This window comes from Pseudomonas sp. KB-10 (assembly GCF_018221585.1).
Taxonomy (GTDB): Bacteria; Pseudomonadota; Gammaproteobacteria; order Pseudomonadales; family Pseudomonadaceae; genus Aquipseudomonas; species Aquipseudomonas yangonensis.
This window is the reverse complement of sequence record NZ_QYYB01000013.1, coordinates 1-56,791: the sequence shown is the minus strand read 5'-3', so window position 1 is coordinate 56,791 and position 56,791 is coordinate 1. Positions and strand designations below refer to the sequence as shown.

Sequence of the window (56,791 nt, the reverse complement as noted above, 5' to 3'; positions counted from 1 at the left end):
GCGATGCGTGCCTGACGTTGGAATTCGACCTGCTGGGCGTTCTGCCGCAGGTAGCGGGCCTTGAGGTTGAGCTTGTCGTGCGGACGGTCGAACGGTGCGTAGTAGGTCACCCCCAGTTCGGCAAAATGGCTGAACGGTTGCTTGTCATCGGCGGCAGCCGACAGCGAGCCGAACAGGCCCAATGCCTGCGGCGAGGTAAGCTCGCCGCCGTCCGCGCGCCAGAGTAGTTGCTGGAACTTGAAGAAAGCGCCGGCGCTGCCGTGGTCACTGTTGCCGGTGAGCGGGTCGACCTGCTTGGAGGTGTTCAGGTAGGCGTTCAGCTCGTAGTGCGAGCGATAGGGGTCGAGCGACTCGTCGCGCTTGCTGCCCACACCGAGCAGCAGCGTGGTGCCACTGGCATCGGTGGTGCTGAAGTCCAGGCCGCGGCGCTTCTTCAGGTAATCCACCGGGTTGGACTCGAAGGCGCCGCCATGCAGGTAAAGCGACGGACTGGCCCGGTACTTCAGGTAGCCGCCCCAGGAGCCGTAGGGCGGCGGCAGGATTCCGGTGGAGGCGTCGATCACCGGGTCGTTACAGGTGACAATGGCCTCGCAGTTATAGATCAGGAAATAGCGGCGCGCGTTGGTGCGGCCCAGGTGCGTATTGATTCGACCATCCAGCCACTGCTGTTGCCAGGTGAGCAGGCTCAACTGGTTGGCGGCAATATCGTTGTGGATCGGCGCACCGGCAAAGTAGCTGCCGGCGGCGCCCTGCCAGTTCGGCCCGGTGGGTACGCCGGTGCCATGGTCGAGGATGAAGATGCTCTGTTCGAAGTGCAGTGAGCTGCCATCGCGCCCCGCGAGGGTGTCGAGGTTGAAGTCGGCGCCGAGGAACAGGTCGCCGCTGTTGCCGAAGCTGTGCTGGCGAGTGCCGGTGTCGAGGTTCTTCAGCGACAGGTTCCAGAACTGCGCATGGGTTTTCACGCCATGGCTTTCGAGGTAGTCGCCGAATTCGGCCAACGGGCCACTGCGGGGGCTATCCCCGGCGTGAGCGGACAGGCAGAGCAGGCTGGCGCAGAGCAGCGCCGGCAGGGTACGAAGTGTTTGCATGATCGGGTCACTCATCTTGTTTTTGTTGTTGTTGTTGTTGTTGTTGTTGTTGTTGTTGTTGTTTCGTATGAAGTGCCGGGCAGGCCGCTCCTGATCTGCCCGGGCAAGGCTCAGTGCTGGCTGGTCTGCAGTGCGGAACTGCTCATCAGGCCGCGGCGCTGTAGTACGGCCGGAGCGGTCTCGCGCAGGAACAGGGCTGTCACAGCGGCAAGCAATGCGCTGGCGCAGGAAATCCACATGACGATAGGCAGGCCGAAGCGGTCGGCGGCGAAGCCGGCAACGGTCGGTGCGACGAAACCACCGGTCAGTTCGCCCAGGCCCATCACCAGGCCAAGTGCTGTGGCGATATAGCCGCGTGGCACGGTTTCCGCTGGTACCGTGGCCATGAACAGGGTGAAGCAGCCCAGGCCGGTGTAGGTCAGCAACAGCAGTACACCGAGGCTGCTGGCATCTGGTGCGTAGAGCAGCACCATTGGGCAGGTGGCGGCGATCAGCGAGAACAGCACCAGGGTCGGTCGGCGGCCGATGCGGTCGGAAATGGCCGGTACGACGAAGCCCCATACCACCCAGGCCACGCCCAGGCAGCTCATCAGCGAGCCCATGGTGCTGGCGCTGAAACCGCGAGTCGTGACCAGAAAGGTTGGAGTGAAGGAAATCAGCACTACGAACCAGGTCACCAGCATGCAGCTGATCAGCGTGCAGAGCAGAATATTGCGTTGCTTGAGCAACCCGAGAATGCTGACCTTCTGTACTTCTTCGCGGGTTTCGCTGGCTGCTTGGCGCAACTGATCCGGCTTGACGTAGCGCCAGATCAGCCAGGCGATCAGCAGACCGGGGATCACCGAAGCGATAAAGGCCTGGCGCCAGCCGAAGGCTTCGGCCAGGGCGACCAGCACCGGTGGGCCGATCACGGCGCCGAGCAGACCAGCCGCCGAACCGTGCAGCAGGCCCATGTTCAGGCCCCGGCGATGGGGCGAGGAGGCTTCTACCATCAGCGACTGCGAGATGGGCAGGATCGGCCCTTCGGCCAGGCCCATGATGATGCGAAACAGCAGCAGGCTGAGGAAGCCGCCGACCAGGCCGGACATCGCCGAGCACAGCGAGAACAGAATGACCGCGACGATCAGGATCGGCTTGCGGATGCCGCGACGATCCGACCAGGCGCCGACCACCACGCCGGAAATGGCCCAGGCCAGTGCCAGCGCCGAAGAGAGCATGCCGAGATGGCTGTTGCTCAGCTGCAGTTCATCCTGCAGGAAGGGAAACAGAAACGACAGGGCCAGGCGGTCGAAGAAGACAAAGCCGAACGACAGGAACAGTACGCAGAGCAGGACGTTTTCGTAACTGGCGAAATTGTTTTTATGCGCCATAACGGTCTCCAGGCCAGGTGGCCGGTCAGGTGAAACGGGTACGCGAATGAAGTGGCAGCCCGGTGAGAGCTAGAGCATCCGTGACCGGGCCGCAGGTGATGCAGGTGCGTGCGGCACTGATCCGGGCGTGGCGAATGCGGGCAGGCGCAGAGCGAAGCTGCGCGGGTGGGGAGCAGGCATGGGAGAAACCCTGTACTTGTTATTGGTGGGGCGACTGTATGCCGCAGCTGCAGTACAGGTTTGATCGAGCCGGCCAGGATGTTTGCGCTTTCCAGACATCGCGCCTGATGTCGGCGGCCAGGGCGTCAGTTGGGCAATTGACGCAGCATAGCGTTCATATGTTAATGATATGTGCGAGCGCTCCAGACCTTGCGCCTGTCATCGGGGAGCGCCGTTTCCAACGAGAAGAACAACAATGCCCGCCACTCATGTACTCGAAACCCAACGAGCCAGCACGCTGGACATTCCTCCGGAGCAGCGCCTGGCTTTTTGGGAGGACTACAACGCGTCGATCCTGGTCGGTCTCAGGTGTTCGTCCTATGCCGAAACCGGCTTCACCGCAACGCAGGACAATCTGCATCTGGAACGGCTACGAGTGGCGCGTATCCGCGGCAACGAGCATGTGGTCGAACGCACCTCGCCGATGATCCAGGCGCTGCCCAGCGAATCGATCTTCGTCGCGCTGGTACAAGACAGCCAGTCGTTCTTCTACCAGGGGCGTGACTGCCAGTTGCTGCAGCCGGGCGAGCTGATCATCTATCGCAATGACCAACCCTATCTGTTCGGTTTTACCGGACCGATGCGTCTGTTCATCTTCGACATGCCTCAGCGCGATTTTGCCGAGCATTGCCTACGCGATCTGAAGGGACCGCTGAAGATCGGCAGCGAGAGCCCTGTACAGCGGTTGTTGACGCATTCCCTCGGGCAGCGCGCCAGCGCTTTTCTCGATACGCCAAGCCATGAGGGGGCCGAGCGCTTTCAGGAGGAGACCTATGACCTGTTGGCCAGCATCATCACCGACCATTCCGGTGTACACCGCGCCAGCGGCTTGAGCGCGGCTTACTTGCTGGCGGCCAAGCAGTACATCCAGCAGCACCTCGATGACCCGCTGCTGAGCTGTGAACAGGTGGCGGCGGCCACCGGCGTCTCCAGTCGTCATCTGGCCAGGCTGTTCGCTCAGGAAGGCCGTACGCCTAGCCGTTATCTTCTGGATAAGCGCCTGGAGCGCGCCCGCCAGCTGCTTGCCTCACCTCAGGGTATGCGCCTTGGTATCGCCGAAATTGCCTATCGCACCGGCTTTTCCAGCCAGGCGCATTTCGCCCGTGTCTTCAAAGGACGCTTTGGTCTTACGCCCAGCGAAGCGCGCAGGCGTTGAGGTGCTCCGCTAAGGAGGCGGCAGGCAAGGTCAAAGGCCTTGGCAGGCAGATACATGTTTACCTGCCTGCCAGCAGGTATGAGTGTCACCCGAGAATGTCCGTCAGGTCGTAGGCTCGACTTACGCCGTATTCTGGAGTGACACGCATGTTCAAACACTGGTTCTCCCGGCCCGAGCCCGAGTTGCCAATGGCGCTGGCCGTGTTGCCCGAACCGGAGCGGCCCGAAGCCCCCGATAGACCTGCTAGCTGGCTTTTCTCGCGCCTGCTGCGCTTGCTCACAAGCTTGCAGCGCGCTGTGGCCAATGGCCTGTCGAGTGGGCGTCAGGCCTGCGTCGAAATCGACCGGCGTAGCCAGCAGATGGCTCAAGCGCTGGGACAATCGGCGCAGCACATGCATGACAGTAGGGCGCTGGCCGTAACCATGCAGCAGGCTCTGAGCGAACACTTGCAGGATGCAGAAGGCGACATTCGCTCGCGTCTGGACGAGGTCGTTGCGCAGGTCACGGCGAAGTCGCAAGAGGTGATCGCGGTATTGCAGGATATCGGCGACATCGCCAAGCAGGTCAACCTGCTGGCACTCAATGCGGCCATCGAGTCGGCTCGCGCGGGGGAGGCCGGACGTGGATTTGCGGTAGTCGCCGATGAGGTTCGGCGTCTGGCCCAGCGCACCCTGCTCAGTGCTCAGGATGCCACCGCACGCATGGACCTGAGTGAACTGCAGCGGCGCATGCTGGCTGTCTCGACGCTCAGCCAGGAGCGTTTCGTGGCACTGGCTGAGCAGCTCAACCTGTCGCTGGAGCAGATGGACGGCCTGTTCAGCGCCGTATCGGGCAATGTCGAGGGGTTGCAGCAGACTAATCGGGTCATTCTCGAAAGCGTACCGCAGCTTCATCAGCGGCTCGATGGCCTTACCGATCTGGCCGGGCGTGCGGCCAGGCTCGCGGGTGAGGCGGCCTCTCTGGATGAAGGCGACGCCGGGCTGAAGCGACTGCTGCGTAGCCAGCATGTCGTGGTGGAGCCGGGACATGATGCCTTGGCGGCCATCCAGCAGCGTGGGCGTATTCGCGTGGCGATCGAGCCGGCCTTTATCGGTCTGTCATTTCGTACCACGCCAGGCGAGCCGCTGCGGGGGCTGGACGCCGACTACGCGCGGGCCTTTGGCCAGTGGCTGGGGGTCGAGGTCGAGTTCGTCGAGCAGAGCTGGGAGCAATGCCTGTCGGCACTGGACTTCGGCCTGCGTGTCGGCGAGCCGCCTGCAGACCTGATGTGGAGTGCGCTGCCCGCATTGCCGGCGTTCGAAGGCGTGGCCTTCTCCCGGCCCTACAGCGTGTCACCGCTGATCCTGGCCAGGCGTTGTGGTGAGACGCACATCCGTAGCCTTGCCGACTTGCAGGGACGGGTGCTCGGTTGCGGCAACGATCCACTGGTGCTGGACACCCTGGCGCAGCTCGGTGTGCGCTGGTCGGCCAACCAGCGTCAGGCAGGCGGGCGCATCGAGCTGGCCAATCTGGTGGTGTTTTCCGATCAGAGCCGCATTCACGATGCGCTGGCCGAGGGTGTGGTCGACGCATTCGTGGTCGAGCGGCCCATCTATCACTGGGCCGCGACCAGCCGGCAGAGTCCCTGGTACGGCAAGATCGAGGTGCTGCCAGAGCATGTAGGCGAGCAACTGTGGTGCTACAGCGTGGGCGTGGCAGCGTGCCCGGAGAATGCGACCCTGCTGGCCAAGGTTGATGCCTTCATCATGCAATTTCAGGGCAGCAAGCGGTGCCGGGAAATCGAACAGGCCTGGCAGGGAGAATCATTCTCCGGGGCCGTTCCCGCATTGCCGGATGATGTGACCGGTGCCGCGGCGTTGGCCGTGCGGTCGTTTTGAGATGAGCCTGCCCGTTGCACGACGGCAGTACCCGCAAGGAAAGATGGAGATCGTTTTGCCGAAAGTTCTGACCCCTTCCGCCGCGAATATCTGTGCCATGGCGGTCGGCCATTTTGCCGATCATGGTTATGACGCCTCTTCGCTGAATGAGATTGCTGCTCTGGCAGGCATGCGCAAGGCATCGCTTTATGCACATTTCGCCAGCAAGGATGCCTTGTTTCATCAGGTTTTCGAGCTGGCGCTGGCGCATGAGCTCGATCACGTCGCGACCTGTTTCGAGGCTGAGGCCGGTGGCAGCGCCATCGTCGGTCTGTGCTATGCGCAGCATCTGATCGGGCGTTACGAGCAGTCGGCGCACCTGCGTTTTCTGCTGCGCACCGCCTTCCTGCCGCCGGCGGAACTACGTGAAGCGGTGAGTGCCGGTTATGAGCATTACCTCGGGCGGATTCGGACCGCCTTCGTCGGCCTCCTGCGCATGCGTCATGCCTGGGCAGCGCATGACGAGTCGCGTGTCGAGACGTACGCCGAGGCATACCTTGGCATCATCGACAGCTTGCATGTGGAACTGTTCTACGCCAGCCCGGACACCTGCAAGCGCCGTACCGTGGCGCTCTTTCGCTTGCTGGGCGACTCGATGACCCTGGCCGCCAGGGGCTGACGACCCCGAGTGGCGTATCCCTTCCGAAGGCATCCTCAGGTTGCCGACGTAGCTTAGCTCGTCGGCATGCTGCTCAGTGGTTCTACGGGACAAGCACGTGGGGCCTGCGCTGCTGCATGCTGCGTTGTCTGAGGCCGTCAAATGAACAGGGCGGTGACCAGTTCGGTGCGATTGCTCACGCCCTGCTTGCGGAACAGGTTGAGCAGGTGGGTTTTTACCGTGGGCAGGCCGAGACCAAGTTCACGGGCCAGCTCCTTGTTGCTGGCGCCGTCGCGCAGCAGAAGAGCGATCTGGCGTTCACGTGGAGTGAGATGCTGCAGGCGATCATGTTCGACAGGCAGGCTTCGTGCCGCCATCTGCATCAGTCCGTGCAGTGGCAGCAGACCTTCGAGTTCATGTGCGCTGAACGAGCCGAGATCGGCATGGCGCAGCAACGAGATGCCGGCCGCCGGGCGCCCATTTACGTTGGCGATCACTTCGACCACATCGACTACCGCATAGCGCTGAAGGAAACCCTGATAGACCTCGTTCCTGGCCGTGGCCTGACGCCGCAGGCCTTGCCTCAGGGAGATCACCGGCAGACCGGATGCCGCACAGGCCTCAGGGCTGAGCGGATCGAGCTCGCGGTAGTGATTGAGGTAGGCGTCATGCATCGGTGGTTGCATGCCGCGCAACTGGAAGTCGCAGGCCTGCAGGTTGGCGTCGATGCGATAGAACACAGCCAGGGAGGCTGGCACGAAATGCTTGAAGGCGCCGAGACAGTGCTGGCCGAGGGTCTGGTAGGTGACGGGATTCATCTTGGCATCGAGAGCCGGGTGGGCGACGGCAGTATTGCCGCCGCCCCGTCTCATCAGGCTACGGCGTAGTAGTGCTTGACGAAGCTGTCGCTGACGATTTCCCACAGTACCGGGGTGCCCTTGGTGACGAACCAGGTGTCACCGGTCTTGAAACGGGTGGTCTGGCCAGTGCTTTCGTCGGTCAGAATGACTTCTCCGGTGACTACAGTGGCTTGCTCGTTGAAGGGGTAAGTCATGCGGAACTTACCTTTGGTGGTGCCGAAGTAGGCGGCACTGACCGGGTCGGTCGGGGCACCGGAGGTCATCTTGCCGAAGCACTTGACTTCGCCTTCGAGAATTTCCGAGCCGAGGTCAGCAACGGTGCCCCAGGCGTCCAGCTGGTCGAGGGTGATGCCGTTAGTGATGGCGGTAAGGGACATGGCAGTAACTCCTAGTTGGGGGGTCGGGTGGCGCCGTCGCAGGCGCCGCTTGTTCGGTTAACGGCGGCCGTTGAAGTAGCCGGAGAGCTGGTGCAGGGTCTTGCCACCGGTCAGCAGCAGCGGCGCGATGTGGTCCTTGCCGACGATGTTGATGCGACGCACCGAGCTGATCAGGTCGTAACGCGCCGAGCCTTCGCTGATGCCTTCGGCCAGCACCTTGCAAATGATGTGGCTGGGGGTGACGCCGAACCCGGAATAGCCCTGTACGTAGAAGGCGTTGGGGCGACCAGGGAGGCTGCCGATCTGCGGGAACAGGTTGGCGCTGGTCGCCATGGGGCCGCCCCAGGCCAGGTCGATCTTCACGTCCTTGAGGTAGGGGAAGATCTTCAGCATCAGGTTGCGGTTCCAGGCCTTGAGGTCTTTCGGGATATGCTCGATGAAAGGCGTGGCAGCACCGAACAGCAGGCGGTTTTCGTTGGTTACGCGGTAGTAGTCGATGACCGGGCGAATGTCGCTGTAGGCGCCCCGGATCGGGCTGATGCGCTGGATCATTTCGTCCGACAGCGGCTCGGTCATCATCTGGAAGGCGTAGGTGTTGATGGTGGTGCGGTGCAGTTCCGGCTCCAGCTTGTTGAGGAAGCTGTCACAGGCCCAGAGCAGTTTGCTGGCCTTGACCGAGCCCTTGCCGGTGCGCACGGTGATGCGTTCGCCGTACTTCACCTCCAGCGCCGGGCTGTATTCGAAGATCTTCACTCCGTAGCTGGCCAGTGCCTTGGCTTCGCCGAGCAGCAGGTTGAGCGAGTGCACATGACCGCCGCCCATGTGCAGCAGGGCGCTGCTGTAAGCGTCGGAGCCGATGATCTGCTTGACCTCGGAGCCCGCCATAAAGCGGATCTCATGGTTCGAGCCGAGGGATTTGAACTCCTTCTCCCAGGCGCGAAGAGTTTTCTCCTGACGGGAGTTGAAGCCCATGTAGCCGTAACCGTGGCAGAAGTCGGCGTCGATGTTGTACTTGGCGATACGGTTTTTGATGATGTCGGCGCCGGTATCGCTGATCTCGAAGATCTGCCGCAGTCCGTCTTCACCGACGTCCTTCTTGATCTTCTCCAGATCGTGGCCGATGCCGGCCATGATTTGCCCGCCGTTACGCCCGGTGCCGCCGAAGCCGAGATAGCGTGCTTCCAGCACGACGATATTGGTGATGCCTTTTTCCGCCAGTTCCAGTGCGGTGTTGATCCCCGAGAATCCACCTCCGATGACCACTACGTCCGCTTCAAGGTCTTCCGTCAGGCAGGGGAAGCTCAGGTCGTATTTTTTGGTGGCGGTGTAGTAGGTGGGGGTTTCGATATTGATCATGACAACTGCCTGGTATTGGATTGGTTTGAGCGTTGCGTTGCAGGGGATATTAGCGCTGGCGGGCGGTTGTTCGTCTTGTTCCTGCCTGCCGTTAGTTTTGATCGGGACTGACAAGCCCCAGTAACTGCTCCACACGCTCTAGCGCCGCCCTGGCGCACTCACCGTCGACCGCCTCTGAAGCACCGGAGATACCGATGGCGCCAATGATGTGGCCGGCGTGACGAAACGGCTCGCCGCCGCCGAACAGGGCCATACCCGGTTGTAGCGGCAGACCCTGGCGTACCGCAGGGGAACAGCGTTCCAGGCGCTCCTGCCAGGCATTCGTAGGGAGGCCGAAGCTGACCGCCGTACGGGCCTTGTTCAGAGCGATGTCACGACACAACAGTGGGGCACCGTCCATATGCGCCATATGCAGCATGTGACCGGCGGCATCGACTACGGCGATGCTGATGCTGACCTGAGTGCTGAGAGCCTTGTCCAGCGCTGCCTGCAGCGCCCGCATGGCCAGGGCGAGGCTGAGCGTGGGCGATTGACGAATCAGTTGCTGCATCGTGGCTGTTTCCTGTTCTGAAAGGTTGATCATGAACAGGTTAATGAGTTGCTGCAATATTCAGGCGCCGGACCGTTTGCGGTCATCATGTCAGGCTCGGGCAAGCCCTTGGCAGGCGTGCGCATGCAGCGCCGGATGCGGCTGGATTAAATAGGCGCTCATCGCTAGCCAGGAGCTTCGCCATGAGGTTTTTGTTCGCTCTATTGACCCTGTCGCTGTGCTGCCAGGCACAGGCTCAGGAGGTGCTGCGCGTACTGAACTGGAAGAACTACATCGATCCGCAGGTGCTGCAGACCTTCGAGCGCGAGACCAATATCCGGGTCGAGTACCAGACGTTCACGGCTGCCGAGGAGCTCGACGCGGCGCTGGCTTCCGGCAAGGCTTATGACCTGGTGGTGCCGTCGCATTTCCAGCTGTCGCGCCTGATCCGCAATGGTCAGCTGCTGCCTCTGGATATGGCGCGCCTGCCCAACCGTGACAATGTAGCGCCTGGGCTTCTCGCCATGTTGGCCGGGGTCGACTCGGCCAATCACTATGCCGTGCCTTATCTGTGGGGCGTGGTGGGCCTGGCGGTCGACCCGCTGCGCGCCGAGGCCAGCTACGGCGCGCCGCTACCCAATAGCTGGAGCCTGCTGTTCAACGAGAGCCAGGCCGCACGACTGCAGGGTTGCGGGTTGAGCATGCTGGATGCGTCGGAGGAGACCGCCTCGCTTTGGTTCAACTTCCGCGGGCGCAACTTGCCGCAATACGGGCCGCGCCAGATCGAGCGCAGCCTGCAGCCGCTACTGAAGATCGTGCCGCATCTCAGTGCACTGGACAACGAAGCCTATATCGAGGCGCTTGGCGACCGTCGCCTGTGCGTTTCCATGGCCTGGGCCGGTCACGCACTGACCGCCGCGCAGCGCAACCCTGACCTGCGCTTTCAGGTGCCGGAGGAGGGCGCAGTTGCGTTTATCGACAGCCTGGCGATTCCTGCCAACGCCGAACGAGCGGATCTTGCCTATCGCTTCATGGACTATCTGCTGCAACCCGAGCAGGCGATTCGCAACGCACGCACGACCTTCTTCTACTCACCGCTCAAGCCCGAACTGCCGGTACACCAGGAGCTGGCCCGCGAGCGGCCGCTGCAGGTGCTGGGGGCTGAGGAGCGGCGGCGTGTGTACATGCTGCAGAACCTGACCATCGAGCAGAAACAGGCACTGGATCGCTTCTGGAGCACTGTGAAGAAGGGCAGCCCATGACCTGTGCTGCTGCTTATAATTAAACTATTAATAAATCATCGGTCACGCCGAATATGCCCCAGCCTCGTCCCTCTCTGACCCTGACTCTGCTGCAAGCTCGTGAAGCTGCCATGCGCTTCTTCCGTCCGCAGCTCAACCTGCATGATCTCACCGAGCAGCAGTGGCGGGTGATTCGTATCCTGCGCCAGCACGGCACGCTGGAGAGTCACCAACTGGCCCGCCTGGCCTGTATTCTCAGGCCGAGCATGAGTGGCGTGCTGGCGCGCCTGGAGCGTGATGGGATGGTTGTACGGCGCAAGATGGCCGGAGACCAGCGCCGGATCAAGGTGAGCCTGACCGCGCAAGGGGAACAATATTTCACCTCCATGAGCGCCGAGATGGAGAACAACTACCGGCGTATTCAGGAGCAAATGGGCGAGGATAAGCTCAGCAGGTTGCTGGAACTGCTGAGCGAGTTGCGCGACGTCAAACCCTGATCACCGGATCACTCACTGCCCAGTCGTTCTCGGGAGAAGGCCTGCAGTACCCGTGTCGCGGCGTTGAAGTTCTTTTGCGCCGCCAGCGCCAGTGCCTCGACCTGGGCGCGTTCCTGGGCGATCACATAGTCCCAGAACGCCTGGTCGTCAGCGTTGGTCTGAGCCGGCAGGGCTTCGAGCTCCTGCAGATACTCATCTGTGGCACCGGCCAGCATCTTGATGAAGGCGCCGTTGAACAGCTTGGCGAACAGCAGCGAGGCGTGCGCCTTGAATCCGCCGCTGTGATTATTGGCCAGGCCATGGCGCTCGGCCTGCTTGGCGTAGCGCGGCTGCTGCAGGGCTTCCAGCTTTGCATAGGCGCTCCAGAAACGGCCCTGATCCGAGCCGCTGTGCCGCTCGGCCAGTTGCGGGACCACCTGGCGGGCAACGGCGCGGTTGGCCAGTTCCTTGTCCAAGGCAATCAGGTAGGCGCTGTCACCGGCCTGGGCAGTGCTTGCCAGGCCAAACAGGCAAAGTAGCGGGGCGAGAAGTTTGTGGGAACGGGGCATATCGTCCTCGTAGGCGGGCAGCCTGGTAATGACGGCCTGGGCGGCAAGTGCCAGCCAAGACGCTACTACCGAGGCATCGGGTGACTAAAAAAAATGGCCCGGTTAAGGGCCACAAGGGTTACAAGCATCCGTTCGCGCCGGGAATCAGGCGATGCCCAGGCACATGTATTTCTGTTCGATGTAGTCGTCGATGCCGTAGTGCGAGCCTTCGCGGCCCAGGCCCGACTGCTTGATGCCACCGAACGGCGCCACCTCGGTGGAGATCAACCCTTCGTTGACGCCCACCATGCCGTATTCCAGAGCCTCGCTGACGCGCCAGGCGCGGCCCAGGTCGCGGGTATAGACGTAGGAAGCCAGACCGAATTCGGTGTCGTTGGCCATGGCGATGGCTTGCGCTTCGGTCTCGAAGCGGAAGATCGGTGCCAGCGGGCCGAAGGTTTCGTCACGCGCGACCAGCATCTCGGGAGTGACGTCGCCGAGCACGGTCGGCTCGAAGAAACTGCCGCCCAGTGCATGCGGTTTGCCCCCGGCCAGTACTTTTGCGCCCTTGCTCACGGCATCTTCGATGTGCTCCTGAACCTTGAGTACCGCCTTGGCATTGATCAGCGGTCCCTGCTGAGCGCCTTCTTCCCCGGCAGGTGCGACTTTCAGCGCATTGACCGCAGCCACCAGGCGCTTGCTGAACTCCTCGTACACGCTGTTCTGCACCAGCAGGCGGTTGGTGCAGACGCAGGTCTGCCCGCTGTTGCGGAACTTCGAGCCCAGAGCGCCTTGCACGGCGGCGTCCAGATCGGCGTCCTCGAAGACGATGAACGGCGCGTTGCCGCCCAGCTCCAGCGACACCTTCTTGATGGTCTCGGCGCACTGCGCCATCAGCAGCTTGCCGATGCCGGTGGAGCCGGTGAAGGACAGCTTCTGCACGTCGGGGTTGCTGGTCAGCTCTCCGCCGATGGCGCGCGAGTTGTTGCCGGGGACAATATTGAGCACACCGGCCGGAATGCCGGCGCGCTCCCCGAGCACTGCCAGGGCCAGGGCCGACAGCGGCGTTTCCGAAGCGGGCTTGAGCACCACGGTGCAGCCGGCGGCCAGCGCCGGGCCGACCTTGCGGGTGATCATGGCATTGGGGAAGTTCCAGGGAGTGATGGCTGCAACCACGCCGATGGCCTGCTTGATCACCACCAGGCGGCGGCCTTGCTTGTCGTGCGGGATGACATCGCCGTAGACACGCTTGGCTTCCTCGGCAAACCACTCGATGAAGCTGGCACCATAGGCGATTTCGCCACGGCTTTCGGCCAGCGGTTTGCCTTGCTCCCAGCTGAGCAGGCGGGCCAGGTCTTCCTGGTTGGCCATGATCAGGTTGTACCAGTTGCGCAGGATGGCGCTGCGCTCCTTGGCGGTTTTTTCACGCCAGGCGGGCAGGGCGGCCTTGGCGGCGGCGATGGCGCGGGCGGTTTCCACCTGGCCGACGGAGGCCACTTCAGCGATCAGCTCGCCATTGGCCGGGTTGGTCACGGCGAAGCGCGCTTCGTTGTCGGCTTCGACCCATTGGCCATCTATATAGGCCTGTTCACGCAGCAGGTTCAGATCGGTGAGTTTCATGTCGTTCTCTTGGAATGCTGGATGGTTCAGTAAACGCCGCCGCCACTGGTGGACGGTGCCGGTGCGTCCTTGAACGCTGCCGCCAGGGTCTGCAGGCCGCGCATGAGGACGGTGGTATCGACGCCGACGGCGACGAACTTGGCGCCCAGCTCGATGTAGCGGCGCGCCAGCTTCTGGTCGGCGCTGAGGATGCCGGCGGCCTTGCCGGCCTTGCCGATGCGGACGATGGCGTCTTCGATGGCCGCCTGCACGTCTGGATGTCCGGGGTTGCCACGGTGGCCCATCGAGGCACTGAGATCCGCCGGGCCGATGAAGACGCCGTCGACGCCGTCGACTGCCACGATTTCATCCAGCTTGGCCAGGCCGTCCAGGTTTTCGATCTGCACCAGCAGGCACATCTGTTCGTCGGCCTTGTCCAGGTAACCGGGAATGCTGTTCCAGCGCGAAGCACGTGCCAGGGCACTGCCGACACCACGAATCCCGCTCGGCGGGTAGTGAATGGCGCGCACCAGCTCGCGGGCCTGGTTGGCGCTTTCCACCATCGGCACCAGCAGGGTCTGGGCGCCGATATCGAGGATCTGCTTGATCAGGGCAGTGTCGCCGATCACCGGCCGAATCACCGGCTGTGAGGCGTAGGGCGCCACTGCCTGCAATTGGCCGAGCAGGCCGCGCAGATCGTTGGGGGCATGTTCGCCGTCGATCAACAGCCAGTCGAAGCCGGCGTTGGCCGCCAGCTCGGCGCAGTACGGGTCTGCCAGACCGAGCCACAGGCCAATCTGCGCCTGGCCCGATTGCAGGCGTTGTTTGAAGGTATTGATGGGCATGTCCATAAAAAGCTCCTTGGCTTCAGGCGGCAGGCTCCAGGCTGCAGGCGAATGCTCCTGCCTGCAGCTTGAGGCCTGTAGCCTGCCGCCTTATACGAACCGGCAGGCGATGCTGCCGAGCATGTCGTAGTCGACGTGGAAGGTGTCGCCCGGACTGGCCGCCACCGGGCGGGTGAAGGAGCCGCCGAGGATGATCTGACCCGGTTGCAGGGTGACGTCGTACGGCGCGAGTTTGTTGGCCAGCCAGGCCACACCCTTGGCCGGGTGGTTGAGCACGGCGGCGGAGACGCCGGATTCCTCGATCACGCCGTTGCGGTAGAGCACGGCCGGTACCTTGCGCAGGTCGATTTCGGTCGGGCGCACGGCGCGACCGCCCATCACCACACCGCCGTTGGCGGCGTTGTCGGAAATGGTGTCGAACACCTTGCGGGTGACCTTGGTTTGCGGGTCGATCTGCTGGATGCGCGCGTCGATGATCTCCAGCGCCGGGATCACCCATTCGGTGGCATCCAGGACATCGAAGATGGTCACGTTCGGGCCTTTGAGCGGCTTGCCGAGGATGAACGCCAGTTCCACTTCCACACGCGGCACGATGAAGCGTTCGAAGGGAATGTCGCTGCCTTCTTCGAACAGCATGTCGTCGAGCAGGGCGCCGTAGTCCGGCTCGGTGATGTTCGACGAAACCTGCATGGCTCGTGAGGTCAGGCCGATCTTGTGGCCGACCAGCTTGCGGCCGTCCTTGATCTTCTGCGCGACCCAGGCACGCTGGATGGCGTAGGCGTCCTCAATGGTGATCTCCGGGTAATCCAGGGAGAACTGGCGGACCTGCTGGCGCGAGCGCTCGGCGGCGTCGAGGCGGGCGGCAGCCTGCTGGATAAGGGTCGAATCGAGCATGGCGGATCTCTCTTGAACAGTGGGGCGCGATGCGGCAGGCAGTCACGCCAGGCGGATGACGCGGGGCGATGCGTGCCCGCGTTATTTATTGAAAAGGGGGTGCAGGGTGCTGTGCTTGCCGTCGTAGACCTGGCCAGGGCTTTCGTCGATCTGCAACGTAAGACCGATCGGGCGCTGTTGCTGCAGCGGTTCCAGATACCTGCGTAACGTGTTCAGCAGGTTGTCGCCGACCTGCTCGTGTACCGCGGCACTGCGCCCGGCGCCCATGCGCAGGTTGGCGTAGAGGAAGCCGTAATCACCCTGGCCGTCGGCTACGGCGCTGTAGGCAGCCGGATAAGCCAGTACCCGGGTGCCGCCAGTGGGAAACACCGCTTTGCCGCTTTCGTCACGCTGCTCGAGCATGGTGTCAGCCAGCGCGCGGCACAGGCCGGGCATGTCGGCCTGATCTTGCAGATCGGGGGTATAGAGCAGCACCAGATGGGGCATGACTGGAATCCTGTGTTCGCTGATGGCCGCCACAGAAACTGTGGCGGCCATGGGTTTAGAGCCGGCTGGTGGAGGGCACGCCTGCCGGGTTCGAGGCACTCGGGGCCGGAATGGCCGAGCCGTCCTGTGGCGTTACCGGGAATACTGCATTGATCTGTCCGGTGCCGGAGGCGGCGAAGTAGGGGGTCAGCACTTCGACCTTGCCGTCGTAGTTCGACCAGCCCAGCGCGCCCAGTAGTTTGGCGGTATCGTGCATGAAGCCTTCGCCATGACCCTTGGCCGCGTATTCGGGAAGCATGGCGCAGAAGGCTTCCCACTCGCCGTCCTGCCACATCTTGATCACGCGCTCATCCAGGGTTTCCAGGAACGGGCTCCAGATCTTGGTGGCAAATTCCGGCGCCTGGCCGTTTTGCGCGAAACGGTGCGAGAGCGAACCGCTGGCGAGGAAGGCAACGGTACCGTCGTAGTGATCTTCAACGGCCTTGCGCATGGCCCAACCCAGACGCGCGCTGTCGTTGAGGTAGTGCGAGGTGCACAGCGAGGAAACCGAGATCACCTTGAAGTGCTGGTCCTGGTTCATGTAACGCATCGGTACCAGGGTGCCGTATTCAGGTGCCAGAGTCGTGGCGTCGTGGGCGAGGGTTTCTACGCCCATCCGGTTGCATTCCTCGGCGAGAATCTTGCCCAGCTCGGGGTTGCCCGGAAACTCGTACTCCATGTTGCTGATGAAGTGCGGCAGTTCGTTGCTGGTGTAGCGGCCCTTGAAATGCGGTCCGCAGTTGATGTGATAGCCGGCGTTCACCAGCCAGTGGGTATCGAACACCACGATGGTGTCCACGCCCAGCTCACGGCAGCGCTTGCTGATCTCGATATGACCGTCGATGGCCGCTTTGCGAAAACCCTGGCGCGGACCGGGGAACTCGGAAATGTACATCGAGGGGACGTGGGTGATTTTGGCAGCCAGAGCGAGTTTGCCCATGGTTATTCTCCTGCTGGAAAGGCCGGTCTGACGGCGCTTTCGTGCTTGATTGTGGTTGTTCGCACGTCCGGCAAAAATCGTGTTCCGCTTCTAGTATCCCCCTCCGGCTGGGCGGAGGGGGAGCTCCAGCTCATTGTCCGCCCGTGCAGGCCGTTGCGGCTAAGGCAACGGCGGGACGGCGCGAACGGCTTTTCAGACGCCCCAGCGCGGAATGTGGTGGCTGCCCATGGAGATGCACACGTTCTTGATCTCGGCGAACACCTCGAAGCTGTACTCCCCGCCTTCGCGGCCGGTACCCGAGCCCTTGACCCCGCCGAACGGCTGGCGCAGGTCGCGCACGTTCTGGCTGTTGATGAACACCATGCCGGCTTCGATGCCGCGAGCCAGACGGTGGGCCTTGCCGATGTCCTGGGTCCAGATGTACGAGGCCAGGCCGTACTCGGTGTCGTTGGCGAGTTTCAGCGCTTCGGCTTCATCCTTGAACTTGATCAGGCAGGCCACCGGGCCAAAGATTTCTTCCTGAGCGATGCGCATGCGGTTGTCGACATCGGCGAACACGGTCGGCTGGATGAACTGACCCTTGGCCAGATGCGCCGGCAGGTTCGCCGGGCGCTCCAGGCCGCCAGCGACCAGATTGGCGCCTTCCTCGATACCGATCTTGATGTAGCCGGTAACCTTGTCGTAGTGCGCCTGGGTGATCATCGAGCCGACCTGGGTCTTCGGATCGGTCGGGTCACCGACGATCAGGCGCTTGGCGCGTGCGGCGAATTCAGCGACGAACTGGTCGTAGACGGTTTCCTGAATGAAGATCCGGCTGCCTGCAGTGCAGCGTTCGCCATTGAGCGAGAAGATGGTGAACAGCGCAGCGTCGAGCGCGCGGTCCAGATCGGCGTCGTCGAAGATCAACACCGGACTCTTGCCGCCCAGCTCCATGGAGTACTTCTTCAGCCCGGCGGTCTGCATGATCTTGCGTCCGGTGGCGGTGCCGCCGGTGAAGGAGATCGCACGCACGTCCGGGTGACGTACCAGAGCGTCACCTGCGGTCGCGCCATAACCTTGAACCACATTCAGTACGCCCGGCGGAATGCCGGCCTCCAGTGCCAGGCGGCCCAGCTCGTTGGCGGTCAGCGGCGACAGCTCGCTCATCTTCAGTACTGCGGTGTTGCCCAGTGCCAGGCAGGGGGCGGTCTTCCAGGTGGCGGTCATGAACGGCACGTTCCACGGCGATACCAGGCCACACACGCCTACCGGTTGGTACAGGGTGTAGTTGAGCATCTGGTCGTCGACCGGGTAGCTGTGACCGTCCATGCGCGTGCACACTTCGGCGAAGAAGTCGAAGTTGTGCGAGGCGCGCGGAATCAGCACGTTCTTGGTCTGGTGGATTGGCAGGCCGGTGTCGAGGGTTTCCAGTTCGGCCAGCTTCGGCACGTTCTGGTCGATCAGTTCACCCAGCTTGCGCATCAGCTTGGCGCGTTCCTTGGCCGGCGTGTTGGCCCACTTGGGGAAGGCTTCCTTTGCCGCGGCCACGGCCAGGTTGATTTCCTCGGCGCCACCGCTGGCGACTTCGCCGATGGTTTCGGTGGTGGCCGGGTTGTAGTTGGTGAAAGTCTCTTTGCTCTCGACTTCCTTGCCGTTGATCCAGTGCTTGATCATCTTGTTTGCCTCGTGTTTTTTCACTTGCCGCGTGCGGCGAAGAATTCGAATTCGCTGACGATGCGGTTGACCAGGCGGCCAACACCTTCCACTTCCACCACCACTTCATCGCCCGGCACTACATCGGCCAGGCCTTCCGGCGTGCCGGTGGCGATCATGTCGCCCGGCTGCAGGGTCATGAAGCTGGAGAAGTATTCGATCAGGTAGGGAATGTCGAAGATCATGTCCGCGGTGGTGCCTTCCTGCTTCAACTCGCCGTTGATCCAGGTGCGCAGCTTGAGCTTCGACGGATCAGCCACGTCGGCGGCGTCGACCATCCACGGACCGACCGGCGTGGTGCAGTCGCGGTTCTTCACCCGCAGGTTGGGGCGGTAGTAGTTTTCCAGGTAGTCGCGGATGGCGTAGTCGTTGCAGACGGTGTAGCCGGCCAGGTACTGCAGGGCGTCTTCGCGCTTGACGTTCTTTGCCGGCTTGCCGATCACTGCCACCAGTTCGCACTCGTAGTGCATGTACTTGACGTTGTCCGGGCGCCAGGTCACCTGGTTGTGACCGGTGTAGGTGCCGGGCGACTTGATGAAGGCCAAGGGTTCGGTTGGCGCCTTGAAGGCCAGTTCGGCTGCGTGGTCGGCGTAGTTCAGGCCGAGGGCGAACATGCTGCCTTCGGCAGGCGGCAGCCACTCGACGTCGGCTTCAGCGAGCAGGCGACCATCGGCCAGGCGTACGGCGTTGTCCGCCTCGACGGTAACGGCGTGAATCTGGTTTTCGTAGCGAATACGGGCGTGTTTCATGCTGCTCTCCTTATTCCGCCACGATGTGGTTGGTCAGGCGGCCAAGACCGCTGATTTCGACGATCACTTCATCGCCCGGCTGCACGTCGACGCGGCCTTCCGGCGTGCCGGTGATCAGCACATCGCCTTCATGCAGGGTCATGAACTCGCTGAGCTCCGCGATCAGGCGCGGGATGCTGCGTACGAAATTGGCCGTGGTGTTTTCCTGACGAACCTCGCCATTGACCCACAGCTTCAAGGTCAGATCGTGCGGGTCGTTCAGCTCGACCACTTCGTCGCTCAGGGCGCAGAAACCGTCGCGACATTTGGCCTTGACCGCGGGGCGGTAGTAGCTCTCTTCCGGCAGGCTGAAATCGTTGACGATCACATAGCCGGCGACATGGGTCAGGGCATCCTGCTCAGCCACTCGGCTGGCGGTCTTGCCGATCACCACACCCAGCGCCGGACCGGGCTGCAGGCGTTCGCCGGCAGGTGCGACCACTGCCTGGCCGTCGCCGTTGCGGGTGTTGGGTGTCTTGATGAACAGCACCGGTTTGACCGGAGGTTTTTGGTAAGGCGGCTCGTTGAATTCGGCCAGACGGCTTTCCAGTAGGCCTTTGTAGTTCAGCGCAATGCCGAACAGGGTGCCAGTGGCTACTTCGCTAGCGGCGTGGGGCATGCTTCACTCCTGGATCGGGCGGGAGTCCCAGTTCATAGAGGCTGGTGGTGCCGGAGGGGCATGGTCACCAGCTGATAGTTAACATGCTAATGTTATAATTAATATGTTAACGATGGTCAAGTCATGGTCTCTACCGCGTCTCAAACCTGCGCTCATTAAACGGTTCTTCGTCCGACATTTATTGTCTGGGACTGCCAGCATGCTTGTTCGGGATTGCCAGAGCGCAGGCGTCCTCTACGCGGCGTTTGCGTCTGTCAGCGAGAAATTGTTTAAATTCCTATCTATTTCATCGTCACCGAAGAGTTAACCCGTCCATGGCCGATCCCCGTCCCTCATTGACTCTGACCCTGTTGCAGGCTCGCGAAGCGGCCATGGGATTTTTTCGTCCCTCGCTCAACCAGCAGGGTTTGACCGAACAGCAGTGGAGGATCATTCGGATCCTGCGCCAGTTCGGTGAAATGGAGATTCACCAGTTGGCCAGCCAGGCCTGCATTCTCAAGCCGAGCATGACCGGTGTGCTGGCGCGCATGGAGCGCGATGGTGTGGTGCGTCGCTGGAAATCACCGCACGATCAGCGTCGCGTCTTCGTTGGCCTGACCGAGCGGGGGCAGCAGTGTTTCGTGTCGATGAGCGACGACATGGAGCGCAACTACCAGCGTATCCTCGAGCAGTTCGGCGCCGAGAAGCTTCAGCAGTTGCTGGGCTTGCTCAACGAGCTCAAGCAGATCAAACCCTGATCGAAGATGGCGACCCAATCGCCCATTCCCAACATCGACATCGGCCAGGTCTACGACCAGCGCTATGCGGATGCCGAGGTGCATTACGATGCGCTGGGTAAGCTCGCCGACTTCTTTGGGCGCAATATGCCGGTGCACCGGCACGACCGTTTCTTCCAGGTGCATTACGTCAACAGCGGGGTCGTGCGCGTGTACCTGGATGACCAGCGCTATCATCAGCAGGGACCGATGTTCTTCCTGACGCCACCGACCTTTCCTCACGCGTTCGTGACCGACGCCGACAGCGACGGGCACGTGCTCACGGTGCGTCAGGAGCTGGTCTGGCCTCTGCTGGAAGGCCATCAGGGGTTGGCCCATGGGCCGCAAATCGCCCCCATGTGCGTGGCCATCGGCGAGCTGGATGAGCACTATGCCGGTGAGGTTAGGCGCCTGAACCTGTTGTTCGACGAACTGCGCAGCGAGTTCACCGATGACCGGCCTGGCCGCAGGCTGAGCCTGGTGGCGCTGACCCGGTTGATCTTCATCAGCCTGTTACGCCTGTCTGCCCGGTCGATCCAGGCGCAGCCGGCGCGTAGCGAGGACCTGCAGATCTTCCAGCGCTTCAATGCCCTGATCGAAGCGCACTACCAGGCGCACTGGTCGCTGGAGCGCTACGCCGCGCAGCTGGGGGTGACCGAGGCGCGGCTCAACGATGTCTGCCGGCGTATCGCCGATCTGCCGTCCAAGCGTCTCGTATTCGACCGGCTCATGCAGGAAGCCAAGCGCCTGCTGCTGTTCACCAGCAGTTCAGTCAACGAGATCTGCTATCAGCTGGGCTTCAAGGACCCTGCCTACTTCAGTCGCTTCTTCACGCGCAATGCAAGGCTTACACCGGGCGAATACCGCATGAGCCGAGGTGAGGGAAGTGGACGGCCATGAATGTTGGCTGCACGGGCATGAAGCCCTTTTGGAGCGGAGCGGTGCGGGATGAGCTGCAGCGCTGCATATCGATGAGGCAGGCCAATCCATGAACGCTCAGTTTTCAACGCTCAGCCTGTCGCTGCTGCGTACTCTCGATACTTTGCTGGAACTGCGGAACCTCAGCCATGCGGCGCTGCGCCTCGATAGCAGTCAGTCCGTGCTCAGTCGCCACTTGGCTCATCTGCGAGAGGCCTTTGGCGATCCGCTGCTGGTCCGGCAGGGACGGACCTACGTTTTGACGGCTCGTGCCGAAGCGCTGATCGCGCCGCTCAAGCAGGTCATCGTCGACCTCGAAGCCTTGAGCGATCCGGAGCGCTTCGCGCCCGAGGACTGCACACGGACCTTCAGGCTGGCGGCGTCGGACTATATCGCCGAACACATGCTGCCCATTCTGATCAAGCGCCTGCAGACGGTGGCGCCCAAGGTCTCGATCGAGTACCTGACCTGGCAGCCCACGCGCTTCGATCTGTTGGCTGGTGGCGAACTCGATCTGGTGACCACCATGCTCGATGATGCGCCGGCCGAACTGCATGGCCGAATGCTCGGGGAAGATCGCCCGGTCTGCGTGATGGGCAGAGATCATCCGCTGAGCGGTATGCCGCTGAGTGAGGCGCAATTTCTGAGCTGCGCGCATGTGTGCATTTCCGGTGGCGGCGACAAGGACAGTTTCGTCGACAAGTATCTGAAACAAACCGGCCGCCGCCGGGAGATTCGTCTGCAGGTGCCTTTCTATGCCGCGGCGATGCAGGTGATCAGCGACAGCCGCATGCTGGTCACCTTGCCCGAGCATATAGCCGTAAGGCTGGCCACGCAGTATCCGGTGACGTGGAGCCCGCTGCCCTTTATCGAGCACAGACACCGCTATTGGGTGCTCTGGCATCGTCGTACCCAGCATGCCCCGGCACACCGGTGGTTTCGCAATCTGGTCTACGAGCTTTGGCAGGAGTCACAGTTCGGTATCCATTGCTATGCGAGCGATGGTGAGCACGGGTGTGTCCAGAAGTATGCGCAGACGCCATAGCAGCTATGCGGGTGTGACCGTTCTTGCATGGGCAGTGCCTCGATAGACTCCAGCGTATCGACCGGGCGCAACGTTCGGCGTACGTGAACCAGGACCAGGAGAGCACGCATGACCCCAGAAGAGTTTCGCAAGTATGGCCACCAGCTGATCGACCGCATCGCTGACTACCGCAGCGGTGTGGCCGAACTGCCGGTGATGGCCCAGGTCAGGCCCGGAGAGCTAAGAGATGCTCTGCCGATTTCCGCCCCGCAGCAAGCCGAGCCCTTCGAGACGGTGCTGAGCGATCTCGACCGCCTGATCATGCCGGGTCTGTCCCATTGGCAGCATCCGGGCTTCTTCGGTTACTTCCCCTCCAACGGGAGTCTGGCCTCGGTGCTGGGTGATTACCTGAGCACCGGCCTTGGCGTGCTTGGCCTGTCATGGCAATCGAGCCCGGCCCTGACCGAACTGGAGGAAACCAGCGTCGATTGGGTGCGGCAAATGGTCGGTTTGTCCGATGCCTTCAGCGGCGTGATTCAAGACACGGCCTCGACAAGCACGCTGGTGGCGCTGATCTGTGCACGCGAAAAGGCTTCGAACTATGCGCTGGTCAAAGGTGGGTTGCAGGCGCAACAGCGGCCGCTGATGATCTACACCTCCGCCCATGCGCACAGTTCGGTGGACAAGGCTGCATTGCTGGCCGGTTTCGGCAAGGACAACATTCGCTACATCGAAACCGATGCCAGTTATGCCATGCGCCCCGAGGCACTGGCCGCGGCCATCGCCCGCGACATAGCCGACGGTCTTACGCCCTGTGCTGTGGTGGCGACCACAGGCACCACCACTACCACGGCGGTTGATCCTATCGACGCCATCGGCCAGATCACCAGCGAACATGGCATCTGGCTGCACGTCGACTCGGCCATGGCCGGCTCCGCGATGATCCTGCCCGAATGCCGCTGGATGTGGGAGGGCATCGAGCGGGCCGACTCCATCGTAGTCAACGCGCACAAGTGGCTGGGAGTGGCGTTCGATTGTTCGTTGTACTTCGTCCGCGATCCGCAGCACCTCATCCGGGTGATGAGCACCAACCCAAGCTACCTACGCTCCAGTGTCGACGATGAAGTCAAGAATCTGCGCGACTGGGGTATCCCTCTGGGGCGCAGGTTCCGTGCTCTCAAGCTCTGGTTCCTTCTGCGCAGTGAAGGCATCGAGGGGCTCCAGCAGCGTCTGCGTCGGGATCTGGACAATGCTCAGTGGCTGGCCGAGCAGATTCGCCCGCATGACGATTGGGCTGTCCTCGCGCCAGTCAACCTGCAGACGCTGTGCATCCGCCATCAACCGGCTGGCCTGAGTGGCGAAGCCCTGGACCTGCACACGCAACGCTGGGCCGATGCGCTCAATCGCTCCGGTCTCGCCTACGTCACTCCGGCCACGCTCGACGGGCGCTGGATGGTGCGCATCTCCATCGGTGCGTTGCCAACCGAACGCCAGCATGTGGCCGCGCTCTGGGAGCAGATCCAGCGCGCCGCGTCCGACAGTCTTCTGTCCTGACCTTCGGTCAATTCAGCGTCCCCTCCCGGGCGACGTATGCATATGAGTGATGGGCAGCTTCGCTTCTGAAGCTGCCCCTTATCCGTTCTTTACCTGCTTGCGGCGCCGCACTCGCGTGCGGCGGCTTTGATCGTCAATGAAAAAAACAATAGGTGACGCATGACTCGTGAAAAACCGAAGAACCTCTGGCGCTCGCGCTGGGGCTTCATCCTCGCTGCAACCGGCTCGGCCGTGGGCCTGGGCAATATCTGGAAATTCCCTTACATCACCGGCGAGTACGGCGGTGGCGCCTTCGTGCTGATGTACCTGGCATGCATCCTGGCCATCGGTATTCCGGTGATGATGACCGAGATCGCCCTCGGCCGCCGTGGCCGTGGCAGCCCCATCGACGCCATCGGTCGCGTAGTGCGCGAGAACGGCGGCAACCCTTTGTGGAAAGTAGTGGGCGGCATGGGCATGCTGTGCGGCTTTCTGATCCTGAGTTTCTACGTGGTGGTGGCCGGTTGGGCCTTCGCCTATACATGGAAAATGCTCGATGGCTCGCTGGCTGCCACCAGTGTCGAAGCGCTCGGCGGAGTGTTCGAAGCACACAACGCCGATCCCTGGCAGCTCGGCGGCTGGAGCGTGCTGGTCGCGCTGTTGACGCTGTGGATCGTGGCCAAGGGCGTACAGCAAGGCGTCGAGCGTTCAGTTCGCTGGATGATGCCAGGACTGGCGGTGATGCTTCTAGCGCTGGTCGGTTACGCCCTTTCCAGCGGCAGTTTCCGCGCTGGCTTTGATTTCCTGTTCCACTTCGACGCTTCGAAGATCACCGGCGAGGCGCTGCTGGCTGCATTGGGACACGCCTTCTTCACCCTCAGCCTGGCTTCGGGCGCCATCCTGACCTATGGCTCGTACATTCCCGACGGCCAGTCCATCGCCCGCACCGCTTTCCTGGTCGCCATTTGCGATACCTGTGTGGCGCTGCTGGCCGGTTTGGCGATTTTCCCGATCATCTTCGCCAACGGTATGAATCCGAGCGCAGGACCGGGTCTGATCTTCATAAGCTTGCCACTGGCTTTCCAGCAGATGCCGTTCGGTACGGCGTTCGGAGTGCTGTTTTTCGCCATGGTGTCGATTGCTGCTCTGACCTCGGCGATTGGCATGATTGAGGCGACCGTTGCCTATCTCAACGAGAAGCATGGCATCAGCCGTTTCAAGGGCGCCGTCGCATCCGGATCGGTACTGTTAGTCATCAGTCTGCTGGCCATGTTGTCATTCAACCTAATGTCGGACTGGACGCCTTTGGGCAAGAACTTTTTCGACTGGCTGGACTACCTCACCTCGCGCTGGATGATGCCGCTGGGAGGGATCTTCATGGCGATACTTGCTGGCTACGTGCTGCGCAGTGAGATCATGCGCGACGAACTCGGCCTAGCGCCCGGAGGCTATGCGTTGTGGCTGCTCATGGTGCGCTACGTCAGCCCCGTACTGATCTTAATGGTATTCCTGCATGCGCTGGGTTGGTTGCTGTTCGATCCGGTCATGCAATGGCATTGGGTTTTAAGCTTCATCATGGCGCTGGCTGGCTTGGGCGAGATGAAGCGGGCCCGAGTAAGGCAGGTGTTCCTCAGCCGCTGATTGAAACGCCGTGGATATCTTCACCGAGGCTTTAATCAGTCGAGCAACCGCGACTCGTGGACCATGAAATGCCTGGCGTTTTGCCATCGAGTCGCTTTCGCTCATGATTGGCCATCACTGAAGGCCCTGTTCTATTGGGCGCGGATCTGAAATTTTGTGCCACAGAGGTTAATTGCGAGCATTTGGATAACATGTTAATTACATGGGCAGTTAGAGAGCGGTGGAGACCCCATGTCGTCGAATACCACAACGGCGAGCGCCGTCGAAGGTTGGCGCGCTTGCATGCGTGACGTCTGCGGCGATTTCGATGTGCAGCCTTCCAGACAGCATTCACTGTTCATCGGTGACGTCGGCAAGCAGGAGCTCGATGGCCTGGAGATCGCCAGGATCCGCACGAATGCCGGCTTGCTGAGGCGTCATCCGCGTTCCTCGTACGTCAATGATGATCGTCACTGTTTCCTGGTCCTGCAGCGCTCCGGCCGGCAGATCGTCCGTCAGGGCGAGCGAAGCCTGGAGCTGGCGCCAGGGGACCTGGCTCTGATCGACTCTGCCTTGCCCTTCGAGATCGAGCCGAAGGGACTGATCGACAATATCTCCATTCATTTGGCCCGGGACGAGGTGCGTCGGCGTGTGGCAGGGCGTTCGCTGTTCGGTAAGTTGTCGGGCACGAGCAATGCCTGCCGCCTGCTGACCGCGCTGATCCAGCCAATTCAGGATGACGATCTTCGCTTCTGCGCGTTGCCCGGCGAGGGCCGGGCGTTGCAAGGTGCGCTGATTGCCTTGATGGCGCCGGCCTTCGAGCTGGGCGAGCAAGGCATGCCTCCGGCCAGCGTGCTATGCGAGCCTTCGGGGCTTTACGCGTTGGCGCTGCAGTTGATCGACAGTTCGCTGCAGGACTGCGACTTCGGCCCGGTAAGGCTGGCCGAACGTCTCGGCGTATCGGTACGGCGCCTGTATCGCCTGTTCGAAGCTGAAGGCCAGAGTGTCTGTCGGGTCATTCAGCGCTGTCGTTTGCAGCGCTCGGCCGAAGAGCTGGCGGCCGGCGCCAGTGCCGCCGAGCCGATCACGCAGGTGGCATTCAAATGGGGCTTCGTTGACGCTGCGCACTTCAGCCGTGCCTTTCGCCGTCAGTTCGGCATGTCGCCGCGTGAGTACCGGGCGCAGGCTGCCGTTCAGTAGTGTGAGGGGCCCGGCTTGGCTGCGTGACCAGCCGGGCTGCTTGCGTGCTACAGCAGGGATAGGGTGTAGCTGAGTATCACCCGGTTCTCGTCGATGTCCACGGCGCCGGGGCCTGTAACCTGGCCGGCGCGATAGGTCACGTTACGCAGGTGCACGCGCAGGCCTTTGAGACTGCTGTCCTGAAAGGTGTAAACCAGGTCGCTGTTGCGCTCCCACTCCGTGCCATCCTTACCCGCCGCGCTTTCGATGTTGTAGCCGCTGATGTAGCGAGTCATGAACGCCAGGCCGGGAATGCCCAGGCCGGCGAAGTCATAGTCGTAGCGCAGTTGCCAGGCGTCCTCGTTCTGCCGATTGAAGGTCCAGTAAGTGGACAGATTGGTGCTGTACGGGTCGGCGCCGGGGATCAGGCCGAGCACCGAATCGCCGGACATGCGCTGGAACCCGGCGGCGAATTTATGGGCCCCGGCACCCAGGGTGAACATGCCGTTGAGGAAATGATTGCTGCCGACCCCGCTGGCATCGTAGTCGGTTCGGAAGTAACGCAGGTCGCTGCGCAGGCTGAGGCCCTCGCCCAGCGGTAAAGTGTGCACCAGGCCGGTGAAGTGCTGTTTGTAGGTGTTGTCGTAGCGCCCGTAGTAGTAGCTGGCGGTCAGTTGTGGGGTGATGGTGTAGCTACCGCCGAGCAGATCGAAATTGTCGATGTCGCCGGGAAAGCCCTGGCGGTGGCTTTGATCGCGCAGGTTGTACTGGTTGAGGCGACCGGCATGCAGTGTCAGGCCCTCTATCTCCTGCGAGGTGATCAGGCCACCGCTATAGGTGCCTGGCAGCAGGCGGGTGTTGTTGTACTGCACGATTGGCAGTGTGGGCTGCAGGGTGCCCAGGTGCAGGGTGCTCCTGGAGATTCGGGCCTTGGCGGTAACCCCCAGCTCGCTGTAGTCATCCACCGGGCTGCCATCGCGTTCCAGCGGGAGCATGCCGATGCCGCCGCCACCACTGGCACCGTTGACACGGCCCTTGCCTGAATCCAGGCGCACGCCGAGCAGGCCGACCATATCCACCCCCAAACCGACCGTTCCCTCGGTGTAGCCGGATTCCAGGCGGGCGATGAAGCCCTGGGCCCAGACTTCACCGTAGGAGGTGGCGGTGCCTGGCTCACGGTAGTCGCGGTTGAGGTACATGTTGCGCAGTTCGAGACTGGCCTTGCTGTCGTCCAGCAGGGCGGCGAAGGCGCTGCCGCTGGCTATCCACGAACCGGCGAGTAGGCACGAGAGGCGTGCCAGTGAAGGTGCTTTTCGAGTCATTGTTGTTATCTCTGAGACCATGTTGATGCCCTCTGCTCTACGGCTACGGAACAGGGTAGGCGGGCAGAACCTAGCATTGTATTAACATGTTAACAACGCTTGAAGGTTCTTGGTCGTGAATTGAAGTTGCGGCATAAAGGCGCTTTTTGAAGTTAATTTTCTGATTCTAAAAGGAATTATCCTGATTATTGGCCAGGATTGGTCATCGTCAGCGGCCGCTAGGCGATGCCGGAGATTGACATTGTCCATAAATTAATTAGCTTATTAACGTAAAGCTGCTTCACCCAGACCTGCGCGCTGCCACCGGTGCATGGTTACAACAACAAAACGGAGCTACCGCATGAAATTCCTCAACTCTGCCATGCTGTGCGTGGCACTGAGCACTGCTGCCACCTGTGCCCAGGCACAGACCATTACCCTGAAGATCGCTCACTTCCTTCCGTCGACTTCCAATGCTCAGGCCAACATCATCGAGCCCTGGTGTGCGCAACTGAGCGAGGAGTCCGCAGGCCGCATCCAGTGTCAGATCTACCCATCGATGCAATTGGGCGGTACCCCGGCGAAGCTGGCGGACATGGCGCGCAATGGCGTGGCAGACATCGTCTGGACCGCTCCGGCCTATTCCGCCGGCAAGTTCCCGCGAGTCGAGGCGCTTGAGCTGCCCTTCGTCCTGCCCTATGGCGGCAAGGCCGGTAACGCCATCATCTGGGATTACTACGAGCAGCACGCCAAGGACGACTTCAAGGGCTACAAGGTGCTGGTGGTGCATGGCGACGGCGGCATGAGCCTGCACACGCGGGGCAAGCAGGTAAGTGCGCTGGCCGATCTCAACGGGCTGAAGTTGCGCGCATCCAGCCGTACCGCTGCGAAAACCATCGAAAGCCTGGGGGCGACGCCGGTGAGCATGCCGCCAGCGCAGATGACCGAGGCCATTTCCAAGGGCGTAGTCGACGGTGCGCTGGCGGCCTGGGAGGTGGTGCCGGCGACGAAACTGGATGAAGTCACCCAGTTCCATAGTGTCACTCCAGAAGGTCAGCCAGCCTTCGGCTACACCGTGCTGACCATGCTGATGAACCAGCGCAAGTTCGACAGCCTGCCGGCCGATCTGCAACAGGTCATCGAGCGTAACAGTGGCAAGGCGTTGTCCGAGCGTTTCGGCGAGGCGTGGGACAAGGCAACTGCGGCGGCCGAGGCGGCCACGCCTGAGGCCGGCCTGGTGCGCATCGAAGACGCTGCCTATGCCGAGATGCAACGCGCCTCGGCCAGCGCCATCGAGCAGTGGATCAGCGAGGCCGACGGCAAGAACCTGGACGGTAAGGCGCTGGTCGACGGCGTGCGCAATCTGGCTGCTGGTAAGCGGTAATCCTGATCATGAACGAGTCGTTGTCTTTCGACAGCAGTTCGCCCGCAGGTCACGGTCGTCTGTACCGTGCCCTGTACTATCCGGCCCAGGGCTTTGCCCTGGCCGGTGGCATGCTGCTGCTATTGCTCATTGGCATGTCGCTGGTTTCCATCGTCGGCCGCAAGCTGTTGTCAGCCCCCATTCGGGGTGATATCGAACTGATGGAAATCGGTTCCGCCATCGCCATTGCCGCGTTCCTGCCGCTATGCGAACTGCGTGGTGCGCATATCAAGGTGGATGCTTTCACTTTGCGCATTTCCAGCTCATTACGGCGTCTGCTGGACACCTTCGCCCATCTCGCCTGTCTGCTCGTGGCGTTGGTACTGGCCTGGCGCACGGGCCTGCAGATGCTCGACAGCCTCGAATATGGCGATGTTTCCACGCTGCTGTCGGTTCCGCTGTGGATCCCGCTGCTGTTTATAGTGCCCAGCCTGCTGCTCCTGGCTCTGTGTGCCCTGGCGCGTGTGTTCGAACTGTATCATCGCCACGGAGGTCGTCCATGAGCGGTCTGAGTCTCGGCCTGATCGCGCTGGCCATCACCCTGACCTTGCTGGTGCTGCGCGTACACATCGGCATCACCATGCTGGTCGGCGGCGCCGCCTGCTTCTGGGCGGTCAATGATGGCGACCTCTCGGCATTGCTGTTCACGCTCAACAATCTTGTCTACTCGCGCCTGTCCAACTACGACCTGGCGGTGATTCCACTATTCGTGCTGATGGGCCAGTTCGCTACTCATGGCGGGCTGTCGCGGGCCATTTTCCGCTGCGCGGCGGCGTTCATCGGTCATTGGCGTGGCGGCATGGGCATGTCCGCGATTGGCGCCTGTGCGGGTTTCGGTGCGATTTGTGGTTCTTCGCTGGCGACCTCGGCCACCATGAGCCATGTCGCACTGCCCGAGCTGCGTCGTTACAACTATTCCGGACGCCTGGCCACGGCCACCGTGGCGGCTGGCGGTACCCTGGGCATCCTCATTCCGCCTTCGGTGCCGTTGATCATCTATGCCGTGCTGACTCAGGAATCGATCGCCAGCCTGTTCGTTGCCGCGGTGGTTCCTGGCTTGATTGCGGTAGTCGGTTACATGCTGGTACTGCGCATCATGGTGGCACGCGAAGGGCACCATGAGCATGAACAGGCCAAGGCCAGTCCGACCGAACGGCTAAAGGCCTTCGCCAGCGTAGTGCCTGTGATCGGCGTATTCATCGTGGTGATCGTCGGTATCTATGGCGGCTGGTCGAATCCTACCGAAGCAGCCTCCATCGGTGCTGCCGCCTGTGGTCTGCTCGCCATCTTCCAGGGTGGTATGCGCTGGGCAGGGGTTCGCGCGAGCTTGCTGGGGACAGCCGAGACCACGGCGATGATCTTTCTGGTGCTACTGGGGGCCGACCTGCTCAATTCCGGCCTAGCCCTGACGCAGATGCCGGCGGAACTGGCGGCCTGGGTGCTGGACAGCGGCCTGCAGCCAATGCTGGTGCTCATCGCCATTTTGCTGTTGTACCTGGTGCTGGGCATGGTGATGGACTCGTTGGCAATGATCCTGCTGACCATCCCGATCTTCTATCCGGTGATCATGGGCCTGGACTTCTTCGGCATGAGTCAGGTGGACAAGTCGATCTGGTTCGGGATTCTTGCCCTGATGGTGGTGGAAATCGGTCTGATCACGCCACCGATGGGCATGAACTTGCTGATCGTCCAGCGCACCGCAGGCAACGTGCCGCTGATGGAAACCGCGCGTGGCGTGATTCCTTTTTTGTGCTCGGATCTGCTGCGCATCGTGCTGCTGGTGGCCTTTCCCGGCCTCAGTCTCTGGCTGCTGTCTCTCTGATCTGCACGCCATTTCCTGGCCGCCTGCGGGCGGCCTTTCATTTTTTGCGGAGCCAATATGTCGTTCGTCGATAAACCGCGGCGCCTGATCGTTCTGCTGGCCGCTCTAGTAGCCTTTGGTCCCTTGTCGATCGACATGTATCTGCCCAGCCTGCCATTGATCGCCAGCAGTCTTGAGGCGAGTGAAGGTCGCGTGCAGCTCAGCATCAGCCTGTTCCTGGCCGGGTTCAGCATGGGCATGCTGTTCTATGGCCCGCTGTCCGATTGCTACGGCCGACGCCGTTTGCTTCTGGGAGGCATCGTGCTGTACATCTTCGCCAGTCTGGGCTGCGCGTTGGCAGCCAGTGTCGAGCAACTGCTGCTCTGGCGGGTATTGCAGGCATTCGGAGGTGCGGCGGCTTCGGTATTGGGGCGCGTCATCGTGCGTGACCTCTTTCCGCTCAACGATGCGGCACGCGTGCTATCGCTGATGCAGCAGGTAACCATGATCGCCACGCTGCTGGCGCCGATACTCGGCAGCTATCTGATCCTGTTGGAGGGCTGGCGAGCGGTATTCATCTTCCTGCTGGTGTTTGCCGGCGTGTGTCTGGTGCTGGTGCTCTGGCGCATACCCGAGACGCATCCGCTGGCTGCTCGCGGAACATCGGTGCTCAATGCCTTCCGCGCCTACGGCGAGATTGCCCGGCAGCCCCAGGCTCTCGGTTACATTCTGTGCATGGGCCTGGCTTTTGGCGGCATGTTCGCGTTCATCACCGCTTCACCTTTCGTCTATATCCAGTACTTCGGCGTTTCTGCGCAGCACTATGCCTGGCTGTTCGCGCTCAACATCGCCGGCATCATGATCATGAGTTTTATCAATGCGCGGATGGTCGGGCGGCTTGGGGCGCAACGCATGGTGTGCCTTGGCGCAGCAGTTGCGCTGCTCTCCGGATTGGCGCTGCTGGCTGTCACGGCTGGCGGTAGGGGAACACTGACGGCGTTGGTGCTGTGCCTGTTGGTGTACGTCAGTGTCACGGGGATGCTCGGCGCCAATTGTCTGGCCTGTCTGATGGCGCTCTTCCCGCGTCAGGCGGGGGCGGCGGCCGGCCTGGCGGTGGCGTCGCAGTTCGCCATCGGCACCCTGTGCAGCGCCCTGGTCGGCGCACTGTACGACGGTACACCCTGGCCAATGGCGCTGGTGGTCGGTCTTTCGGGGATGGGGGTGATGCTGGCCTACCGTTTGAGCCAGCTTCGCCCAGCCTAGAAGGTCTGCATTCTGATCAGCCGTGCTGCACACGGCGATGCTGCCAACTGGCCCAGGTCCAGTACGACAGCAGCAGGCAGCCCGCACCGATCAGCACCCAGGGTGCGCCGAAGCGGGTGGCCAGCAGGCCGGCCAACAGCCCGCCAATGGCGTCGAAGCCGAAGCGAGTCGAGGTGTACAGCGCGACGATTCGTCCGCGCAGCGCCTCAGGAGCACTGCTCTGCAAGATGATGTTGGTGCCGACGTTGCTCACGGTGATGCCGAAGCCCAGCAGTAGCATGGCGGCCTGTGCCAGCCACAACTGGGTGCTGACGGCCAACATCATCATGGCCAGGGCACTGACGGCAATCGATATCAGAATCAGGCCTGGCAACGCCGTGGTCGTACGCCTGCCTGCCAACAGAACGCTCGAGCCCAGCGAGCCGAGGCCCGCCGCTCCCCACAACCAGCCGAGGGTGGTGGCATCTCCGGCAAAGATGTCCTTGGCGAAAACCGGCAACAGCACCACATAGCTCGAGGCGGTCAGGTTCACCGCCAGCACGCTGAGCATCAAGCGCTGCACTCGTGAATTGCTGCGCACGTAACCCAGTCCCTCGCCAAAAATGTTGCGAAACGAACCGCTAGCACGAGGTGAGGGGGCCAGCCGAATACAGGTCAGGCCAACCATAAGTGCCAGGTAGGACACCGCGTTGAGCGCGAAGCAAACCGCTTCACTGACGAAGCCAAGCAGAAGCCCGGCCAGTGGCGGACCGATGAATCGCGACAAGGTGAACAGCATGGCGTTGAGCGCCAGGGCGTTGGGCAGGTCCTCTCGATCATCGACGAACTGGCTGAGCAGCGACTGGCGCAGCGGTGTATCGACCGCGTTGAGTAAGCCGAGCAGGGCGGCCATAACCACGATCAGTGCCGGGCTGATCATCTGACTGGCGGTTAACAAGGCCAATGCCAGCGCCTGCATCGCCAATGCACCTTCTACCAGAATCAGCAGGCGCCGCTTGTCGTGTCGGTCGATCCACGCGCCGGCAAAAGGGCCAGCCAGTAGTTGCGGCAGCAAGGCGGCAAAGGTGGTCAGGCCAAGTAGGGCCACCGAATCGGTCAGTCGGTAGATCAGCCAGGACAGCGCCACCTGCTGCACCCAGGTACCGAGCGTGGAAATGGCGTGACCGATGAAATACAGGCGGAAGTTGCGGTGGCGTAGGGCGCGCAGGGAGTCGGGCCAGTGACGCATACAGGCGTGGTTCCAGGGCCGAGAAAGGGGCGTGATGATAGCTTTTCATTACGTTATTAACAATTATTCGGGCGGGCATGTGATCCCTTGTATCGGGCCGCTGGATGGACCATGAAAAGTGCAATAGAGACTTTGTAATGTCCATTTTTGTCGTTGCGGAGGCTGCGCATAATCCTTTTCGTAAAGCCGCTACGGTGCGCTGCTTCGCGTCATCTTCATTTGATCATGAGCGAAGTGAACGAACTCCTAACAAGAAAGGGCCCCACGATGAAAAAGCCGAATCCGCTTCTTGATGCTCTGCAGGAAATACTTCCGACAATCGCCGCCAATGCTGCCCAGGCCGAAAAGGAACGGATGGTGCCGCCAGAGAACATCGCCATGCTTAAGGGGATCGGCATGCACCGGGCCTTTCAGCCCCAAGCCTACGGAGGCCTGGAGATCTCCCTGCCGGAATTTGCCGACTGCGTCGCAGCACTGGCGGGCGCCTGCGCAGGTACCGCCTGGGCGTTCAGCCTGCTCTGCACTCACAGTCATCAGATGGCAATGTTTTCCAAGCAGCTGCAGGAAGACGTGTGGGGGCACAATCGCGACGCCACGGCTAGCAGCAGCATTGCTCCGTTCGGCAAAGCCCAGAATGTCGAGGGCGGCATCATCCTCAATGGCGAGCTGGGTTGGAGCAGCGGTTGCGATCACGCCGAATGGGCCATCGTAGGCTTCCGCCGTCCGATGGCAGAAGGGGAGCCTCCGGCTTATTGTTTCGGCGTCGTCCCGCGTAGCGATTACGAGATTCGTGATGACTGGTTCGTGGCCGGTATGAAGGCCAGCGGCACCAAGACGCTGATCCTCAAGGATGTATTCATTCCCGAGCATCGGATCGAAGCCGCCAAGGACATGATGGAGGGACGCTCGGCAGGCTACGGTCTGTATCCCGACAGCAAGATCTTCTACGCGCCTTATCGCCCCTATTTTGCCAGCGGTTTTGCAGCGATCAGCCTGGGCATCGCCGAGCGGATGCTGGTGGTCTATGCGGAAAAGACCAGGAATCGGGTACGTGCCTACACCGGCGCTCATGTCGGTGCAGCGACCCCAGCACTGATGCGCCTTGCCGAATCCACTCATCAGGTAGGCGCCACCCGTGCCTTTCTCGAAAAAACCTGGCAGGAGCATGCCGAATACGGCGAGCGACACCAGTATCCCGATAGTCGCACGCTGGCCTTCTGGCGCACCAATCAGGCCTATGCCGTGAAAATGTGCATCCAGGCCGTGGATCGCCTGTTCGAGGCGGCAGGCGGCACCAGCTGGTTCGACCATAACGAGATGCAGCGGCTGTTCCGCGATTCCCATATGACCGGTGCTCACGCCTACACCGACTACGACGTTTGTGCGCAGATCCTTGGGCGCGAACTGATGGGGCTCGACCCCGACCCGAGTATGGTCTGAGCCACATCACCCTTACGCGTTTCACCCATTACCAATCGATGCGCCGGTGCCTGCCCGGCGCTTAGGAACATAACGTCATGAACGAACAAGAAGAAGCGGGCTTCGATCCGCGTGCCTTTCGCCGTGCCCTGGGTAACTTCGCTACCGGCGTGACCATCATGACCGCTGCCGCCAATGGCAAGCGTGTCGGCGTGACTGCGAACAGTTTCAACTCCGTATCACTGGATCCGGCACTGATTCTCTGGAGTATCGACAAACGCTCGGCCAGCTACGAGGTGTTCAACGCCTCCAGCCATTTTGCGGTGAACATCCTGGCCGCTGACCAGATCGATCTATCCAACCATTTTGCGCGGCCCAGTGATGACAAATTCACTGGCATCGAGGTAGAGGAGGGCGCTGGCGGCGCACCGCTGTTTGCCGATTGTGCTGCCCGTTTCGAATGCGAGCTTTATCAGCAAATCGATGGCGGCGACCATTGGATTTTGCTCGGCAGAGTCGTCGCGTTCGATGACTTTGGCCGCGCGCCGCTGCTGTATCACCAGGGTGCTTATTCCTCGGTGCTGCCCCACCCCCGCGCGATCAAGAAAAACGAAGGGGTTGTGAGCACGGTGTTTCAAGGACGGCTTGGCGAAAATCTCTATTACCTCATGACGCAGGCCGTGCGCAGTTATCAGAGCGACTACCAGCCCCGGCAACTGGCGACCGGTCTGCGCACCAGCGAAGCACGCATGCTGATGGTGCTGGAGTACGACGCTTGCCCCGGGATAGAAGCATTGCAGGCGCTCGTCGGTATGCCGGTGCGCGAGATCGATGAGGCCCTGAACAATCTCAAACGCCGCGGCTTTGTGAATGATCAAGACGGGCGTTATTCGTTGACGGCAATGGGGGCTGAACAGGCAGAAGTCCTCTGGCAGATAGCAGAGGCCCAACAGGACAGGGTATTTGCCGGTTGCAGCGAGGGCGAGATCTCGGCATTCAAGAAGGTTTTGAAAAAGGTCATCGCACTGGTTTGATCACCGACCGTGGCTTCGGCGCTGGCGCCGGACATTGCACGGTCTTCTACCGGTACTCCTCGTCTCCTTCACAGCGCCAGATATCCGATGGAGGCGAGGTCATCGACAGTTTCTGGCGCAGCCAGGCGCTGGATGAGCACAGCGGGAGCGACCCGCATGTGCGTCAGCAGCGAGCCTGGGGAAGGCGGCTGCAAGGCCGAGGTGACGGCAGGGCAGTTACCTGTCGCGCAGTTGTGCATGGGCTTCGATTACCCGCGCCGAATAGGTCAGCGCTGCGCCCGCATTCATGGCAATGGCGACCCCCAGTGCTTCGGTGATTTCCGCCAGGGTTGCGCCTTGATCGACTGCCTTGCTGGTATGTACCGCGATGCAACCGTCACAACGTGTGGTAATTGCAACCGCGAGCGCGATCAGCTCATGTATCTTGGGCTCCAGCTGTCCAGTCTTGACCGCCGCACCCTCGATGGTGGTCAGACCTCGAAGGATATCGGGACTTTGCTTGGCCAGATCTCCCACGCGATCCAGCAGCGCATCAAAGTAGGCGTTCCAGTCATTCATCATGGTTGTGTCTCCGCAAAGATAGGTGGCCGGGCATGGTTGGTGCAGAGTGATGGAGCGGCGTGATCAACCGCTCCATGGGCAGGTTTAGTTGCGACCAGCCATGACGCCGCCGTCGACATCCCAGATCGCGCCGGTAACCCAGCTGGCCTGCTCGGAAAGCAGGAAGGCGACGACGCTGGCGACGTCTTCAGGCGTACCCACGCGGCCAACGGGGTGAAAGCTATTGAAGCCCTGCAGCGCGTTATGAACTTCCGCCTTGGGAATGAACCCTTCGTAGATCGGGGTTTGCACGACCGCTGGCGAAACGGCATTTACGCGGATGTTGTGAGGGGCCAGCTCCATTGCCAGGTGCTGTGTCAGGGAGTGCAGACCTGCTTTGGCCATGGAGTAAGCAGAGGACGGGGTGGCGGCAATCGCCTGTTTGGCCCACATCGAACCGATGTTGACGATGGCGCCAGGGCGGCCGCGGGCGACCAGGTTCGCGACCACCTTCTGAGTGATGAAGAAAGTCGCCCTGTTGAGGGCCATGTATTGGTCGTAGTCGGCGTCCTGATGCTCCAGGAATGGTTTGGGGAAGAATACGCCAGCGGCGTTGACCAGCAGATCGATGTCGGTGTGTTGCTCGCTGATGACATTGATCACGCTGTGCCGGCCTTCATCGCTGGCGAGGTCCGCGACCAGAGCTGTCACCGGGCCGAATGCCGAAAGTTCTTCAAGGGCTTCTTCGGTCTTGCCGGGACGACTGCCGACAATGACGGCACTTGCGCCCTGGGAAAGAGCGATACGTGCGGTTTCGAAACCCATCCCGCTTGTACCGCCGATTACCAACAGTTTCTTGCCTTCAAATCTTGTATTCATGGCTAAACCTCTTTGCTTGCTGACGGCAAGCACCGGATAAGTGTTGATGACAAGCAGGGCTGAAGTTGTTGATCGGCCCTGATCGTGAACAGATATTCGGCGCTTCCGCCTACGCGGACAAACCAGATAAAGTGTCTTTTCACTAAAGAAAAAGTTTATTGCCATGAATGGTCCGGTTCATCTGAATGCCCTACGTGCATTCGAGGCAAGCGCACGCCATCAAAGCTTTTCTGCAGCGGCGCGCGAACTCAACGTCACTCCGGCGGCCGTCGGTCAATTGGTGCGTACGCTGGAGGATTGGCTGTCGACACCGCTGTTTCACAGAGCGACCAGTGGCCGGGTACGCCTTGTGCCCACCGAGGCGGCAGAGCGCGCGCTGCCTGACATACGGGCGGGGTTCGACCGTCTGATCCTGGGGCTTGAGAAGCTCAAGGAAAGCTCCGCCAGCGGCGTTCTGACCGTTACGGTCAGTCCGGCATTCGCCGCAAAATGGTTGCTGCCGCGTATCGACAGTTTCCATAGTGCCTGGCCAGACACCGATGTACGTCTGGACACCAACCTGCGCGCGGTCGACTTTGTCAGCCAGCGGGTCGACATCGGGGTGCGGTACGGCGCTGGCGAGTGGACGGGGTTGGTGGCCGAAAAACTGATGGAGGAAGAGGTTTACCCGGTGTGCTCGCCAAGCCTGCTGATCGAGTCCTCCCGCCTGCAAGTCCAGGAAAGTCTGACCAGGCAGACGCTGATTCATGACCTGTCGATGGATAGCCAAACCGGCTTTCCAACCTGGGAAACCTGGCTGGCAAAGGCGGGGCTGGCAGGCGTTTCCACCAGCCGCGGGATGAAGATCAATAACTCGGCAGCGGTACTGCAAGCAGCAATAGACGGCCAGGGCATTGCATTGGCCCGCAGCGTGATGGCGCGCGACGATCTGGCGGCCGGGCGGCTGGTGCGGCTTTTCCCCGAAATACAGTTCGAGTCCGCTCTGGCTTATTACGTGGTGTACCGCCAGGACTACGCGAACCTGCCTCGCCTCAGGGCTTTTCGCGACTGGTTGTTTGAGGTGAGCACACGATAGGGTTGTGCTCACCGGCCCGTCCGGCTCTTGGCCAGTTTTGTTGCATCGCCCATGCCTTAGGCACAATGGCTTGGCCGGCACGCGGTACGGACTGCATGATCCGACACTTATCCGGAGGGCGGCAGCGCCGATAGCGTGCCGCCTGCTCGATCCACCAATGCTGTCTTGCGACTTCTCTCACCGTTCCTCAGGTGCCCAGGTGGGGCCTGGAAGCATCGAGTTAAGCATTGGCTCAATGGCTGGTTTTGACTTCATCTCGGAGCTGCAAAAGCAACGCGATCCTGGCCTTCACAGGCGACAGATCAACAGCCATCGGCAGCAGCGAATCCGGAGCGGGGATGATGCGCCCTTCGGCACAGCGGGTTGCCACGAGCACTACAATGCCAGCGGCCTGAGCGCGAAGTGCCGCTTGTTCCAGCACGTGATGAACCCCACCATTGCCCGTCGCCGCCAGCACGATCCCTGCCACCGCTTCAGGATGCCCGTCTTGCCGTTCGCGGATAAGCCCGTCGATCAGGTCGCTGCGAGCGCCGGCATGGCTTAGAACGATCTCGACACGATGCCATTTATCGCTGGCCGGCCGGGATTTGCGGTCACTCTTTGGCTCCGGCATTCCCTTGTATGGCCAGCTGCGTAACAACCGTACTTTGCCTTCCTCCACATAGGCGATCGGCCCGGCGTCACCGGAACCAAATGCATTGAGGCGGTAGGGATGCACCTTGCGAACGTCAGTCGCGCAGTGCACCTCGCCGGCGCACACTACGACCACGCCGGTTGCGTCAGCGGCAGTAGCCACGGCCAACGCGTCCCGCAAGTTCTGCGGCCCGTCGGCATTCGATGAGGTCGCCGGCCGCATGGCGCACGTAAGAACGACGGGCTTCGACGACTGAAGCACCGAGTGCAGGAAAAACGATGTTTCCTCGATGGTATCCGTGCCGTGGGTAATGACCAATCCGGCCACCTCGTCCTGTGCCAGCCAGTGTTCGCAGCGCAGTTGCAAGGCATGCCAGGTGTCCAGGTCCATGTCCTTGCTATCCAGTTGCGCGACCTGCTCTGTGTGAAGGATGAAACCATCCGGCACCTCGATCCCGGCGACCAAGGTACTTACCGGCACTGTCCCGGCGGTGTAGCCGAGATTGGCCCCCGCCTGGGCCGAGGAACCTGCGATGGTGCCGCCTGTTCCAAGTACTGCGATATAGCGGCGAGCGCCGGAAAAAGAAGTAGTCGTCATCGCATAGGCTCCTATCACCAACCGTAGAAACGAGGCCAAGAGGCGGTGCTGCCATCGGGCAGTTGCGCGTGATACACCGGGTGTTGCGCGCCCGTTGCGCATGCGTGATTAGGAAGGATGCGCAGTCGTGTTCCGATAGGAAAACGTGCTGCCATGTCGCCATCGGGCGTGCCGCTGCGGGAAATGATTCCGTGCTCCTGGTTGGCGCTGCTGAGGATGTAGCCGTCCAGAACTTCTCCGTCTTCCGTGCACACCTGGCCAAAACCGAAGTCATGCCTTTGCTTTTGCGTGCCGCGGTCACGGCTCATTGCCATCCACCCCGCGTCGACGATCGCCCATCCTTTTTCTTGCTGATGGCCAATAACAGTCGTGAGAACACTCAATGCGATGTCGCTGGTGCTGCACACGCCCACGTTATGCATTACCAGATCGAAGAACACGTAAACGCCGGCCCGCACCTCGTCCACACCCTGGAGATTCTCGGCGGCCAAAGCCGTTGGCGTTGAGCCTACGCTTACTAGGGGGCATGGCAGGCCAGCTTCGCGCAACCTTTTTGCTGCCCGCACGGCACCAGCGCGCTCCTGCTCGGCAATGCGCAGCAGCGCGGCATGGTTATCGTAGTCGTAGCTCGACCCGGCATGAGTCATAACGCCCCCCACTTGCATGCCCCCGTCGCTTAGCTCACGGGCTACTTCGAGCAGAGTGTCTTCCTCGGGCTTGATGCCCGAGCGGTGGCCGTCGGTGTCGATCTCAATCCAGACTTCGAACACGACGTCATGGGCTTTGCCGAACCTGACGATTTCCCGAGCGGCGGAGACGTTGTCAGCGACGATCTTGAGGTCACAACCGCGCTGGCGAAGTGTCAGCGCTTGAGGAAGTTTGCTCGATACCATTCCGACGGCATACAAAATGTCGGTAAGGCCCGCCTCGAAAAAATGTTCGGCTTCTTTGAGGGTTGAGACCGTGATGCCTTTCGCTCCGGCAGCGATCTGGGCCTGTACCACAGGTAGGCATTTAGTGGTTTTCACGTGCGGACGGAAGCGCACCCCCAAAGCATCCATGTGCTTCTGCATACGATTGATGTTGTTCTGCATCCGTAGCGTGTCAACGACGGCGGCAGGCGTGTTCAGTTCTTTGATTGTGATCATCGGGTGGCCTCCGGAAACTGGTGTCGCAACTGTATAGGTGGATGTAGCATCTGCGCTTAACCAGGTTTAACTTCAGGATTAAGGCTGATTTAATGATTAGCTTCGATGACCTTCGCATGATCCGGGCGCTCGGCAGTGGCGGCTCGCTGGCAAGTGCGGCCCGCCTGTTGGATCTGACGCCCCCTGCTCTGACAGTGCGTCTCAGGCGTCTGGAAGAAACGCTTGGCGTGCATCTGGCGGTGCGCGGAGCCCGCGGGATCACCTTCACCGATGAGGGCCGTCGGTTGCTGGAGGAGGCTGTCGAAGTGCTCGACCGAATTGAGGCACTTCCGGAGCGCATTGGCGGCGAAGCCCGTTCGATGGCAGGCCGGCTTCGTGTGGTCGCTCCGTTCGGTTTCGGACGCCAATATATGGCCCGTATCGTGCGGGACCTACACCTGACTCACCCGTCCCTGAATATCGCTTTAAATCTATGCGACAACCCGCTTCGTGACGCGGCGACACATGACGTGGTGATCCACATCGGTGAGTTGAATGATTCTTCCTGGGTCGGCCACATGCTGGCGCCTAATGACCGGGTGTTGTGCGCAAGCCCCGCATTCGTTGCCCGTTTGAAAGAGCCGCTGTCGCATCCAATGCAGCTGGCCAACCAGACTTGCCTGTGTCTGAAGGAAAACGATGAAGACTTGACGCGCTGGCGGTTCATGCCCGGACGTGGAACGAGAAAAAACCCTCGCAATGAGGTTTCGATCCGCGTGGCTGGGCCTCTGTCTTCCAACGATGGTATGGCTGTTACGCAGTGGGCTTTGGACGGCCTTGGCATCATGGCGCGCTCTGAATGGGAGGCCGGGCCGCTGATCGCTTCAGGACGCTTGGTTCGCCTTCTCCCTGACTGGCATATGGAACAGGCTCCGGTGTTCGCCCTGACCCCAACCCGTAAAGGCGCATCCGCGCGGCTGCGACTGTTCATTGAGGCTTGCAGGCAAGCGCTCGATCCCGTGCCCTGGAGGTAATCGGTCTTGCCGGGATGAAGGCGGCGCCAGGATCCCGCGCGTTGCGATGTTGACAAAATGTCTAATGCTGGACATTCTGTCAAAAACAACGACGGACCCTAGCGCATGATCAAACGAACTCACGAACAGCAGTGCCTGCTGGAACAAATCAAACAGGTCGCAGACGGGCTCGCCAAGACTTTCGCTCCGTTCTGCGAAGTGGTGGTGCACGATCTGTTGGATCCGTCTCACGCACTGCTGGCGATCCATAACAATCTGTCTGGTCGGGAAGTTGGCTGTCCCGCCACCGAGCTTGGATTGGCCCGCATCATGGATCCCGACTTCGAGCAAGTGATCGCCAACTACCCGAACCGATTCTCCGATGGCCGTCAGGTCAAGAGCACGTCAATCGGCATCAAGGATTCGGAAGGGCGATATATCGCCGCTCTATGCATGAACATAGACCTCACAATGTTCCAGGGTTTTCAGGGAATGTTGAATCAGTTCGCTGCAACGCAGACTGACTCGGTTACCAGCGAGACGCTCGACCCCACCGGCTCAGAGGCCATCCGTGCCTTTATCGACCAATACGCAGCGAGTCTGGCCACTACGCCACGGGCACTCAAAGCCAGCGATCGTCGTGCGTTAGTCCAGGAGCTCAAGACGGCCGGTCTGCTCGATCTGCGTCGAGCGATGGAAACGACCGCAGCTCACTTGGGCGTTTCTCGTGCTTCGGTGTACGGCTATGCGAAGTGATGCGAGTCTTTTGCTTGTCGACAAAAACACCGTCGACGCTTTGCTCCTTTCCGATAACGTTCTTGACGCAGTGCGGGAAGCCTTCGCCCTGCACAGTGGACGCGAAGGTCGCGTGTTTCCAGTGGTGCGCGAGCCACTGATCACGGGCGGCATATTCGGGATCAAGTCAGGCGATGTGCAATCTCAAGGCCTTCTCGGTCTGAAGGCGGCTGGCTTCTGGCCGTCGAACCGCCTGAGGGGAGGGGAGCCGCATCAAGCCACCATCTTGCTATTCGATCCTGCCACCGGTCGCCCCCTATGCGTTATCGACGGAAACACCATAACCACCGTACGCACAGGGGCTGCAGGAGCGCTCGGGCTGCACGCTCTTGCTCGTCCCGATAGCGAACAGGTCACCGTGTTCGGCACCGGCGTTCAGGCGAGATCGCAACTTACGTTCGCTCTACGCACACTGCGCCATCTGCGCTACGTCAGATACGTCTCCGCGGATCGCAAGCCTGATTTTGCCTTTGAGGCCCAGTTCGAGCAGCGATGCCAGATTCACTGCGCAACCGACGCGAACGCTGCCGTTGCTCAAAGCGATGTAGTGATCACTGCCACCCCAGGCAGCGGCCCCTTGTTCGACAAAGATGCTGTCCGGCCTGGCACGCACATCAACTGTGTCGGCGCTGACACGCATGGAAAGCGTGAATTGCCCGAAGGGTTGCTACAAGAGAGTCGTCTGATAGTCGACGACCTTCAACAGGCGCGAAGCCTGGGCGAACTGCAATGGGCGCCGGACACTGCGTGCGTAGAACTTGGGGATCTGCTTAATGGCAAGGTCACCTTTGACCGGACGGATTCCGACATCACCGTATTCGACATGACCGGACTCGCGCTGCAAGACCTGACCGTGGCGCGGCTCATTTTCCAGAAAGCTTCTGCTGCCGGTACAGGCACCAGCGTTGTCTGGCCATGGTAACTGATGAGAGAGACCTCAAATGATCAATGCTCCGTCCTATGACGATGTGGTTGCCGCAGCAAAACGTATCGAGGGTCATGCCAACATGACCGGGGCCCGCTAGGGAGTGGTTTGCACATCGCCGCTCCAGGTTGGCCGGCGACGCAGGTTGATGATTTGCAGCAGGGCGCCAAGGGCTGCGACACCACCAGCACTGGCGGCCAGGGTCCAGCTGGGCATTTGCAACAACAGAACAAGGCCGCCCGCCGCGGCGCCGATAGCGCTGCCCAGGTAGAGCGCCGACTCGTTCAGGGCGATGGCCAGGTTGCCGTCACCCTGGTCCTGGCGCGCCAGGATCAGCTCGTTGTTCTGCGGCACTTGCAGCGCCCAGCCGACCGCGCCCCACAGGGTGATGGGCAGCATCACCAGCCAGGTGTTGAGGGTCGCCGCGAGCGGCAGAACGAACAGCGAAACGGCGAGGATCAGCATGATGGCGAAGGTCAGCACCGGGCCTTTGATGCGATCCACCAGCGGGCCGATCAGGAAGCTGCCCAGCACACCGCCGATACCCCAGACCCACAGATAGGGCGTGACCGAACGCACCGCGCCGTAGGCCGGGTCAGCCAGCAGCGGGGCGATGAAGGTGTACATGCCCAGGCTGGCGATGGCGGCCAGCAGCGATACCAGCAGGATGACCAGCACATGGCTGTCGCCGAGGATCGCCAGCTTCTGGCCCAGCGTGGTGGCGGTGGCCGCCGGCAGGGAAGGGAGCTTCAGCAGCAAGCCGAAGAAGGCTACCAAACCGAGCAGGCTGACCAGCCACAGGGCGGCCTGCCAGCCGAGCTGTTCGGCGATCAGCAGGCTGAGCGGCACGCCGAGCACCACGCCGCTGGCCATGCCACCCATGATGATGGCGATGGCTTTGCCGCGGCGCTCCGGGGCGGATACCGCGGCCGAGGCGCCGATGCCCATGGCCAGGTAGACACCCGCGCCGATACCCGCGATGGCGCGCCAGATCATCAGTGCGGTGAAACTCTCGGCCAGCGCACTGGCGGCGTTGGCGATGACGAACAGCCCCAGGGCCAGCAGCAGGCCGGCGCGCTGGCGATGCGCCGGCGTCAGGGCAACGAAGATCGGCGAACCCAGGCCGTAGGCCAGGGTGAACGCGGTGACCAGCTGCGCGGCCACCGCGACGGAAACCGCGAACGAGGCCTCGATCATCGGGATCAACCCGGCGGTGACGTAGGAGGCCATGCCAAGGGCGAAGGCCCCCAGCGCTATGAGGTAGATGGGTGATTGGTTGGGTGTGTGCATGCTTGGACTCGCTTGCGTTGCAGGAACGCGTGGGTGGTACGGCGAAGGGATGCGGCCCCGCACCGGGCCACATCCGGTGGGGGACTAGAGTTCGAGGTCGACGTCGTACTCGTTCAGCCAGGTGTTGAGGCCGACCGCCAGCTCCATGCCCGTGCGCTCATTAATGGGCGAAACGCTGCTGAACGGCTTGGCCAGGGTTTGCTGGATACGGCCGCTGTGGAGCAAGGGCGTCAAGCAGCACCTGCTCGTAGGCTGGATCCAGGGGCGAGGGGTAGGGACTCTTGACGCTCGCGGATCGATTCCAGCAGCAGGTCGCGGTGAGCAGGGTGCTGTTCTCCCAGCTGCCAGGCCTTCATCGCCCTGGAACACTGAAGGCGATCTCGACCAGGCGCTGATTACAAAGGGGCGTTCGCACTTCAACCCCGAAGGCCATGCATTGGTCCCGAAAGCGCTTTGCAGCATCGTTTGATTCCTTAGCCAGTTGATAGCGCGTCTCTCTGCGCGTCATAAGCGAAAGCCCAGCCCACGGGTAACTGCGGCCGGGCGGACTATTTTTATCGTGATTTGTAGGGGGTACAATTTGACTGTTTATCCTGGTACTTGAGGTAATTGAATGAGCGCACCTCGTACAGCTGAACGCACGCGAATAGAACTGGCCGAATTCCTGCGTAGTCGCCGCGAGCGCATTTCACCGGAGGAGGTGGGCCTGCCCGTCGGAAGCCGGCGGCGTACGCCAGGGTTGCGTCGTGAGGAGGTTGCGGCGTTGGCCGGGGTGGGATTGTCTTGGTATACCTGGCTGGAGCAAGGGCGAGATATCAGTGTTTCCGCGACCTTTCTCGACAACCTTTCGCGCACGCTCAAGCTGGACGCTACCGAGCGTCGACACCTGTTTCTGCTTGCTCACCAGCGCCTGCCGCCTGAGCCGGGTAAGACTTGGTGCAAGGTTCCGGCGCTGATTCATCGATTGATGGACGACCTACCGTTGAGGCCGGCCTATGTGCTCAATCTGCGCTGGGATGTATTGGCCTGGAACGCGGCTGCGGATCGGTTGTTCGGCTTCTCTTCTCATACGGCGGACTGCCGTAATCTGCTGTGGATGCTGTTTACCAGCCCGGTCATTCGTGAACTGTTCAACCCTTGGAATGAACAGGCGCTGCAGATCCTTTCCAGCTTTCGCCGCGACTTCGTACGCGCTACCCAGGATCCCGATATCGCCGCGTTGGTAAAAGATTTGGAAAAGGCCTCGCCGGAATTCAAGAGCTGGTGGCGGCAGCAGGACGTCCATGGCCCTTGCCACGGAATCCGCCATTTGAAGATCGAGGCGGTTGGAGATGTGGTGTTCGAGCACGCCACGCTGACCGTTGACGAAGATCGCCATCTTCGATTGGTCTATTACGCGGCGAAGGACGGCTTGCCACAGAGCCATGCCTTCGAGCTGTGGCTTCAGGATAAGCGGGTACTGGCATGAGAGCTTGGCGCATGTTCATCCGATTGATTATCCGCACTGACCACCCACCCTAAGTTCGCCGCGCCAAAAACCGCGCAAGTGGCGGCTGGATATCAGATTTGCTCTTGTTCGGCATGGCTCAGAATTTGACAGGGAGGGAATAGCGTCTAGGTTAAAGATCGAGCCTAACGTGCTCGTCTAACTCACTTACAAGGAACGTTAAGATGATGAAAATCTACCTTTCCTCCGTTCTCTTCGCTGTTCTGACCTCCCTCTCCCTGGCCGCTTCGGCAGTAGAAACTTCGAACTCCGAACCCGACAAGGCAGCCTCCGCACAGGTTGTCGAGGCGGTAACCGTCAATCTGAATACCGCTGATGCCGAGACACTTCAGCGCGAGTTGGCTGGTATTGGTGCGACCAAGGCGCAAGCCATCGTGGCTTATCGTGAGGCTCACGGTAACTTCGCTTCGGTTGACGAGTTACTCGAGGTCAAAGGTATTGGTGAAGCGACTCTGGATAAGAATCGCGACAAGCTCTTGGTCGATTGACGCCAGCAGTTGTCATTGCCACTCGAGGCCGGTCATTGATCGGCCTTTTCGTTTTTTGGCGGGGCCTCAGAGGCGACATAGCCGCTGATGACTCACCTTGTCGCCAAATGCTGGCAAACTTGCGCTTCGATTTTCGACAGGAGTCAGTCGATGCCCGCCAGCCCGGAGCTGTCCCCCGGCCTCATCGTCATTCACGGTAACCACCTCGAAGAGCTGCGTGCGCTGGCGGTGCAGTGGATGCGGCGCTATCCGCTGCGGCCGCTGGAAAACGAAGTACTGCTGGTGCAAAGCAACGGCATCGCGCAGTGGCTCAAGTTGGCACTGGCCGAGCGTGATGGCTGCGGCATCGCGGCGGCGCTGGATGTCGATCTGCCGGCACGCTTTCTCTGGCAGGCGTACCGTAACGTGCTGGGCAATGAGGCTATTCCGCAAGAGTCGCCGCTGGACAAGGCGCCGCTGACCTGGCGCCTGATGCGGCTGTTGCCGGGCTTGCTGGCCGAGGAGGCCTTCGCTCCGCTGCGCCGCTTCCTTGCTGATGACCAAGACCTGCGCAAGCGCCACCAGCTGGCCGAGCGTCTGGCCGATCTGTTCGACCAGTATCAGGTCTACCGTGCCGACTGGCTGGCCGACTGGGCCGCAGGGCAGGATCGCCTGCGCACCTCGCGCGGCGGCGAGCGGCCACTGGAGGGCGATTCACGCTGGCAACCCGCGCTGTGGCGCGCCTTGCTGGCGGACGTTGGCGAGCAGCATCTGGCCGAAAGCCGTGCCGGTGTGCATCCACGCTTCGTCGCGCGTCTGGCCGAGCTGGACGCGCCGCCCGCCGGGCTGCCGCGACGCATTACCGTTTTCGGAATTTCTTCGTTGCCGGCCCAGGTGCTCGAGGCGCTGGCGGCCATGGCGCGTTTCAGCCAGGTCATGCTCTACGTGCACAACCCCTGTCAGCACCACTGGGGCGATATCGTCGAGGACAAGGACCTGCTGCGCCACGAGTACCGTCGCCAGCAGCGCAAGGGCAGGCCGGGCGTGCAGATCGGTCTGTTCGAACAGGAGGACATGCACCAGCACGGGCAGCCGCTGCTGGCAGCCTGGGGCAAACAGGGGCGCGACTATATCAACCTGCTGGATCAGTACGACGAGCCGCAGCGTTACCGCGAGCAGTTCGACCGTATCGACCTGTTCAGCCCGGCCAGTGAAGACAGCCTGCTCGGCCAACTCCAGAATGACATCCTCGACCTGCGCCCGCTGGCGGAAACACGCAGCACCTGGCCTCCCGTCGACCCCGCTAAAGATCATTCGCTGCGCTTTCATATCGCCCACAGCGCTCAGCGCGAGGTGGAGGTGCTGCACGACCAGCTGCTGGCCTGTTTCAGCGAGGACGCCACGCTGCGGCCGCGCGACATCATCGTCATGGTGCCCGACGTCAACGCCTACGCACCGCATATCCGGGCCGTGTTCGGCCAGTTCGGCAGCGACGATCCGCGCTTCATTCCCTTCACCCTGGCCGACCAGGGGCTGCGCGGCAAGGAACCGATGGTCATCGCGCTGGAGCACCTGCTGCGCCTGCCGGACAGCCGCTTCAGCGTCAGCGAGATCCTCGATCTGCTGGATGTCGCTGCGCTGCGTCAGCGCTTCGCCATCGCCGAGGAGCAGTTGCCCACCCTGCGCCGCTGGCTGGAAGGCGCCGGTGTGCGCTGGGGGCTGGATTCGACCCAGCGGCAGGCGCTCGGCCTGGGCGAGAATCTGGAGCAGAACACCTGGCGCTTCGGTCTGCGGCGCATGCTGCTGGGCTATGCCGTGGGTACGGCCGACGCCTTTGCCGGCATCGAGCCGTACGACGAAATTGGCGGACTCGATGCCGCGCTTATCGGTCCGGTGACGCGGCTGCTGCAGAGCCTCGACCGGCATCTGCAGCAACTGCGTGAGCCGGCCACGCCGGTGCAGTGGGGCGAGCGTCTGCGCAGTTTGCTCGACGACTTCTTTCAGCCGCAGAGCGACCGTGAAGAGGTACTGACGACCCAACTGCTCGATGCACTGGATGCCTGGCTGGAGCTGTGCGAGGCGGCGACGCTGGACGAAGCGTTGACTCTACCGGTGGTGCGTGAGGCCTGGCTGGGCGGGCTCGACCAGGGGCGGCTGAGTCAGCGTTTCCTTGCCGGTGCAGTGAACTTCTGCACCCTGATGCCGATGCGCGCGATTCCGTTCCGCCAGGTCTGCCTGCTGGGCATGAACGATGGCGATTATCCGCGCAGCCAGGCGCCGCTGGATTTCGACCTGATGGCGGGCGATTACCGCCCCGGTGACCGCTCGCGCCGCGAGGATGACCGCTATCTGCTGTTGGAGGCGCTGCTGGCGGCGCGCGATCGTCTGTATATCAGCTGGGTGGGGCGCAGCATTCGCGACAACAGCGAGCGACCGCCGTCCGTGCTGGTCGGCCAGCTGCGTGACCATCTTGCCAGTGCCTGGACGCTGGACGGTGGTGGCGACCTGCTGCATGGCCTGACCACCGAGCACCCCTTACAACCCTTCAGCCGCCGCTACTTCGATGGCCAGGGACAGCTGTTCAGCTATGCCCACGAGTGGGCAGCCCTGCATGGCCAGGCCCCGACCCGCGAAAGTGCGGCGTCTTTGCCCGCCTGGGAGGAGGGAGTGCAGCTCACGCCCGAGCTGTTGCAGTCGTTCCTGCGCGATCCGGTGAAGTGCTTCTTCACCCGTCGGCTCAAGGTGTATCTCGACGAAGAAGAGCAGGCGCAGCTCGACAGCGAGCCATTCGCCCTAGACGGTCTGCAGCGCTACCAGTTGCAGGAAGCGCTGCTCAAGGCGGCAGTCGCAGGCGAGGGGAACAGCGACCATGCGCTGAGGTCGGCCGCCGACCGTCTGCAGCGTAGCGGCGTGCTGCCGCTGGCCGGCTTTGGCGAGCAGTACCGCAACGCCCTGCTGGAGCCGCTGCCGGTACAGGTGCAGCGCTATCAGGGGCTTTGCCTGTGCTGGCCGACCCTGCTGGAGTCACCGCAGCGCCTGACTTTCGCCGCATCCGGTGCTCAGCTCGACGGCTGGCTTGCCGGGTTGCGGCAGAAAGCCGATGGCGGCCTGGCGCGCCTGGAGCTGCTGCCGGGTGCACTGCACAAGGACAAGAGCTGGAAGTGGCATCGCCTGCTGCGCCCCTACGTGCTGCACGTCATCGCCGCGGCCTGCGGCGTGCCGCTGACCACGTTGCTGGTGGGGGAAGATCGCAGTCTGGCCTTCGAACCTGTAGCGACCGAGCATGCCGCGCGCATTCTGACGGTCTGGTTGGAAGCCTGGAGTGCCGGTATGCAGGCGCCGTTGCCGGTTGCCTTGAAAACCTCGCTGGCCTGGTTGCAGGACAACAATGAGGACAAGGCTCGCAGCGTCTACGAGGGCAGCTACAACCTCGCCGGCGAAGTCCAGAATAGCGCCAGCCTGGCGAGGCAGTTCCCGGACTACGCCGCGCTCACCGCCGATGGCCAGTTTCCGACATGGAGCGAACGGCTCTACCAGCCGCTGCTCGACAGCCATCCGCAAGCGCTCGAGGAGGACGCAGCATGAACCGACAGCGTCCTCTGGCCCTGACGTTTCCCCTGCATGGCAGTCGCCTGATCGAAGCCAGCGCCGGCACGGGCAAAACCTTCACCATTTCCGCGCTCTACCTGCGGCTGATCCTCGGTCATGGCGGCGACGCCGCGTTCCGCGAGCCCCTGCTGCCGCCACAGATTCTGGTGGTGACCTTCACCGATGCAGCCACCCGCGAGTTGCGCGACCGGATTCGTGCGCGCCTGGTCGAGGCCGCGACCGTATTTCGTGGTGATGCCCAGGGCGATGATCTGCTGCGCGAATTGCGCAGTGACTTCGCCCAGACGCAGTGGGACGAGTGCGCCCGCCGTCTGGAGCTGGCGGCGCAGTGGATGGACGAGGCAGCCGTGTCCACCATCCACGGCTGGTGTCAGCGCATGCTGCGTGAACATGCCTTCGACAGCGGCAGTCTGTTCAGCCAGACCCTTGAGACCGATCACAGCGAACTGCTGGCCGAAGTGGTGCGCGATTACTGGCGGCAGCACTGCTATGCGTTGCAGGGCGCGTCGCTGCAGTGGGTCGCGGGTGTCTGGGGGACGCCTGCAGGGCTGGGGGCGCGGCTGCGACCGTTGTTGGGCGAAGAGGCGGAGATCGCGACGCAAGCGCTGGGCGAACTGCTCGATGGCGCGCTGCAGCAGCGCGAGCAGGCGCTTGCCGAGCTCAAGGCGCCCTGGCTGACGTGGGCCGATGAACTGCAGCTGCTGCTGGATGCTGCTGTGGCGGCCAAGCAGGTGGACGGCAAGAAACTCCAGGCGCGCTTCTACAATCCCTGGCTGGCCAAGTTGCGCGAGTGGGCCGGTAGCGAAGAACCGCGCCTCGATCTGGGCACCGGTTTCACCCGCCTGACCCCCGATGGCCTGGCCGAAGCCTGGAAAGGCGAGGCGCCTGCTCATCCCGCGTTGGACGCCATGGCTCTGCTCAAGGCGCAACTCGATGCGCTGCCTGATCCCACTGACGCGGCGTTGCGCCACGCGGCGGCCTGGGTTCGCCAGCGCTTCGATTGGGAGAAACGCCAGCGCGCGGAGATGGGCTTCGACGACATGCTCGTGCGCCTGGACGCTGCCCTGCAGGGCAGCAACGGCGTGCGCTTGGCCGAAGTGATTCGCCGCCAGTTCCCGGTGGCGATGATCGACGAATTCCAGGATACCGACCCGCTGCAGTACCGCATCTTCGATACGCTCTACGAGGTCGAGGCCAACCGCGGCGACTGCGGCCTGTTCATGATCGGCGACCCCAAGCAGGCCATCTATTCCTTCCGTGGCGCCGACATTCATACCTACCTGCGCGCGCGCCGGGCGACGTTGGGTCGGCACTACAACCTGGAGAAGAACTTCCGTTCCAGCCAGGCCATGGTCGATGCCGTCAACGGCGTGTTCCTGCGGGCCGAGCAGCGTGACGGCGGTGAGGGGGCGTTCCTGCTGCGCGATGACCTGCCTTTTATCGAGGTGGGCGCGCAGGGGCGAGGCGAAGTCTGGAGCGTCGAGGGGCAGGCGCAACCCGCCCTGACGGTGTGGCAGCTGGCGAGTGACGAGCCGGTTGCCAAGGGCGTTTATCTGGATGCCATGGCGGCCGGTGCGGCCAGCGAAATCGTGCGTCTGCTGGATCTGGGCCAGCGTGGGCAGGCGGGTTTCATCAAGGACGGCGTGCTGAGTGCTCTGCGGCCCAGCGACATTGCGGTGCTGGTGCGTGACTTCAACGAGGCGCAGGCCATTCGCGGCGAGCTGGCCGTACGCGGCGTACGCAGCGTGTATCTTTCCGACAAGGATTCGGTGTTCGCCGCCCAGGAGGCACGCGACCTGCTGCTGTGGCTGCGTGCCTGCGCCGAGCCGGATCAGGATCGCCCGCTGCGTGCGGCACTGGCCAGCGCGACACTGGGGCTGGCATTGAGCGAGCTGGAGCAGCTCAACCTCGATGAGCGCACCTGGGAGCGCCGGGTCATGCAGTTCCGCGACTACCGCCAGCGCTGGCAGCGTCAGGGCGTGCTGCCGATGCTGCGTCAGTTGCTGCAGGACTTCGAGCTGCCGCAGCGCCTGATGGGGCGTGACGATGGCGAGCGGGTACTGACCAATCTGCTGCATCTGGCCGAGCTGCTGCAGCAGGCTGCCGCCGAACTCGATGGCGAACTGGCGCTGATTCGCCACCTGGGCGAGCTGTTGACCGGTGAGGGGCAGGCTGCCGATGAGCAGGTGTTACGCCTGGAGAGCGACGAGGCGCTGGTGCGCGTGGTCACCATTCACAAATCCAAGGGGCTGGAGTACCCCCTGGTGTTCCTGCCATTCGTTTGCGCCTTCCGTCCGGTGGATGACAAGAAGCCGCTGCAGATTCACGACGGCGAGCGCCGCCGCCTGGTGCTCAAGGCCGATGAAGACAGTCTGCTGCGCGCCGAGCGCGAACGCCTGGGTGAAGACCTGCGCCTGCTCTACGTGGCGTTGACCCGTGCCCGACATGCCTGCTGGCTGGGCGTGGCGGATTTGAAGATCGGCAACGGCAAGAAGTCGCGTCTGCATGAATCGGCGTTGGGCTACTTGCTCGGGGGCGGATTGCCTCTGGCGGCCAGCGGCGAGCTTGCCAACTGGCTCGCGCCGTTCGCCAGCGGACTCGATAGCGCCGTGTCGCTTGTGCCGCCGGCCAGTGAGCAGCGTTATCAAATGATCGAAGAAGGACAGTTCGCGCCGCACTGGCGCACGCCGGCGCGGCGCGCTGCCGAGCACTGGTGGATCGCCTCCTACAGTGCTCTGCGTCTGGACGAGGACGCCCCCAGTCAGGTCAGCCGTCATGAAGACGCCGCGCCCGACAGCCCGGCGATGCAGAACGCCATCGATGACGAGGATCCGTTGCTGGCCTTGGCGCCGCTGCCGGCATCCGCTCAGGGCCTGCATCGCTTCCCGCGCGGGCCCAACCCCGGCACCTTCCTCCACGGTCTGCTGGAAATGGCTGCGCAGGAAGGCTTCGCCACCATGGCGCAGGATCCGCCCAGGCTGCGTGAGGCGTTGGCCAGGCGCTGCCAGCGTCGCGGTCTGCAAAGCTGGATCGATCCGCTGCAGGACTGGCTGCTGGCGCTGCTGAGCCAGCCGCTCCCGTTGGGGGGCGCGGATACCGTCGTGCTGGCGCAACTGACGCAGTATCAGCCCGAGCTGGAGTTCTGGTTCGAGGCGCGTGGGGTGGATGTCAGGCTGCTGGATCAGTGGGTGCAACAGTGCGAGTTACCGGGTGTCGCCAGGCAGCCGCTGCGGGCTGACACCCTCAACGGTATGTTCAAGGGCTTCATCGATCTGGTATTCGAACATCAGGGGCGTTACTACGTGGCGGATTACAAATCCAACTGGCTCGGCAGCGACGATGGCGCCTACACCCGTGAAGCCATGGATGTCGCCATCGCCAGCCACCGCTACGATCTGCAGTACGTGCTCTACGTGTTGGCCCTGCATCGGCAGTTGCGTCTGCGCCTGCCGGATTACGACTACGACCGGCATGTGGGGGGCGCGCTCTATGTGTTTCTGCGCGCACCGCAGCAGGGCGCCTATCTGGCCCGGCCGCCTCGTGAGCTGATCGAGCGGCTTGACGCGTTGTTCAGGGGCGAAGCAGAGGAGGGCGCAGCATGAGTACGACGCTTGCACCGGCGCAGCATGATCGCGCCGAACTCTTTGCCCTGCTTTTCACCTGGAGCGAGCGTGGCTGGCTGCGTGAGCTGGATCGTGCGCTGGCGCAGCTGTTCGCCGAACTGGATCCGGACGCTTCGCCCTTGCTGCTGCTTGGCGCCGCGCTGGCCAGCCACCAACTGGGCCAGGGCCACGTCTGCCTCGATCTGGCGGCCACGCTGGCCAACCCGGATTTCACCCTGTCTCTGCCGCCGGAAGGCGAGGACGCGCAAGAAGCGCTGATCCTGCCGTCGCAGGTACTGGCCGGGCTCAGCCTGGAGTCCTGGCTGGCGGCCTGTGCCGGCAGCTCGCTGCTGGAGTCCGAAGGTGCGCCGCTGGTGCTCAGCGGCGCCTGTCTATATATGAGGCGTTACTGGAACTACGAGCGTCAGGTGGCAGGCGATATCGCCCGGCGTCTGCAGGCGAGCGCTGCGGCCCCGAGCGATCTGGCCACGCGCCTGGCTTCACTCTTTCCCGACGCGCTGGTGGTGGACGGCCAGCGCCAGACCGACTGGCAGAAGCTGGCCTGCGCCATGGCCGCGCAGGGGCGCTTCACCCTGATCACCGGGGGGCCCGGAACCGGCAAGACGACGACGGTAGTGCGCTTGCTGGCGCTGTTGCAGGAAGCCGCCATGGCCACTGGCGAGCCGCTGCGCCTGAGCCTGGCAGCGCCGACCGGCAAGGCAGCCGCGCGGCTGACCGAATCCATCGGCGCGCAGGTGCAGTCCCTGGCACTGGACGAGCGAGTGCGTGAACAGATTCCTACCCTGGTGACGACGCTGCATCGTCTGCTGGGCAGTCGTCCCGGCAGCCGCCATTTCCGTCACGATGCCGCCAACCCCTTGCCGCTGGATGTGCTGGTGGTCGACGAAGCCTCGATGATCGACCTGGAAATGATGGCCAGCCTGCTAGGGGCGTTGCCGGCGCATGCGCGTCTGATTTTGCTGGGCGACAAGGACCAGCTGGCGTCAGTGGAGGCCGGCGCGGTACTGGGCGACCTGTGCCGGGAGGCGGAAAGCGGTGGCTACAGCGAGGCGACGCGTGCCTGGCTGGAAAGCCAGACGGGCGAGCGGCTGGACGATCCGGCGCTGATATCCGGTAACAAGGCACTGGCGCAGCATATCGTCATGCTGCGCCACTCACGTCGTTTCGGCAGTGGCTCGGGTATCGGGCGTCTGGCGCGGGCGGTGAACCAGGGTGATGCGCAGTCGGCCCGCGCGACTCTGGCAACCGGCGCGGGTGACCTGCATGTGCTGCGCCTGTCCGGCGAGCAGGATCGAGCGCTGGAGCGACTGTTGATCGGCGGGCTGGGCGAAGCCGAGCCACGCCCTCAGGGGTATGCCCATTACCTGCAACTGATGCAGGCGCAGCGACCGGAGCCTGATGCGGGTGAGCAAGCCTGGGATGATTGGGCAGGCAGGGTTCTGGCTGCGTTCGATCAGTTCCAGTTGTTGTGCGCCGTTCGTAAAGGGGCCTGGGGTGTGGAAGCTCTCAATGAACGTATCGCCCAGGCTTTGGTGCGCCGAAGCCTGCTGGAGCAGTCGCATGGCTGGTATGAAGGAAGGCCTGTGCTGGTAACGCGCAACGACTACAGCCTGGGGCTGATGAATGGCGATATTGGCATCGCACTGCGTCTGCCGGAGCCGCCGGAGTCGCCAGGCGCACCTATGCGCAAGGTGTTGCGAGTAGTGTTCCCGCGCAACGACGGCAGCGGCGCCTTGAGACATATCCTGCCCAGTCGTCTGAGCGCAGTGGAGACCGTATTCGCCATGACGGTGCACAAGTCGCAGGGCTCGGAGTTCGCCCATTGCGCACTGATCCTGCCTGACAGTCTCAATCCTGTGCTGACCAAGGAGCTGATCTACACTGGCATCACCCGGGCTCGCGATTGGTTCAGTCTTATCGAGAGCCGTGCCGGCATTTTCGAACAGGCCGTACAGCGCCGCGTTGAACGGCGCAGCGGTCTGCGCGAGGCGCTTGAAGCGCTATAAGTAATAAAACTGCAAAATAAGCTTGACGCGCATTCTGCTGGATGTAGAATGCGCGCCACTTCAGCGATGAAGCGCTTCAAAAACTTCTTGTTAATCAATAAGTTAAGTTGAATGAAGGGCTTGCAAAGCTGGATCTGGCGTGTATAATGCGCGCCGGTCGACAGGGTGGCGGTTTGATCCTGTTGGTGGTTCGGTCGAATGGATCGAAAGCGGTTTGAAAGAGGTGGTTGACAGCGGTTTTGAACGCTGTAGAATGCGCCTCCCGCTGGAGAGAAGAAGTTCTGATCGAAAGCGCAAGTGGTTGAGTAAAAAGAAAAAATTCTTCGAAAAACAGCTTGACAGAAAGAAAGGCTGCTGTAGAATGCGCGGCCTCGGTTGAGACGAAAAGCTTAACCAACTGTTCTTTAACAACTGAATCAAGCAATTCGTGTGGGTGCTTGTGGGGTAAGACTGGTAGTCGACAGATTATCAGCATCACAAAGCAACGCTCGTGAATTCGAGAGTTACTCTTTTAATTAAGAGATTTGCGATTGCTGAGCCAAGTTTAGGGTTTTCTCAAAACCCAAGCAG

At 62.0% G+C, this 56,791-nt stretch carries 50 protein-coding genes and 1 pseudogene (1 of these 51 cut by a window edge); 27 read left to right on the top strand and 24 right to left on the bottom strand.

The annotated features are described in order from the left end of the window. Window positions 1-1,088, bottom strand: partial view of a carbohydrate porin gene (locus DXK50_RS24275; RefSeq protein WP_212632063.1) — the 5' portion only. 217 nt of this gene lie to the left of the window's left edge; the window shows 1,088 of its 1,305 coding nt (coding positions 1-1,088); its start codon is at window positions 1,086-1,088; its stop codon lies off the left edge, out of view. A 110-nt stretch (window positions 1,089-1,198) separates the two neighbouring features. After that, a complete protein-coding gene (locus DXK50_RS24270) occupies window positions 1,199-2,458 on the bottom strand; it encodes an MFS transporter (RefSeq protein WP_212632062.1) in 1,260 nt (419 codons plus the stop codon). A gap of 415 nt (window positions 2,459-2,873) precedes the next feature. Between DXK50_RS24270 and DXK50_RS24265 the strand changes: the two genes are divergently transcribed. The 4 genes and pseudogenes from DXK50_RS24265 to DXK50_RS24255 all read left to right on the top strand — a co-directional run bounded on the left by DXK50_RS24265 (window position 2,874) and on the right by DXK50_RS24255 (window position 6,368). After that, the gene (locus tag DXK50_RS24265) at window positions 2,874-3,833 is read left to right on the top strand and encodes a helix-turn-helix domain-containing protein (RefSeq protein WP_212632061.1); all 960 of its coding nucleotides are present in this window, start codon (window positions 2,874-2,876) and stop codon (window positions 3,831-3,833) included. A 542-nt stretch (window positions 3,834-4,375) separates the two neighbouring features. Next, window positions 4,376-4,660, top strand: a pseudogene (locus tag DXK50_RS25610) (methyl-accepting chemotaxis protein); the annotation flags it as partial. After that, window positions 4,637-5,710: a substrate-binding periplasmic protein gene (locus DXK50_RS25605; RefSeq protein ID WP_461818893.1), complete on the top strand. Its 1,074-nt coding sequence runs from the start codon at window positions 4,637-4,639 to the stop codon at window positions 5,708-5,710. The pseudogene DXK50_RS25610 and the gene DXK50_RS25605, both read left to right, overlap by 24 nt. A gap of 43 nt (window positions 5,711-5,753) precedes the next feature. Then, window positions 5,754-6,368, top strand: coding sequence for a TetR/AcrR family transcriptional regulator (locus DXK50_RS24255; RefSeq protein ID WP_161867804.1), 615 nt, complete (start codon window positions 5,754-5,756; stop codon window positions 6,366-6,368). 137 nt (window positions 6,369-6,505) lie between these two features. Here the strand turns inward: DXK50_RS24255 and DXK50_RS24250 are convergent, their stop codons facing one another. The 4 genes from DXK50_RS24250 to DXK50_RS24235 form a co-directional block, all read right to left on the bottom strand. Next, complete coding sequence (locus tag DXK50_RS24250) at window positions 6,506-7,165, bottom strand: helix-turn-helix transcriptional regulator (RefSeq protein ID WP_212632059.1); 660 nt, start codon at window positions 7,163-7,165, stop codon at window positions 6,506-6,508. 53 nt (window positions 7,166-7,218) lie between these two features. Then, complete coding sequence (locus DXK50_RS24245) at window positions 7,219-7,584, bottom strand: cupin domain-containing protein (RefSeq protein WP_161867708.1); 366 nt, start codon at window positions 7,582-7,584, stop codon at window positions 7,219-7,221. Window positions 7,585-7,641: 57 nt separating this feature from the next. Next, window positions 7,642-8,940, bottom strand: a complete 1,299-nt coding sequence (locus tag DXK50_RS24240; protein WP_212632058.1) for an NAD(P)/FAD-dependent oxidoreductase — start codon at window positions 8,938-8,940, stop codon at window positions 7,642-7,644. 91 nt (window positions 8,941-9,031) lie between these two features. Continuing rightward, window positions 9,032-9,490 (bottom strand): GlcG/HbpS family heme-binding protein, encoded by a 459-nt coding sequence (locus DXK50_RS24235; protein WP_212632057.1) that lies wholly within the window; start codon window positions 9,488-9,490, stop codon window positions 9,032-9,034. Between the two features lie 182 nt (window positions 9,491-9,672). Here DXK50_RS24235 and DXK50_RS24230 point away from each other — a divergent pair, with 182 nt between their 5' ends. Together DXK50_RS24230 and hpaR (DXK50_RS24225) are read left to right on the top strand one after the other, a co-directional pair. After that, window positions 9,673-10,731, top strand: coding sequence for an extracellular solute-binding protein (locus DXK50_RS24230; RefSeq protein ID WP_212632056.1), 1,059 nt, complete (start codon window positions 9,673-9,675; stop codon window positions 10,729-10,731). 53 nt (window positions 10,732-10,784) lie between these two features. Further along, window positions 10,785-11,207 carry a homoprotocatechuate degradation operon regulator HpaR gene (gene hpaR / locus DXK50_RS24225; RefSeq protein ID WP_161867704.1) on the top strand — a complete coding sequence of 141 codons (423 nt, stop codon included), beginning with the start codon at window positions 10,785-10,787 and terminating at the stop codon, window positions 11,205-11,207. A gap of 8 nt (window positions 11,208-11,215) precedes the next feature. Here the strand turns inward: hpaR (DXK50_RS24225) and DXK50_RS24220 are convergent, their stop codons facing one another. The 9 genes from DXK50_RS24220 to DXK50_RS24180 form a co-directional block, all read right to left on the bottom strand. Beyond that, window positions 11,216-11,755 (bottom strand): hypothetical protein, encoded by a 540-nt coding sequence (locus DXK50_RS24220; protein ID WP_212632055.1) that lies wholly within the window; start codon window positions 11,753-11,755, stop codon window positions 11,216-11,218. A 144-nt stretch (window positions 11,756-11,899) separates the two neighbouring features. Then, the gene (locus tag DXK50_RS24215) at window positions 11,900-13,354 is read right to left on the bottom strand and encodes an NAD-dependent succinate-semialdehyde dehydrogenase (protein WP_212632054.1); all 1,455 of its coding nucleotides are present in this window, start codon (window positions 13,352-13,354) and stop codon (window positions 11,900-11,902) included. A gap of 26 nt (window positions 13,355-13,380) precedes the next feature. Next, entirely contained in the window at window positions 13,381-14,184 is an 804-nt protein-coding gene (gene hpaI / locus DXK50_RS24210; protein WP_212632053.1) for a 4-hydroxy-2-oxoheptanedioate aldolase, read from the bottom strand. Window positions 14,185-14,268: 84 nt separating this feature from the next. Further along, window positions 14,269-15,072, bottom strand: a complete 804-nt coding sequence (gene hpaH, locus DXK50_RS24205; protein WP_161867700.1) for a 2-oxo-hept-4-ene-1,7-dioate hydratase — start codon at window positions 15,070-15,072, stop codon at window positions 14,269-14,271. 81 nt (window positions 15,073-15,153) lie between these two features. Further along, entirely contained in the window at window positions 15,154-15,558 is a 405-nt protein-coding gene (locus DXK50_RS24200; protein WP_212632052.1) for a 5-carboxymethyl-2-hydroxymuconate Delta-isomerase, read from the bottom strand. Window positions 15,559-15,613: 55 nt separating this feature from the next. Beyond that, window positions 15,614-16,537: a 3,4-dihydroxyphenylacetate 2,3-dioxygenase gene (hpaD, locus tag DXK50_RS24195; protein WP_161867698.1), complete on the bottom strand. Its 924-nt coding sequence runs from the start codon at window positions 16,535-16,537 to the stop codon at window positions 15,614-15,616. Window positions 16,538-16,729: 192 nt separating this feature from the next. After that, window positions 16,730-18,190: a 5-carboxymethyl-2-hydroxymuconate semialdehyde dehydrogenase gene (gene hpaE / locus DXK50_RS24190; protein ID WP_212632051.1), complete on the bottom strand. Its 1,461-nt coding sequence runs from the start codon at window positions 18,188-18,190 to the stop codon at window positions 16,730-16,732. A 20-nt stretch (window positions 18,191-18,210) separates the two neighbouring features. Then, entirely contained in the window at window positions 18,211-18,978 is a 768-nt protein-coding gene (locus DXK50_RS24185; protein ID WP_212632050.1) for a fumarylacetoacetate hydrolase family protein, read from the bottom strand. A gap of 10 nt (window positions 18,979-18,988) precedes the next feature. Then, entirely contained in the window at window positions 18,989-19,636 is a 648-nt protein-coding gene (locus tag DXK50_RS24180; protein WP_212632049.1) for a fumarylacetoacetate hydrolase family protein, read from the bottom strand. 314 nt (window positions 19,637-19,950) lie between these two features. Between DXK50_RS24180 and hpaR (DXK50_RS24175) the strand changes: the two genes are divergently transcribed. The 6 genes from hpaR (DXK50_RS24175) (at window position 19,951) to feaR (ending at window position 26,686) form a co-directional block, all read left to right on the top strand. Next, a complete protein-coding gene (gene hpaR, locus DXK50_RS24175; RefSeq protein WP_161867694.1) occupies window positions 19,951-20,373 on the top strand; it encodes a homoprotocatechuate degradation operon regulator HpaR in 423 nt (140 codons plus the stop codon). Window positions 20,374-20,379: 6 nt separating this feature from the next. Further along, window positions 20,380-21,291, top strand: coding sequence for a 4-hydroxyphenylacetate catabolism regulatory protein HpaA (hpaA, locus tag DXK50_RS24170; protein ID WP_212632048.1), 912 nt, complete (start codon window positions 20,380-20,382; stop codon window positions 21,289-21,291). An 88-nt stretch (window positions 21,292-21,379) separates the two neighbouring features. After that, window positions 21,380-22,354 carry a LysR family transcriptional regulator gene (locus DXK50_RS24165; RefSeq protein ID WP_161867692.1) on the top strand — a complete coding sequence of 325 codons (975 nt, stop codon included), beginning with the start codon at window positions 21,380-21,382 and terminating at the stop codon, window positions 22,352-22,354. Between the two features lie 108 nt (window positions 22,355-22,462). After that, window positions 22,463-23,887: a pyridoxal phosphate-dependent decarboxylase family protein gene (locus tag DXK50_RS24160; protein WP_212632047.1), complete on the top strand. Its 1,425-nt coding sequence runs from the start codon at window positions 22,463-22,465 to the stop codon at window positions 23,885-23,887. A gap of 159 nt (window positions 23,888-24,046) precedes the next feature. After that, complete coding sequence (locus tag DXK50_RS24155) at window positions 24,047-25,507, top strand: sodium-dependent transporter (RefSeq protein WP_212632046.1); 1,461 nt, start codon at window positions 24,047-24,049, stop codon at window positions 25,505-25,507. Between the two features lie 231 nt (window positions 25,508-25,738). Beyond that, window positions 25,739-26,686, top strand: coding sequence for a transcriptional regulator FeaR (gene feaR / locus DXK50_RS24150; RefSeq protein WP_212632045.1), 948 nt, complete (start codon window positions 25,739-25,741; stop codon window positions 26,684-26,686). A 47-nt stretch (window positions 26,687-26,733) separates the two neighbouring features. Here feaR and DXK50_RS24145 read toward each other — a convergent pair whose 3' ends face one another. Continuing rightward, window positions 26,734-27,987: an OprD family porin gene (locus DXK50_RS24145; protein WP_212632044.1), complete on the bottom strand. Its 1,254-nt coding sequence runs from the start codon at window positions 27,985-27,987 to the stop codon at window positions 26,734-26,736. Between the two features lie 340 nt (window positions 27,988-28,327). Here DXK50_RS24145 and DXK50_RS24140 point away from each other — a divergent pair, with 340 nt between their 5' ends. Genes DXK50_RS24140 through DXK50_RS24125 form a run of 4 tightly spaced genes read left to right on the top strand, consistent with a single transcriptional unit; the run spans window position 28,328 to window position 32,453 of the window. Then, on the top strand, window positions 28,328-29,350 hold the full coding sequence (locus tag DXK50_RS24140; protein ID WP_212632043.1) for a TRAP transporter substrate-binding protein: 1,023 nt from the start codon (window positions 28,328-28,330) through the stop codon (window positions 29,348-29,350). Window positions 29,351-29,358: 8 nt separating this feature from the next. After that, the gene (locus tag DXK50_RS24135; protein ID WP_161867687.1) at window positions 29,359-29,892 is read left to right on the top strand and encodes a TRAP transporter small permease; all 534 of its coding nucleotides are present in this window, start codon (window positions 29,359-29,361) and stop codon (window positions 29,890-29,892) included. Beyond that, entirely contained in the window at window positions 29,889-31,211 is a 1,323-nt protein-coding gene (locus tag DXK50_RS24130) for a TRAP transporter large permease (RefSeq protein WP_212632042.1), read from the top strand. Before DXK50_RS24135 ends, DXK50_RS24130 begins: the two co-directional genes overlap by 4 nt. 57 nt (window positions 31,212-31,268) lie before the next feature. Then, window positions 31,269-32,453 (top strand): Bcr/CflA family multidrug efflux MFS transporter, encoded by a 1,185-nt coding sequence (locus tag DXK50_RS24125; RefSeq protein WP_212632041.1) that lies wholly within the window; start codon window positions 31,269-31,271, stop codon window positions 32,451-32,453. A 16-nt stretch (window positions 32,454-32,469) separates the two neighbouring features. Here the strand turns inward: DXK50_RS24125 and DXK50_RS24120 are convergent, their stop codons facing one another. Beyond that, a complete protein-coding gene (locus tag DXK50_RS24120; RefSeq protein ID WP_212632040.1) occupies window positions 32,470-33,681 on the bottom strand; it encodes an MFS transporter in 1,212 nt (403 codons plus the stop codon). A gap of 267 nt (window positions 33,682-33,948) precedes the next feature. On the opposite strand from DXK50_RS24120, the gene DXK50_RS24115 reads away from it, so the two are divergent. Both DXK50_RS24115 and DXK50_RS24110 read left to right on the top strand, forming a co-directional pair. Further along, window positions 33,949-35,121 (top strand): p-hydroxyphenylacetate 3-hydroxylase oxygenase component, encoded by a 1,173-nt coding sequence (locus DXK50_RS24115; RefSeq protein ID WP_212632039.1) that lies wholly within the window; start codon window positions 33,949-33,951, stop codon window positions 35,119-35,121. Window positions 35,122-35,198: 77 nt separating this feature from the next. Next, window positions 35,199-36,134: a p-hydroxyphenylacetate 3-hydroxylase reductase component gene (locus tag DXK50_RS24110; protein ID WP_212632038.1), complete on the top strand. Its 936-nt coding sequence runs from the start codon at window positions 35,199-35,201 to the stop codon at window positions 36,132-36,134. A 216-nt stretch (window positions 36,135-36,350) separates the two neighbouring features. Here DXK50_RS24110 and DXK50_RS24105 read toward each other — a convergent pair whose 3' ends face one another. Together DXK50_RS24105 and DXK50_RS24100 are read right to left on the bottom strand one after the other, a co-directional pair. Further along, a complete protein-coding gene (locus DXK50_RS24105; RefSeq protein ID WP_212632078.1) occupies window positions 36,351-36,692 on the bottom strand; it encodes a carboxymuconolactone decarboxylase family protein in 342 nt (113 codons plus the stop codon). 87 nt (window positions 36,693-36,779) lie between these two features. After that, on the bottom strand, window positions 36,780-37,553 hold the full coding sequence (locus DXK50_RS24100; protein ID WP_212632077.1) for an SDR family NAD(P)-dependent oxidoreductase: 774 nt from the start codon (window positions 37,551-37,553) through the stop codon (window positions 36,780-36,782). A 163-nt stretch (window positions 37,554-37,716) separates the two neighbouring features. On the opposite strand from DXK50_RS24100, the gene gcvA reads away from it, so the two are divergent. Next, a complete protein-coding gene (gene gcvA, locus DXK50_RS24095) occupies window positions 37,717-38,628 on the top strand; it encodes a transcriptional regulator GcvA (RefSeq protein WP_212632037.1) in 912 nt (303 codons plus the stop codon). Window positions 38,629-38,860: 232 nt separating this feature from the next. Here the strand turns inward: gcvA and DXK50_RS24090 are convergent, their stop codons facing one another. Next, window positions 38,861-39,859 carry an asparaginase gene (locus tag DXK50_RS24090; RefSeq protein WP_212632036.1) on the bottom strand — a complete coding sequence of 333 codons (999 nt, stop codon included), beginning with the start codon at window positions 39,857-39,859 and terminating at the stop codon, window positions 38,861-38,863. 14 nt (window positions 39,860-39,873) lie between these two features. Continuing rightward, complete coding sequence (locus tag DXK50_RS24085; RefSeq protein ID WP_249187015.1) at window positions 39,874-41,007, bottom strand: DSD1 family PLP-dependent enzyme; 1,134 nt, start codon at window positions 41,005-41,007, stop codon at window positions 39,874-39,876. A 92-nt stretch (window positions 41,008-41,099) separates the two neighbouring features. Between DXK50_RS24085 and DXK50_RS24080 the strand changes: the two genes are divergently transcribed. The 3 genes from DXK50_RS24080 (at window position 41,100) to DXK50_RS24070 (ending at window position 43,716) form a co-directional block, all read left to right on the top strand. Further along, window positions 41,100-42,020, top strand: a complete 921-nt coding sequence (locus tag DXK50_RS24080) for a LysR family transcriptional regulator (protein ID WP_212632035.1) — start codon at window positions 41,100-41,102, stop codon at window positions 42,018-42,020. A 105-nt stretch (window positions 42,021-42,125) separates the two neighbouring features. Next, window positions 42,126-42,755, top strand: a complete 630-nt coding sequence (locus DXK50_RS24075) for a helix-turn-helix transcriptional regulator (RefSeq protein ID WP_161867677.1) — start codon at window positions 42,126-42,128, stop codon at window positions 42,753-42,755. A gap of 10 nt (window positions 42,756-42,765) precedes the next feature. Beyond that, a complete protein-coding gene (locus DXK50_RS24070) occupies window positions 42,766-43,716 on the top strand; it encodes an ornithine cyclodeaminase family protein (protein ID WP_212632034.1) in 951 nt (316 codons plus the stop codon). Window positions 43,717-43,815: 99 nt separating this feature from the next. Here the strand turns inward: DXK50_RS24070 and DXK50_RS24065 are convergent, their stop codons facing one another. From DXK50_RS24065 to DXK50_RS25070, 3 genes are all read right to left on the bottom strand, one after another. Beyond that, a complete protein-coding gene (locus tag DXK50_RS24065; protein WP_212632033.1) occupies window positions 43,816-45,009 on the bottom strand; it encodes an MFS transporter in 1,194 nt (397 codons plus the stop codon). An 84-nt stretch (window positions 45,010-45,093) separates the two neighbouring features. Further along, on the bottom strand, window positions 45,094-45,243 hold the full coding sequence (locus DXK50_RS25075) for a hypothetical protein (RefSeq protein ID WP_249187014.1): 150 nt from the start codon (window positions 45,241-45,243) through the stop codon (window positions 45,094-45,096). 118 nt (window positions 45,244-45,361) lie between these two features. After that, a complete protein-coding gene (locus DXK50_RS25070) occupies window positions 45,362-45,442 on the bottom strand; it encodes an asparagine synthase-related protein (protein WP_233787546.1) in 81 nt (26 codons plus the stop codon). Between the two features lie 180 nt (window positions 45,443-45,622). On the opposite strand from DXK50_RS25070, the gene DXK50_RS24055 reads away from it, so the two are divergent. The 5 genes from DXK50_RS24055 to recD all read left to right on the top strand — a co-directional run bounded on the left by DXK50_RS24055 (window position 45,623) and on the right by recD (window position 56,221). Beyond that, a complete protein-coding gene (locus DXK50_RS24055; RefSeq protein WP_161867674.1) occupies window positions 45,623-46,477 on the top strand; it encodes a helix-turn-helix transcriptional regulator in 855 nt (284 codons plus the stop codon). Window positions 46,478-46,680: 203 nt separating this feature from the next. After that, window positions 46,681-47,004: a ComEA family DNA-binding protein gene (locus tag DXK50_RS24050; protein ID WP_161867673.1), complete on the top strand. Its 324-nt coding sequence runs from the start codon at window positions 46,681-46,683 to the stop codon at window positions 47,002-47,004. Between the two features lie 150 nt (window positions 47,005-47,154). Next, the gene (recC, locus tag DXK50_RS24045; protein WP_212632032.1) at window positions 47,155-50,568 is read left to right on the top strand and encodes an exodeoxyribonuclease V subunit gamma; all 3,414 of its coding nucleotides are present in this window, start codon (window positions 47,155-47,157) and stop codon (window positions 50,566-50,568) included. Beyond that, window positions 50,565-54,194 (top strand): exodeoxyribonuclease V subunit beta, encoded by a 3,630-nt coding sequence (gene recB, locus DXK50_RS24040; protein WP_212632031.1) that lies wholly within the window; start codon window positions 50,565-50,567, stop codon window positions 54,192-54,194. Before recC ends, recB begins: the two co-directional genes overlap by 4 nt. Then, window positions 54,191-56,221 (top strand): exodeoxyribonuclease V subunit alpha, encoded by a 2,031-nt coding sequence (gene recD / locus DXK50_RS24035; RefSeq protein WP_212632030.1) that lies wholly within the window; start codon window positions 54,191-54,193, stop codon window positions 56,219-56,221. Before recB ends, recD begins: the two co-directional genes overlap by 4 nt. Window positions 56,222-56,791 lie beyond the last annotated feature (570 nt).

Coding starts and splice junctions, on each gene's coding strand:
- DXK50_RS24270 (WP_212632062.1), bottom strand. CDS start 2,458: ATGGCGCATAAAAACAATTTCGCCAGTTACGAAAACGTCCTGCTCTGC.
- DXK50_RS24265 (WP_212632061.1), top strand. CDS start 2,874: ATGCCCGCCACTCATGTACTCGAAACCCAACGAGCCAGCACGCTGGAC.
- DXK50_RS25605 (WP_461818893.1), top strand. CDS start 4,637: ATGGACGGCCTGTTCAGCGCCGTATCGGGCAATGTCGAGGGGTTGCAG.
- DXK50_RS24255 (WP_161867804.1), top strand. CDS start 5,754: ATGGAGATCGTTTTGCCGAAAGTTCTGACCCCTTCCGCCGCGAATATC.
- DXK50_RS24250 (WP_212632059.1), bottom strand. CDS start 7,165: ATGAATCCCGTCACCTACCAGACCCTCGGCCAGCACTGTCTCGGCGCC.
- DXK50_RS24245 (WP_161867708.1), bottom strand. CDS start 7,584: ATGTCCCTTACCGCCATCACTAACGGCATCACCCTCGACCAGCTGGAC.
- DXK50_RS24240 (WP_212632058.1), bottom strand. CDS start 8,940: ATGATCAATATCGAAACCCCCACCTACTACACCGCCACCAAAAAATAC.
- DXK50_RS24235 (WP_212632057.1), bottom strand. CDS start 9,490: ATGCAGCAACTGATTCGTCAATCGCCCACGCTCAGCCTCGCCCTGGCC.
- DXK50_RS24230 (WP_212632056.1), top strand. CDS start 9,673: ATGAGGTTTTTGTTCGCTCTATTGACCCTGTCGCTGTGCTGCCAGGCA.
- hpaR (WP_161867704.1), top strand. CDS start 10,785: ATGCCCCAGCCTCGTCCCTCTCTGACCCTGACTCTGCTGCAAGCTCGT.
- DXK50_RS24220 (WP_212632055.1), bottom strand. CDS start 11,755: ATGCCCCGTTCCCACAAACTTCTCGCCCCGCTACTTTGCCTGTTTGGC.
- DXK50_RS24215 (WP_212632054.1), bottom strand. CDS start 13,354: ATGAAACTCACCGATCTGAACCTGCTGCGTGAACAGGCCTATATAGAT.
- hpaI (WP_212632053.1), bottom strand. CDS start 14,184: ATGGACATGCCCATCAATACCTTCAAACAACGCCTGCAATCGGGCCAG.
- hpaH (WP_161867700.1), bottom strand. CDS start 15,072: ATGCTCGATTCGACCCTTATCCAGCAGGCTGCCGCCCGCCTCGACGCC.
- DXK50_RS24200 (WP_212632052.1), bottom strand. CDS start 15,558: ATGCCCCATCTGGTGCTGCTCTATACCCCCGATCTGCAAGATCAGGCC.
- hpaD (WP_161867698.1), bottom strand. CDS start 16,537: ATGGGCAAACTCGCTCTGGCTGCCAAAATCACCCACGTCCCCTCGATG.
- hpaE (WP_212632051.1), bottom strand. CDS start 18,190: ATGATCAAGCACTGGATCAACGGCAAGGAAGTCGAGAGCAAAGAGACT.
- DXK50_RS24185 (WP_212632050.1), bottom strand. CDS start 18,978: ATGAAACACGCCCGTATTCGCTACGAAAACCAGATTCACGCCGTTACC.
- DXK50_RS24180 (WP_212632049.1), bottom strand. CDS start 19,636: ATGCCCCACGCCGCTAGCGAAGTAGCCACTGGCACCCTGTTCGGCATT.
- hpaR (WP_161867694.1), top strand. CDS start 19,951: ATGGCCGATCCCCGTCCCTCATTGACTCTGACCCTGTTGCAGGCTCGC.
- hpaA (WP_212632048.1), top strand. CDS start 20,380: ATGGCGACCCAATCGCCCATTCCCAACATCGACATCGGCCAGGTCTAC.
- DXK50_RS24165 (WP_161867692.1), top strand. CDS start 21,380: ATGAACGCTCAGTTTTCAACGCTCAGCCTGTCGCTGCTGCGTACTCTC.
- DXK50_RS24160 (WP_212632047.1), top strand. CDS start 22,463: ATGACCCCAGAAGAGTTTCGCAAGTATGGCCACCAGCTGATCGACCGC.
- DXK50_RS24155 (WP_212632046.1), top strand. CDS start 24,047: ATGACTCGTGAAAAACCGAAGAACCTCTGGCGCTCGCGCTGGGGCTTC.
- feaR (WP_212632045.1), top strand. CDS start 25,739: ATGTCGTCGAATACCACAACGGCGAGCGCCGTCGAAGGTTGGCGCGCT.
- DXK50_RS24145 (WP_212632044.1), bottom strand. CDS start 27,987: ATGACTCGAAAAGCACCTTCACTGGCACGCCTCTCGTGCCTACTCGCC.
- DXK50_RS24140 (WP_212632043.1), top strand. CDS start 28,328: ATGAAATTCCTCAACTCTGCCATGCTGTGCGTGGCACTGAGCACTGCT.
- DXK50_RS24135 (WP_161867687.1), top strand. CDS start 29,359: ATGAACGAGTCGTTGTCTTTCGACAGCAGTTCGCCCGCAGGTCACGGT.
- DXK50_RS24130 (WP_212632042.1), top strand. CDS start 29,889: ATGAGCGGTCTGAGTCTCGGCCTGATCGCGCTGGCCATCACCCTGACC.
- DXK50_RS24125 (WP_212632041.1), top strand. CDS start 31,269: ATGTCGTTCGTCGATAAACCGCGGCGCCTGATCGTTCTGCTGGCCGCT.
- DXK50_RS24120 (WP_212632040.1), bottom strand. CDS start 33,681: ATGCGTCACTGGCCCGACTCCCTGCGCGCCCTACGCCACCGCAACTTC.
- DXK50_RS24115 (WP_212632039.1), top strand. CDS start 33,949: ATGAAAAAGCCGAATCCGCTTCTTGATGCTCTGCAGGAAATACTTCCG.
- DXK50_RS24110 (WP_212632038.1), top strand. CDS start 35,199: ATGAACGAACAAGAAGAAGCGGGCTTCGATCCGCGTGCCTTTCGCCGT.
- DXK50_RS24105 (WP_212632078.1), bottom strand. CDS start 36,692: ATGAATGACTGGAACGCCTACTTTGATGCGCTGCTGGATCGCGTGGGA.
- DXK50_RS24100 (WP_212632077.1), bottom strand. CDS start 37,553: ATGAATACAAGATTTGAAGGCAAGAAACTGTTGGTAATCGGCGGTACA.
- gcvA (WP_212632037.1), top strand. CDS start 37,717: ATGAATGGTCCGGTTCATCTGAATGCCCTACGTGCATTCGAGGCAAGC.
- DXK50_RS24090 (WP_212632036.1), bottom strand. CDS start 39,859: ATGACGACTACTTCTTTTTCCGGCGCTCGCCGCTATATCGCAGTACTT.
- DXK50_RS24085 (WP_249187015.1), bottom strand. CDS start 41,007: ATGATCACAATCAAAGAACTGAACACGCCTGCCGCCGTCGTTGACACG.
- DXK50_RS24080 (WP_212632035.1), top strand. CDS start 41,100: ATGATTAGCTTCGATGACCTTCGCATGATCCGGGCGCTCGGCAGTGGC.
- DXK50_RS24075 (WP_161867677.1), top strand. CDS start 42,126: ATGATCAAACGAACTCACGAACAGCAGTGCCTGCTGGAACAAATCAAA.
- DXK50_RS24065 (WP_212632033.1), bottom strand. CDS start 45,009: ATGCACACACCCAACCAATCACCCATCTACCTCATAGCGCTGGGGGCC.
- DXK50_RS25070 (WP_233787546.1), bottom strand. CDS start 45,442: ATGGCCTTCGGGGTTGAAGTGCGAACGCCCCTTTGTAATCAGCGCCTG.
- DXK50_RS24055 (WP_161867674.1), top strand. CDS start 45,623: ATGAGCGCACCTCGTACAGCTGAACGCACGCGAATAGAACTGGCCGAA.
- DXK50_RS24050 (WP_161867673.1), top strand. CDS start 46,681: ATGATGAAAATCTACCTTTCCTCCGTTCTCTTCGCTGTTCTGACCTCC.
- recC (WP_212632032.1), top strand. CDS start 47,155: ATGCCCGCCAGCCCGGAGCTGTCCCCCGGCCTCATCGTCATTCACGGT.
- recB (WP_212632031.1), top strand. CDS start 50,565: ATGAACCGACAGCGTCCTCTGGCCCTGACGTTTCCCCTGCATGGCAGT.
- recD (WP_212632030.1), top strand. CDS start 54,191: ATGAGTACGACGCTTGCACCGGCGCAGCATGATCGCGCCGAACTCTTT.